A 54,990-nucleotide genomic window follows, 5' to 3' on the forward strand; every position below is an offset into this window, starting at 1 on the left:
TATGTCCGCAGGCGATCCCTTGGACTCACTCATCTAGGGGCTGGACGGTGCTGGGGGCGCCGCTACGCGCGTACGGCGGGAGCGGCGGCGGTGCCGGTGTCCGTCCGGCCGGGCCCGGCGCCGTCGTCGCTCCCGGTGCTCGTCCCTCGAGAGCGCAGGCCGTACCAGGCGAGCGCCAGGCCGGCCAGGAGCAGGAAGCCCGCTCCGCCCGCCACCACGCCGTGCCAGCCGTAGGCTGAGTACAGGACTCCCGCGACGCCCGAACCGGTGGCGCCGCCGCCGAAGACGGCGAACATGTACACCGTGTTGAGCCGCCCCCGGCTTCCCGGCGCGGCGGCGAAGACACGTGCCTGGTTGGCTATCTGACCGCTGGTCACCCCGTAGCCGAGGAGGTTGCAGCCCACGGCCAAGGTGACGAGCGACCGCCCCGCCACGGCGAAGAGCGCGAAGGCCGCCGCCGCGGAGACGACGGACAGGGTGTTGACCGCGGAAGGCCCCCATCGGTCGGTGAGCCGTCCCGAGTAGCGGGCGGCCAGCGCGCCAGGAACGCTGCATAGGCCGAAGAGGCCGACGACGGCCGGACCCAGCCCGATGGGCGGCGCGGTGAGATGGAAGGCGAGCGTGGACCAGAAGGCCGAGAAGGAGGCGAAGACCGTCGCCCCCAGCGCGGCCGACAGGCGCAGCGGAGCGTATCGCGCCAGCAGTCGGGGGAGTGAGGCGAGCAGGCGGCCGTAGCCGCCCGATGCCGCGGCCCCGACGGGGCGCCCGGCCGGCATGTAGCGGGGGAGGACCAGCAGCAGCGCCGCCGTGGCCGCGGCGGCGACCAGGAATCCGGCCCGCCAGGTGCCCGCGGCCTCGGCGATGAGCCCGGAGGCGGTGCGCGAGAGCAGGGCGCCCATGGTCAGCCCCGTGCCCACCGCCCCCAGGGCCCGTCCGGCCTGGCCGGGAGCGGCCATGGAGGCGACGGTCGGCATGATCACCTGCGGCAGTGCGGTGCTCGCCGAGAGCACGAGGGTCGCCATGCCCAGCAGGGCCACGGACGGCGCCACGGCGCCGGCCAGCAGCGCGAGGGCGGTCACCGACAGCAGGACCCGGGACAGCCGGCGCAGCCGGGCCCGGTCCGCGAGCGGGACGACGGCCACGATGCCCAGCGCGTAGCCGATCTGCCCGGCCGTGGCGACCAGCCCGGCGGTGGAGGCGGAGACGCCGAAGCCGCGGGCGATCTGATCGAGGAGGGGCTGGGTGAAGTAGATGTTGGCGACCGTGATCGCCGTCGCCGTGGCGAAGACGGGAAGGGTTCCCCGCTTGACGTCCGATGGGGTTGCTGCGGTGGTCATGGGTCCTCGCGGAGGGCTCGCGGGCGGGAGGGGCGGGACTGCCGCGGTGGGGGGCCTCGCCCGGGACTGTCTGGATGATGTGAGTCATCCTCCCTTTCAGGATGGTGGTCATCATCCTGAAAGTCAAAGACGGCGACCGTTCCCCTGTGGCGCAGGGGGTGTCGGGGGCGCGAGGGCTGTCGGTCAGGGTGTATGATGCGCATCATCCACACCCGTTGCCGGGTCGGTCCGGCGCGCACACCAAGGAGGTCAGCGATGGGTCACTCGCAGGCAGCCAAGGCCGAATCGCGCGAGAAGGTCCTGCGGATCGCCGCCCGCCGGATCCGCGAGGAGGGCATGGCCCGCCCCGGTGTCGCGGACCTCATGAAGGAAGCCGGACTGACGCATGGCGGCTTCTACAAGCACTTCTCCTCACGCGACGACCTGATGGCGCAGGCGGCGGCGCTCGCCCTGGCCGACGGTGAGCACAAGATGGCCGAGGCCGCCCGCAAGGACCCCGAGGCGCCCCGCTCGGGGCTGATCGACGCCTACCTCAGCTCCCGCCACCGGGACGCCCCCGGAACGGGCTGCGCCCTGGTGACCCTCGGCGCCAGCGCCGGCCGCGGTGACGAGGCGTTGAAGGAGTCGTACGAGCTGCAGGTGCGCAGGTACCTCGAGCTGATCGGTGAGGCGGCGCAGGGTGACGACCCCGACGACGTCAGGGCCGACGCGATGGTCACCCTCAGCGCCCTCGTCGGCGCGCTGCTGATGTCCCGCGCGGTCGCCGACCCGGAACTGTCCGACGAGATTCTGGCCACGGTCGCCGGACGCCTCAAGGGCACGGGCGCACGCGTACCCGCCGAGGTGTGACGGGGAGGGCGCGGGCGGAATCGCCACGGAATGCCCGTCCGCGTGCCGAACCTTGTCCCGCCGATCTGCTGGCGCTTGCAGTGAACCGGCGGTCGGCCAGGCTTGAGACCTGCGGGCAGCAGCGGCTGCAGCGCCCTCCACTGGAGCGTCTGGCAGATCTTCCCCCATCACGGAGGATGTCCGACGCAGGCTATTGATCCACTTCCGTCGGAGAGCGGAGCATGGTCTCGCCGCGACCGCGAATGTCGTCCGCCTGAGCCCGCGCCGCAGCTGCTTCTGTCTTCGCCATGTACTGGTCCTCCTGGAAGTCCTGCTCGAACCCTGAACGCAACTCGATGGCCCCTCCTGGGCCGAGCGGCCCAGGAGCGGCCTTGCCATGTCGCATCGCAACGCCGTACTGACTCACGGAGACCGGAAGGGCAGCCGAGTAAGGGACCGCACGCTGGACGGCGGCCCTGAACGCCTTCGGCGACAGCGGCCGGCGCATGTCGTGCCTGCTGTCGCGACGTCGTGGACGGCCGCTCGGACGGGTCCATCGAGGCACGGCTTCGTCGCGGAGACCGCGCACGTTGCCCACGGCCTGTGACGGGCTGTCGGCTGCCCAACGTGATCGGGGGAATCGCACACGGAAACCCCTCTCGGACTGCTGTCGTCCGACCTGGGCCCGGATGGTGGCTCTTGGGCTTGACGCTGGCCACTGTCGGTACCATCACCCACTGGTGAGTCGGCAGCCGATCCGCCACGGCCGGCGAGTCCCGAGAGGAACAACCGCAGCATGCTTGACGGACGGCAACGCATCCTCATCATTGATTCTGCTCCGGCGGAGCATCTTCCTGCCGAACTGGCACCGCTCACGGCGGCCGGTATCCAGATCACGCTCAACCTGTGGCGTCTGGAGGACCGGGAAGCTGTCCGACGGCACTTGGGCGACCAGGTGGACTATGCCGACTTCACCGGGTTCGACGAGGAAGCCCTGATCCGGGAACTCGGACGCGACAACCGCGGTTACGACGCTGTCAAGACCCGAGCCAACCTACCGATCACCCGGCGCACGCTGGAAGCGGGCGCCCGGAGCAGCCTCGAGCGTCGCCTTCGAGTCGTCGCCCAAGTCGGTTCAGGCGTCAACAAGATCGACCTCCAAGCCGCGACCGACCTCGGCATTCAGGTCACGCACACACCCGGAAGCAACGCCGAAGCCGTTGCCGAGCACGCCCTCGCACTGATGCTCACGGCAATTCGCGGCGTCGTCCGGCACAACCGTGGTGCACACACCGGCCAATGGCCCGTTCACCCGCAGGCGCTGCCCCCCGAACTGGCGGACCTGACGCTGGGTATCGTCGGGCCCGGCCTGATCGGCCAGGCTCTGTCCCGGAAGGCCAGGGCGCTGGGCATGACGGTGATCGCGGCCGGGAGCACCCGCTTCGACGACCGGCAAGCCGAAGAGCGCGGACTGCGGCGCGCGGGCTCACTCGACGCACTGCTCGCCACATCCGACGTGGTGTCCCTGCACTGCCCCTTGAACCAGCACACCCGCGGCCTCATCGGAGCCGCCGAGCTCGCGGGTCTGAAGCCCGGTGCCGTCTTGCTGAACCTGTCACGCGGCGGAGTCGTGGATGAACATGCCCTCGCCGCTGCCTTGACGGACCCCTCCGCACCACTGGCGGTCGCAGCCGTTGACGTCTTCGAACACGAGCACACGGAGTTCGCGTCGCCGCTCATCGGTGTCGAGAACGCGATCCTCACCCCCCACGTTGCCGGGATGACCAGGTCGGCCGCCCAACGCGCCGCAGACCAACTGTCGCGCAACATCGTGGCCCTGCTGCAGGACCGCCAGGACGGCGTCCCGATCGCGAACGCTTGGTGCTGAGGCCCTCAGGTCGCCATGACCCAGAAGGCTACGGCCTGGCATCCGAGACACTCCTCGCGAGTGGCGCCCTCTCCTTCGTCGGCGCCCACCGACGCGACCGCCCCCGCCGCCCCGGTACCCGCAGCGGGTACCGGGCGCGGGCCCGGTCGTACCGCCGGCCGCCGACACCGGTACGGCCACTGCCTGCCGGGCCGCCGGCCTGGCGGCGTGCCGAGCCTTCACGAAATCTTCCCGACCGCCCCGGGCCCGACCGCGCCTGACGGGGCAGGCGCACAGCCAACAGGACGCTGCGACACGGTGACGCGGCCGAACCGGGCCCACGAGGGGACGTCCATGCGAGCACTCACGGAACACCTGCCCCTGCGGCTGATCACCCCGACCGGCCGGGTCCTCGATCTGTCGGCGGACTGCCAGTACCGCGCCGACGACCCCTACACCGTCCGGATGCGCTTCGGCCTCGGGGCCGAGTCGCAGTGGGTGCTCTCCCGTGAGCTCCTGCTGGCCGGACTCGCGGCCCCCGCCGGGGACGGCGACGTCCATGTCTCACCCGACGACCACGCCCACACCCTGATCGCCCTCGCAGGCCTGGACGGCGCCGCCGTCCTGCAGGTCGTCACGGCCGAACTCGCGCGCTTCCTGGCCGCGACCGCGGATCTCGTACCGCTCGGCACGGAGAGCACACGCATCGACTGGGACGCCTGCATCGCCGGTCTCCTGTCTGCCTGAGGCGCCCCAGCGGACCGCCCGCCGGGCCTGGGGCTACTGCGGCGCCGCGCGGTTCCCGGCCCGGCTCGACACGAGCCGGGCCGGAACCGCCGCATGGGCATCAGGACACCGCCGCAGGCGGCCGGTGAGGCCCCGCTGCCGTGCGGGCGCGGCCCCGTCGCGGGCGGCGCCGGGACCGGGCGACGCCGTGCCGGCTCCGCTCAGCGTCGGCCGGCTTCCTCCGGCGCCTCCGCGGTCGGGCCGCAGGCGGTGTCCGTCCTGGCCTCGATCGCCCGCAGGACGGCGACCATGTCCGCCCGGCCTTCGCCCAGTTCCACGGTCTCGTCGAAGAGGGCGTGGCAGGCGTCCAGCAGTGGCGAGGCCAGCCCGGACGCGCGGGCCGCCTCGGCGATGAGGCGGTTGTTGTGCAGCACGTCCGCCGCGGCGGCCTGCGCGGCGAAGTCGCGCCCCAGCAGCTTGGGCGCCTTCACCCGCGACACCGCGCTGGCCATGGGCCCGGCGTTCACGACGTCGAGGAACCGCGCGGTGTCCAGTCCCTGCCGCTCCGCGAAGTGGAAGGCCTCGGTGAGCCCGGTGACCATCGTGATCAGGAAGAGGTTCACCGAGAGCTTCATGAGCAGCGCCCCGGGTACCGGCCCGCAGGTGAACGACTCCCGGAACATCGGCGCGAGCAGCGGCCGCACCTCATCCACCGCTTCCGGGTCGCCGGCCAGCATCGCCACGAGCTGCCCCGCCTCGGCCGGGGTGCGCGAGCCGGAGACCGGGGCCTCGACGTAGCGTCCGCCCGCCGCTGTGACGGCGGCCTCCAGGCCGCGCGAGTACTCCGGCGAGGTGGTCCCCATGTGTACGACGACGCGCCCGGCCACCCGTGCGGCGAAAGCCGGAGTGCCGCGCCCCAGGACGGCGTCGACGGCGGCGCCGTCGGCGAGCATCAGGACCACCACGTGAGCCCGGTCGAACACCTCGCCCGGCTCGTCCGCCACCGCGGCCCCGGCCGCGCGCAGCGGGGCGCACCGGGCGGCCGTACGGTTCCAGACGACGAGCCGCGTGCCGGAACCGGCCAGCCGGAGCGCCATGGGCTGCCCCATGATCCCCAGACCGATGAAGCCCACATCCGCCACTGCCCACCGCCGTCCCGGCCGTCCGGCCCTCGATCAGCGCAGTGTGATGGCCGCCACATGCGCTATGACGGCTGTCATAATAGACCTCGGCGCGGCGGCCACCGGTCCCGCGCGACCGGACGGCGGTGGGAGGCCGGCATGGCCGGTAGCGAGCGGAGTCCCCGCGAGCGCATGGTCTTCAGCGCCGCGCAGCTCATCCGCCGCGGCGGCGTCACGGCGACGGGCATGCGCGACGTCGCCGCCCACGCGCGGGCGCCCCGGGGATCGCTGCAGTACTACTTCCCCGGCGGCAAGGAGCAACTGGTCAACGAGGCCGTCGGCTGGGCCGGCCGCTACGCCGGCAACCGCGTGGCACGCTTCCTCGCCGCCCTTCCCGAGCCGACCCCTGCCGCGCTGTTCGCCGCCATGGTCGGCCAGTGGACGGAGGAGTTCCTGAGCTCCGGTTACGACGGCGGCTGCCCCGTCGCGGCGGCCACCGTGGACTGCGCCGGAACCTCCGCCGCCACCCGGTCGGCCGCGGCCGCCGCCTTCGCGACCTGGACCGGGCCCGTCGCCGGGGCGCTGGAGGAGATGGGGGTGCCCGCCGGGCGGGCACCGTCGCTGGCCACCCTGATGATCAGCGCCATCGAGGGCGCCGTCGTCATCGCCAGGGCGGAGCGGGACGTGCGCGCTCTGACCACTGTGGCAAATGAGCTCGGTCCGCTGCTGGACGCCGCCGTCGCCCCGCGCGGCTGAGCGTGCCGCCTCCGGCGGGCACCGGTTTCGGCGCGCCGGGACCTCGGTACAGCATTACGGTTTGAGCACCGGCGCATTCGGCCTGGACCGGGGTTCCCGTAACCGGGCGGTTCGGGAACCCGCTGAACCCCGCGTCCCCTGGAACGAGGAGGCATCAGGATCATGCCGTACGCAACAGCCAAGGACGGGACCAAGATCTTCTTCAAGGACTGGGGTACCGGCCGGCCCGTCGTCTTCTCCCACGGGTGGCCGCTGACCGCGGACGCGTGGGACCCGCAGATGAAGTGGATGGTGGACCACGGTTTCCGGGGCGTCGCCCACGACCGCCGCGGCGGCGGCCGGTCCGACCAGCCGTGGAACGGCAACGATCTCGACACCTACGCCGACGACCTGGCGGCCGTGATCGAGGAACTCGACCTGCGCGACGTCATCCTCGTCGGCCACTCGACCGGCGGCGGTGAGGTCACGCGCTACATGGGGCGGCACGGGACGGGCCGGGTGGCGAAGGCGGTGCTGCTGGGGGCGATCCCGCCGCTGATGCTGAAGACGGACGCCAACCCCGAGGGCCTTCCGATCGAGGTCTTCGACGAGATCCGCCAGGGCGTGGCCACGGACCGGTCCCAGTTCTACAAGGACCTCAGCGGCCCGTTCTACGGCGCGAACCGCGAGGATTCCACGGTCAGCCAGGGCACACGCGACCAGTTCTGGCTCTGGAGCATGACGGTCGGCGTCAAGGGCGCCTACGACTGCGTGAAGGCGTTCTCCGAGACCGACACCACCGAGGACCTCAAGAAGATCGACGTCCCGACGCTGATCGTGCACGGTGACGACGACCAGATCGTGCCCATCGTCTCTGCGGGCGCGAAGAGCTCGAAGCTGGTCAAGGGGGCGGTCTACAAGGTGTACGAGGGAGCCCCGCACGGTCTGGCGATGGTGCCCAAGTTCGCCGAACGGTTCAACGCCGACCTGCTGGAGTTCACTCGCGGCTGAGGGCCGCCCAGCGCTACGGACGGGGCGGCTGCGGACGGGGGTTCTCCCGGCGCCGGCGGCGCATGATGACCCACAGGTCGAGCAGCGCGATGAGTGCGAGCCCCGCGCACAGCACCGCGAGCCAGACGAACGCGGCCTGGTCGGGGGAGTCACCAGGCGCCGCTCCCGCCGCGAGCGCCGCGAACAGCACCGTCCCCAGCACGAACAGCGGCGCGAACAGCCCGACGAGCGCCAGGCGCAGGCAGAGAGCGCTGCGCGCGGTGACGGGTTCCGTGCCCGTGCGCTCGTAGCGGCGCCCGACGAAGCCGGATCGCGACCGAGGTACCGGCGGCCTCCCACCGGAGGACGACGTGTGTTTCATACGGCACACCTCCCGTGATCGGAACGTGTGGCGCGCCTACCCATTGACGCAGCCCGAACGCCCGGCCCCTCCGGGCGTTCGGGCTGTGGGCTGTGGGCTGCCGGCTCGCGGACGGCGGACGCCTGACGCGGGCCCGTTCACCCCGAGTGCGAACGGTCACGCGCCGGGCGGGGCGCGCCACCCGGCGCGCGGCCCGTGCGGTCCGCCCGGGCCGGGGGTGCGGCCGGCCGGCCCGTACGCTCCCCGCCGGTCGCGACCGGCTCGCGGCGGCGGCGGCGCCGGACGCGCTCACCGCGAGCCACGAGACGCAGCCTGGCCAGGGCGGCGAAGCGTTCCCGCTGCGCGCGGGCGGCCGCGTCCAGTTCCTCCATCAGCCGGTGCGAACGGTGCTCCGGCGCCAGTTCGTCGAGGATGCGGTCCACCTCGGCGAGCACCGCCCCGTGCAACTGCCACGCGTCCGGGTGCTGCCGCACCCGGTCGAGCAGTATGTGGGCGACCTTCTCCCGGCTCGCCCGGGCCGCCGCGAGCTCCGCGGCCAGCCGGGCCTCGGCCTCCTCGGCGTTGCTGCTCACCTGCGTCGTCACCAGGACGGCGAAGCTGACGAGCGCCCCTCCGAGATGGGCGAAGAGCTCCTCGACGGCGACCGCCACATCACGGTCGAACAGCGGCTCGCCGGCGCGGCGCCGCTTGGCGAGATCGGTCAGTGACCGTGCCAGAACGCGCAGCACCACCACGCAGATCTCCAGGGTGTCCAGACCTGTCCTCAGCACCACCCGCGACAACAACCCTTCTTTCACGCGGGGATTGAGCCGCAGGCTGTCCTCGGCCTGGCGCAGCGCGGCGTCGACCTCGGCGACGTCCTGGTCCAGCCGGCGTGCTTCGTGCAGCCGCGCCGCGGCCCGCTCCACGGTGGCGGGGGCGTCCAGTTCATCGCCGCAGCACAGGAGAAGATGACGCATGCGGCGGGCCAGGTCCTCGATGGACTCCCCGGCGGTCCCCACCCAGACGGGCGGCGCGAACAGCCCGTTGAGCAGCAGGCCCACCCCCGCGCCGATGAGGGTCTCCAGCACCCGGTCCCAGGCCTGCGCCGTCAGCTGGCTCACCCCGAGCACCAGCATCGCGCTGATGGCCACCTCGTTGACGAACTCCCCGACCCGCACGAACTGCCCGATGACCAGCGCCGCGAGGATGATCAGCCCCAGGCTCCACCACGTCAGTCCCACCAGCGCGCTGAACCCGATGGCGATCAGTACGCCCACGACCACCGAGTTCACCCGGCGGATGCCTGTGGTCAGCGTCGAGTAGAGCGTCACCTGCACCACGAGCAGGGCGGTGAGCGGCGCCGTCAGCGGGGCGGGCTCACTGCTGACGTGCAGGGCGATCACATACGAGATGGTCGCGGCGACGGTCGCCCGCACGGTCAGGGTGACGACGGGGTCCCGGCTCCGGTCGGTCAGCCAGGTCACGGCATCACGTAGTGGCATCTCCTGCGCTTTCCCGGGCAGAGTCGGCGTACACCTGCGCACGTCGGGCCGCATCGGGGCACTGGGCTGGGCGCGGCGGGAACCGGGTCTACGTCGGGAAGCCGTCGAGCGGCCGCGCCGCCAGCAGCGCGGCCAGGTCCGCGCGGTGCAGGCCCGCTATCGGGGCGACGAGATCGGGGTGCCGCAGCAGAGCGGACGCCGCGCGGTCGTGGGCACCGGGGGCGGTGAGCCGGAGGGCGTCGCCCGCCAGGGACGGGCCGTGCCCGGTCGCCGCCGCGGCGCTGACCGCGGAGGCGGCCAGAGCCGGGTCGGAGAGCAGGCATGCGGCCCAGCTGACGACGACCTCGTCCACCCAGGTACGCCAGCCGCTCCCCGGGTCCCCGGGATCCCCGGTGTCCTCGGCGGCGCCCCCTGCGCCGACGAGCCGGTCCAGCCGGTCGGCACCGCCGGGCGCGAGCAGCCCGAGCAGGGCCGCGTCCAGCGCGGTCGGATAGCGCAGCGCGGCGGCGACCATGGCGGCCTGGCGGGCCTGGGCCTCGGCGAGGGCGCGGCTGAGCGCGCCGCCGGTCGCCGGGTAGGCGGACAGCAGCCACCGGGCGGCAGCGGCTACGACCGACGAGAACTCACTGTGCATGCCGAACGAACCGTCCTCCGCGCGCGTGGGTGGCCACGCCCGTCGGGTGCGTGGCGCGCCCAGCGTACGCAAAAGCACGCTTTCACGACATGAGCCGCATCACGCCCGCGCTCCCGCCAGGTCCGGCGCAGGGTTCCGGGAGGAGCGGGAACCCTGCGCCGCCGACCCCGCCGCCGGCGGTCAGGACCGGCCGCGGCCGGTCACGAAGTCGCGGGCGCGGTCGACGAGGCCGGCGCCCGGGGCGAGGAGCTTGTTCGCGGGAGGGGTGTCCGGCGCGGCGGGGTGGGGCCGGGTGGGGGCGAGGGACTTGGCGCGGCGCACCTTGTCGCCGAGGTCGTCGAGCGCCTCCGGCGAGCAGGCGCTGCTGATCCGGGGGAAGAGCGTGCCCTCCTCGTCCTGGACGTGCGCGGTCACCTCGTCCATCAGCCGCATCAGCAGCGGGTGGAACCGGCTGTCGTTGGGCGGCAGCTGCTCCAGCTCCTTCAGCAGTTCCTCGATCCTGGAGTGGTCGGCGATCTCCTTGTCCGCGATGCGCTCCCCGTCCTCGACGTGCTCGCGCACGGCCGGGTAGAGGTACTGCTCCTCCGCCACCGAGTGCCGCACCAGCTCGATGGTCACCTCGTCCACCAGCTCGCGCAGCGCCGGGTCGCCGGTCGACATCGACTGCATGCGGTCGAAGATCTCCTCGACCTCGCGGTGGTCGGCCAGCAGCTCAGCGATCACGTTTCCGCCGTGTCCCATTCCCTCACGCCTTTCCGTGCGGCAGTACGGCCCGGGCGTGCGCCGGGGCCGTAGCCCATGCCTTCCACCTTCCCGGCGGCGAGCCCACCCGGCGACGCGGTCACCACCCGCCCGGCGGCACCCGGTCCGGGCGGCCCCGCGGGTCGGCCCGGGCGATCAGCGGCGCGACGTCGTCGTGGGCGTCGGCACCGCGCAGCTCCCGCAGCAGCCGGTCGCGGGTCTCCTCCACCGAGGGGTCCGGCTCCCGGCGCACGTCGGCTTGCGGGGACGGTGAGCGGGGCGCACACAATGGTCGGCAGGCGGTCGGCAGGCGGGGCTGGTTCAGCGGCGGGCGCTGTCCGTCCTGCGGGCCCGCGTGCCGGTCCAGGACGAGTGGAGGCAAGCCCGGTGAGCGTTCTACCGCCCTCCTTCGTCCGCCCCGGGGGCCCGCCCGCGGGTCCGCTGACCGGGCCGGACACGACGGGCGGAAGGGGTGGGAGCGGAACGCGCGAGGCGGGCTCGGCCGGACCGGACCGGACCGGCCGGCGGCGCCGGACCCCGACGGTCGTCGTGGGGGCGCCGCCACCGGGCGAACCGCCGGACGGCGGCGGTGGAGGGGGCGGAGGCGACGGGAACGGCGGCGACGGTGGCGGGCACCAGGACCCCTGGTGGCGCTCGGTCCCCAAGGTCGCCGCGATCACCGCGGCCGTCGTGGCGGCGGTGGCGCTGGCCGTGGTGTTCACCCGGCCCGGCGGGGTGTCGGGCGGATCGCGGGGTGAGCTCTTCCTGCAGTCGGCGGGCAGCGCGGGGCCCGACCCGTTCACGCGGTCCACGGCCGAGACGACCACCGCCCCCTCGGCGACGCCGGCGCTGCCGAGCCCTTCGGCGGCGGGGGGCACCGTACGGCAGGTCTACAACGGCGGCACGCCCGGGCTGTACGGCGGTACGCGCGGCGCCGCCGACTGCGACGTCGAGCGGCAGATCAGTGCCCTGTCGACGGACCCGTCGAAGAACAAGGCCTTCGCCAGGGTGCTGGGCCTCACTCCCTCGGGCGTCCCGGCGTATCTGCGGGCCCTGACCCCGCTCCAGCTCCGCGCGGACACCCGGGTCACCAACCACGGCTACCGGGGCGGTCGGCCCACCGCCTTCCAGGCGGTGCTGCAGGCCGGGACCGCGGTCCTGGTGGACCACAGAGGCCTGCCACGGGTGCGCTGCGCCTGCGGGAATCCCCTGACCCGCCCGGTCGAGCAGAAGGGCGCCGTCACGACCGTCGGCACCGCGTGGCCCGGCTACCAGCCCTCGCGGACGGTCGTGGTGGCCCCGGCGCCGAAGCCGCTGGAGGAGTTCGCCGTCCGCGACCCGGACACCGGCGCCTGGTTCACCCGTACCAGCGGCGACGGCACGGCCGGCGGGGACCGGCCGACGACCCCGCCGGGCGGCGCCCCGTCCGGCAGCCCGCCGGCCCCGCCCCGAGGCGGCGGCTCCCCGGCCGCCCCGGAAGAGGGCGGCGGCCCGGACCGCCCCGCCACGCCGACGGGGGAGCGTGGAGGGACCGCCCCGCCGTCCCCGCCGTCCGGCACAGGACCCGCTCCAAGCGGCCCGGGGACCGGAACCCCCGGCCCGCCGGGAGAGCAGAGCCCGCCGCCCGGCGGCACGGAGCCCGGTCCGCCGGGCGGTCCGACCGCCGGCCGGTGACGACTGCGGCCCGGACGCGGCTTGCGGCGCCGCGTCCGGGCCGGGCCCGGGGCCGTGTCTGCGGCGTCGGTGTCAGTACGTGGTGAAGTCCGCCATCATCGCCATGTCCTCGTGCTCGAGGTTGTGGCAGTGCATCATGAACGTGCCCGGGTAGTCGGTGAAGCGGACCGCCACCTCGACGGTCTCGCCCGGGCCCGTCGCGACCGTGTCCTTCCAGCCCGCGTCGAACGCGCCCGGCTTCTTGCCGTTGCGGGACAGCACCCGGAACGCGTCCAGGTGCACGTGCACCGAGTGGAAGAACACCGAGGTGAACTTCCAGATCTCGATCGTTCCGAGCTTCACCCGGGCCAGCGAGCGACCGGGCTTGTAGGGATAGCCGTTGATCGTCCAGCCGTCCTGCGAGTGCCGGAAGGCGAAGGTCCGGTGCGCCACGGCCTTGGAGGGGTCGAGGACGGTCGCCGGGTAGCGCGACAGCCGCTTGGGGATGTGGGTGTCGTCGTGCGGCTTCCGGGTGGACGGCGAGACGTCGAAGCGCATGACCTGCGCGGTGCTGCCGCTGCCGAACCGGTTGATCAGCCGCACCTTGGTGCCCGGCCGGTAGCGGGCGAAGTCCACGATGACGTCGAACCGTTCGGCGGGGGCCATGCGCAGGCTGTCGTGGGGCAGCGGGCTGCCGAGCAGTCCGCCGTCACTGCCGATCTGCAGCAGGCCCTTGCCGCCCGGCGGCGGCGGGTCCAATTCCAGACGGAAGTCCCGTACGTTGCAGCCGTTGAGGAACCGCAGCCGGTAGCGCTGCCGCTTGACCCGGTGTACGGGCCATGGGGCGCCGTTGACCAGGATGACGTCGCCCATCATGCCGAAGTGGTGCGCGTGCACGACGCCCGGCTTGTGCATGCCCGAGTCGATCGCCGGGTACAGCAGCGCCCCGTTCTCGGCGAACGCCCGATCCGTCAGCAGCAGCGGGATGTCGCGGGAGCCGCGCGGCAGGTCGAGCCTGTCCTCCTCGTCGTCCGTCAGCAGGTGGAAGCCGGCCAGGCCGCGGTACACCGCCGGACCGGTGTAGCCCATGCGGTGGTCGTGGTACCAGAGGGTCGCCGCGCGCTGCAGCATCGGGTAGGTGTAGCTGCGCTGGCCATGGGTCAGGTGCCCGGACGATCCGTGCATCTCCGGCATGCCGGCCATCGCGTCGTCGTACGACATGCGGCTGCCGACCGGCATCGTCAGGTCGATCGGGTAGCCGTCGCTGTCGGCGGGCGTGTGACCGCCGTGCAGGTGGACCACGGTCGGCTGGGGCAGTTCGTTGCGATGCGTGACGACCGTACGGCGTCCCGAGCGGGAGACGATCGTGGGCCCGGGGAACACCCCGTCGTACGTCCAGCAGCTGGTGCGCAGCCCCGGGAGGATCTCCAGCCTCGCCTCGCGCTGGGTCATGTGGTAGTAGTCCGTCGTCGCGGTGCGCAACGTGGGCTGGAGGACCGGCGGGACCGGCAGGGGTACCTGGAAGGGGTGGGGGAGCCGGGCCTTGCTGCGCAGGACTCCGCCCGGTGGTACATCGGCCAGCGGAGTGCCCGCCCAGGCCCTGCTCGTCGCACCCGCCCCGACGACGGCTGCCCCCGCGGCGAGAAAACGGCGCCTGCCGATGCCTTCGATCACGTAAGGCTCCCAAATGTGACGATTTGCGCAATTTTCCGGTCGGCAGCACAATAGCCCGCCTCAGCCGTGCGCAAAGACGCCACACGCGGGCCCCGCGAACAAGCGGGGAGCGGTCCGCCGCCCCTGGGGCCCAGGGGCGCCCGCCCCCGGCCCCGGGTCACCTCCGCCGGCGGCCCCTCCTCGCGGTGTCGTACCGGGTGTCCAGAACGCTCGCTCCGACACCGCCGAGGACGAGTCCGGCCGCCAGCAGCAGCCCCTGCGGCAGCGCCATGCCGATCAGGATCCAGACGAGCGCGGCCACCACCAGGAACCACCCGAGCCGCCGCCGGTACTCGCGCGGCGCGCACGGGCGCCCGGTCCGCAACCCCTCGGCGAAGCGGGGGTCGCTACGCTGGAGCTCGGCTTCGATGTCCTCGATGCCCTGGTTCGGGTGCGGCATGGTGCCCCTCCTCCCGAATCGGTGGCCCTGTGTCTCCACCGTCGCCCGCGCCAGCGCGCGGAACCATCGGGTTCGGCACCCATTCCCGGCGCCCGTAATTGGGTGTTCGCCCCGATGGTGCGGCCTGCGGGGCCGGGGGCAGGCTGGAGGGGGGCGCCTATTCCCGCCGGCGTGGCATCGGAGAGCGGCAGCTCGCGCAGACGTCACGGTAGCGTCGGCGGAGAGGGGCAGCAGACGCCCGAGGAAGGCGGGACCATGTCGCTGTACTGGCGGATCTTCCTGCTGAACGGCGCGGTGCTGGTCGGCGCCGCGGTGCTGCTGCTCGGCCCCGTCACGGTCTCCACCCCCGTGCTGCTCGGCGAGGCCCTGGTGCTGGGCGTGGGACTGGCCGCCATGCTCGTGGCCAACGCGCTGCTGCTGCGCGTCGGGCTCGCGCCGCTGCAGCGGCTGAGCCGGGCGATGAACTCCGCCGACCTGCTCCGCCCCGGCAGCCGCCCCGCCGTGACCGGCCCGAGCGAGGTGTCCACGCTGATCACCACGTTCAACACCATGCTCGACCGCCTGGAGGCCGAGCGCGCCGCCACCAGCGCCCGCGTGCTGTCCGCGCAGGAGGCCGAACGGCAGCGCATCGCCCGGGAACTGCACGACGAGGTCGGTCAGACCCTCACCGCCGTCGTCCTGCAGCTGGGACGCAGCGCGGAGCAGGCCCCCGCTCCCCTGGGGGAGGACCTGCGGCAGGTGCAGGAGACGACGCGTGTCGGGCTGGACGAGATCCGCCGCATCGCGCGGCGACTGCGCCCCGGCGTCCTGGAGGAACTCGGACTGCACAGCGCCCTGCGCGCCCTGGCCGGAGAGTTCACCAGCCCCGGCCTCACGGTCGCGGACCACTCGGGGCCGACGCTGCCCGCGTTCGACCACGAGACCGAGCTCGTGCTCTACCGGGTGGCCCAGGAGGCGGTCACCAACGCGGCCCGGCACTCGGGAGCGGACCGGGTGGAGCTCCATCTCGACCCCCTCCCCGGCGGCGGGGCCGTGCTCCTCGTCCGGGACGACGGCAAGGGCATCGGCGAGGTCGCCGAGGGCGCGGGCATCCGCGGCATGCGCGAACGGGCCCTGCTCATCGGCGCCTCGCTGACCATCGCTCCCGCCCGGGGCGGCGGCACCGACGTCCGCCTCGAGGTACCCGAGCCGGCGGCGGGCGGCCCGCGATGACGCAGCCGCCGCCCACCCGCATCCTCCTCGCCGACGACCACGCGCTGGTGCGCCGGGGCGTCCGGCTGATCCTGGACGGCGAGCCGGACCTGACCGTCGTCGCCGAGGCCGGGGACGGCGCCGAAGCCGTCGCCAAGGCCCGCGAGGAGCCCGTCGACCTGGCCGTTCTGGACATCGCCATGCCCCGCATGACCGGCCTGCAGGCCGCCCGGGAGCTCAGCAGGGTCCGCCCCGGCCTGCGCATCCTCATCCTGACGATGTACGACAACGAGCAGTACTTCTTCGAGGCGCTCAAGGCCGGAGCCAGCGGATACGTCCTGAAGTCCGTCGCCGACCGCGACCTGGTCGCGGCCTGCCGGGCGGCCGTACGCGACGAGCCCTTCATCTATCCCGGTGCCGTGACCACCCTGATCCGCACCTACCTCGAACGCGCCCGCCAGGGGGAGCCGCTGCCCGCCCGCGCCATCACCGAGCGCGAGGAGGAGATCCTCAAGCTGGTCGCCGAGGGACACACCTCCCAGGAGATCGCCGACCTGCTCTTCATCAGCATCAAGACGGTCGAGCGCCACCGCGCCAACCTCCTGCAGAAGCTCGGTCTGCGCGACCGCCTGGAACTGACGCGCTATGCGATCCGCGCCGGGCTCATCGAGCCCTGACGCGACCGCGGCGACGCTCAGGAGCCGGCGAGGACCTTGTCGACCTCGCCCAGGAAGGCGTCCAGGTCCTTCGGTGTGCGCGAGGTGACCAGCGGGTACCCGGCGGAGGCGTCGCTCACCACCGGTTCGTCGACCCAGGAGGCCGCGCCGGCGTTGAGCAGGTCCGTTCGCACCGAGGCGTACGAGGTGAGCGTCTTGCCCTTCGCGACGCCGGCCTCGACCAGCGCCCATGGGCCGTGGCAGATCGCCGCGATGGGCCGCCCGGACGAGGCGAACGCGCGTACGACGTCCATCGCCTTTCCCTGCAGCCGCAGGTTGTCGGCGTTGATCGTGCCGCCGGGTATCAGCAGCAGGTCGAAGCCGGTGGGATCGACCTCGTCGAGGCTGGTGTCCGGTTCCACGACCTTGCCGGGGTCCTTGTCCCCGACGAGCGTCTGCACGGGCTCGCGGCGCGTCGCGGCGACGGTGACGTCGGCGCCCTGGTCGCGGAGATGCTCGACGGGGACGACCAGCTCGTCCTGCTCGACCCCGTAGTTGCTGACGACCGCCAGGACGCGGCGGCCGTCCGGAAACGTGGCAGTCATGGGTCCTCCCTCACGTTCGGTTCTCGTGCAAGACCAGCGCCTGCCCCCGAAGGCGGCCGGGAAACACGGTCGCGCGCGCTCCGCCACTCCGCCCGCGGGCGCCGACGCAGGACTCACTCGCCGAAGCCGGGGTATACGGACGGACGGAATGCGAGGAGAAGGCCGGCGAAGGGGCGGGCGAAGAGGAGCCTGCGATGAGTGAAGCGCGGCCACCGCTCGGCGCCGACCGGCTTGAGGACGCCGCTCGGCTCGAGGGCGGGGCGCCCGGCCCCGGCGGACTCACGGACCCCCTGGGAGCCGCCGCGGTCCTGCTCGGGTCGGACGGGCGCATCGACATGTGGAGCCCCCAAGCGGAGCGGCTGTTCGGCTACACCGCGGACGAGGCGGTCGGCCGCGACGCCGTGTCGCTGCTCGTCCGGCCCGCGCACCGCGACGACGCCCGGAAGCTGTTCGCGGAGGTGCTGGAGACCGGCCGGAGCTGGACGGCGGAGTTCCCCGCGCGCCACAAGGACGGCAGCACCCGGATCGCGGAGTTCCGTACCGTCCGCCTGACGGACAGCCGCGGCCGCGTCTTCGGCCTCGGCATGGTCACCGACCGCCCCAAGGAGCAGCGGCGGGAACGCGGCGTCGCCCTCTCCCTCGAGCTCGTCGCCCAGTCGCCGATCGGCCTCGGGGTGCTCGACGACGACCTGCGCTGGCTGTCCGTCAACCCCGCCCTGGCGGCGATGCACGGCCTCCCCATGGCCGACCACATCGGGCGCACCTTCCGCGAGGTGCTCCCCGGCGCCCGGTTCCGCATGGCCGAGAACGCGCTCCGGCAGGTCCTGCGCACGGGTACGCCGATCGTCGACCGGTACGTCGTCGGCCGGACCCCCGCCGACCCGACCGCCGACCGGGCCTGGTCGGTCTCCTACTTCCGCCTGGACGACCGCGACGGCCGCGTCCTGGGCGTCGGGACCTGCGTGGTGGACGTCACCGACCGGCACCGCTCGGCTCAGGAGGCCGACCGCGCCCGGTGGCGGCTCGCCGTGATCGCCGACGGCTCCGCCCGTATCGGCACCTCCCTGGAGGTGGAGCAGACCGCGCGGGAACTCGCCGACGTCGTCGTACCCGAGCTGGCGGACTTCGCCGAGGTCGACGTCCTGGATTCCGTGCTGCGCGACGACGGTGGCGAGCCCGGCCTCGAGCACCCCCGTTTCCGCGCGGTCGCAACCAAGGGCACCGAGGCCGTCGAGGCGGCCGGCTCCTTCGGCGCACCGGGCCGTCTGGTCTCCTACGCTCCCGACCACCTGGCCGCGCAGTGCCTGGGCACCGGCCGTCCGGGTCTGATCACCCACGCCGACTGTCGGAGCCTGCTGCGGATCGCCCGCGACGCCGACGGCGCCTCACTGCTCGCCCGGGCAGGCGTGCACACGGCCATGGCCGTCCCGCTCCGCGCCCGCGGCCGGATCCTCGGCGTCCTCGGCATGGCGCGCTCCCGCACCTGCGAGCCCTTCGACGAGGACGACCAGACCCTCGCCGGCGAACTGGCCTCCCGCGCGGCGGTGTCCATCGACAACGCCCGCCTCCACCAGCGCCTGCGCAGCACCGCGGAGACCCTGCAGCGCAGCCTCCTGCCGCAACTCCCTCCGGCCCACCCCCGTCTGGAACTCGCCGCCCGCTACTGCGCGGCCCAGGCCAGCAGCGAAGTAGGGGGCGACTGGTACGACGTGATCCCCCTCGGCGACGGCCGGGTCGCCCTCGTCATCGGCGACGTCATGGGCAGCGGTGTGCCCGCGGCCACCACCATGGGACGGCTGCGCACCGCCACCTCCACCCTCGCCGGCCTCGGCCTCGCCCCGGCCCAGGTGCTCGGCCACCTCGACCGGATCACCGACGGGCTCGACCCCTACATCGCCACCTGCGTCTACGCGGTGTACGACCCCGCCCGAGGAGTCTGCTGCCTCGCCAACGCCGGCCATCTGCCCCCTGCCGTCGTACGGCCCGGCAAGCCCCCCGCACTGCTCGACCTGCCCACCGGCACCCCGCTGGGCGTCGTCGGCGACGCGCCCTTCGAGAGCACCGACGTCGACCTCGTTCCGGGGGACCGCCTCGTCCTCTACACCGACGGACTGGTCGAGACCCGCGACCGCGCCATCGACGAGCGCCTCGAGGATCTGCTCCATCTCCTGGACATCCCCGACGAGCCGGTCGAGGAGACCTGCGACCGCCTGCTCGCGGAGCTCCGCCACCCGGACGACCGCGACGACGTGGCCCTCCTCATTGCGCGCCCGAAGGACGCCTGACGTCGGCGGGGGCCGCGCCGCGCGCGGCGAAGCCCGCGCCGATCGCCTCCCGTCCCCAGTCACTGCGGCCAGATGCTCCGCCGCCCGCGACGACGTGGCACAACCATGCGATCGGACGGGGCACATGGGACCCGCGTCCGACCGCGCCGGCGCCGATCCGGCGGAGGCGGCAGGGGGATCCCTTCGGCGGCAGGGGCGTTCGGCGCCGAGCGGCCCGACGGGCCCCGCCGACGCGCCCCGCCGTCCGGATCCCGCGGCCGGCGCCCTGGCCCGCGGGCGGCGGGTGAAGGCCCTGCCGCGACGGCGGACCCGGCACGCGTCCCGGTCCGCGTACCGGGACGCGGCGGGACGCGGGGGACGCGAAGCGGCGCCGCCCGACGCCGCCGGGCCGAGCGAGCCGCCGAGCCCGCGCCGGTCGGCAACCGGTAGTCATGAACCGCGGGATGCCGGGTAGCCGATCCGTGTACCGAAAGGGGCGAGTAAGCGAGGCCGCCGGGTTCACTGTGAAGGCGTGGACGGAAGGCGACATCGACGGCAGACGCTTCTGCGAGGGCCCGACCGACCGCGACTCGCGGTCAGTGCCCGGGGTCCGCGCTCCAGCGGCACCGCCGCCCCGCACATGGCGACGGCGCCCAGGGCCGAGCAAGGGAGAACAACATCATGATCATCCTCGGCATCATCCTGCTCATCATCGGGTTCCTCACCGGGATCTCCATCCTGTGGACCCTGGGAATCATCCTCGTGCTCGTCGGGCTCGTGCTCTGGGTCCTGGGCGCCGTGGGTCACGCCGTCGGCGGGCGCCGCCACTACTACTGACGCCTGTCCCGAGTACGCGCCGCGCCCCGTGATCCCCGGGGCGCGGCGTCCGTCACGGGTGGGTGGGGCGGGGCCGTGTACGCGGTCCCCCCACCCGCCCGGCACCAGGGTGCGGGGCGCGGCGTGGGTCGCGGCACGTCGCGGCATGGGCGCCGCAGGAATCGCCCGGATGGGCCGCCTGCAGTGGTCACCGGCGCGCCCGGGGGATTGGTTGTGATATGTCCCCCGACGCCCAGGCGCACTGGAGTATTCGCATGAAATCCGGTTCCTCAGCGCGGAACTGCCCCTTCGACTTCGCCGAAGCCCTCGAATTCGACCCGCAGCTGAAGTACTTCCTGGAGAACGAGCCGATTACCCGCATCAAGCTGCCGCACGGCGAGGGTGAGGCCTGGCTCGTGACGCGGTACGAGGACGTCCGGACGGTGACGACCGATCGGCGCTTCAGCCGCGCGGCCGTCATCGGCAAGGACTTCCCCCGTATGACGCCGGAGCCGATCGTCCAGGACGAGGCCATCAATGTGATGGACCCCCCGGACAGCAGCCGGCTGCGCTCTCTGGTCTCCAAGGGCTTCACCCCCCGGAACGTCGAGCACATGCGCCCCAGCATCGAGCGGGTCGTCGCGGAGCTCCTCGACGGCATGGAGGAGAGCGGCTCGCCGGCCGACCTCGTCGAGCACCTCGCGGCCCCGCTCCCGCTGGCCGCCATCTGCGAGGTGCTCGACATCCCCGACGAGGACAGCTGGGAACTGCGCGGCCACGCCCGCACCCTGATGGACTTCAGCCCCGACAACCGGGACAACGCCGTCCGCTCCAAGGCCTACCTGCGGGAGTACTTCACCAAGCTCACCGCGGAACGGCGCGCCCATCCGGGTGACGACCTGGTCAGCGTGCTGGCCACGGCCCGGGACGGGGACGAGATCCTCAACGACAAGGAACTCGCCGTCATGGCCATGGTCCTGCTCATCACGGGCCAGGACACCACGTCCAACGAGATCGGCAACATCGCCTACACCCTGCTCACCCGCCCGCGCGAGCTGGCCCTGCTGCGCGAGCACCCGGACCGCATCCCGCAGGCCATCGAGGAGATGCTGCGGTACATCCCGTTCCGCAAGGGCGTCGGCATCCCCCGGATCGCCACCGAGGACGTGGAGATGGGCGGCGTGCTCATCCGCGCCGGGGACGTCGTCCACGTGTCCTATCTGACGGCCAACCGCGACCCCGAGAAGTTCGACCGCCCCGACGAACTGGACCTGGACCGCTCCGGGACGCCCCACATGACCTTCGGCTGGGGCGGCCACCACTGCCTGGGCGCGCCCCTGGCGACCATGGAGCTGCAGGTGGCCTTCAGGGAGCTGCTGCGCCGCTTCCCGACCCTGAGGCTGGCCAAGCCGGCCGACGAGGTGCGGTGGAGCGCCACGTCGATCTGGCGCTACCCGGTGGCCCTGCACGTCGCCTGGTGACCCGTCCGTTCTGGCCCCGGCCCCGTTGCGGCCCGTCCGGCCCCGCACCCGCTCGGGTGCGGGGCCGGTTCCGCGCGACGGCCGTGACCGGCCGCGGACGGGGCCTCCTCGGCCTCCTCCCCGTCCCGAGCCCGGGTCGTGCCCCCGTCGCGCTGCCGCCCCGTCGTCCCTCGTGGCGGCGGGTGCGGGCCGCTCCGACATGCGGATGCCGCCCAAGTGACGTACGTTTTCCTGGTGAACGCAAAACTGAACAGGCCATGAATCCACATGGACGGTAGCCGGTCCCCTTTTTGTGAACCGAATTGTGCCGGGACCTTTCTGAAGTCCCCCTGTGGACGCGCTGATGATGGAGCCCGTACCCCCTACCGCATTTTCGTGACAGGTACGGGCCTGCTCCGGAAATCCCGGAGCAGCGCATCACATGGACCATAGCCCGCCGAGGGGCAGGAAATGGAGCCACCCATGGCTGTTCTGTGCAAGCCGGTGATCTCGGTACCAGACAACGTTATCACCTGCGAACAAACGCTCGAGCTGGCACGGCGGCTGCACAAGGACCACCCCCAACTCGACCTGACCCTCCAGCTCATCGAGCACACGGGCGTTCGGAAGCGGCATCTGATCCAGCCGATCGAAGAGGTGCTCAAACATCCGGGCTTCGACGTACGCAGCCAGATCTACGAGGCGGAGTCGAAGGCACGGGTACCTGCCGTCATACGACGGGCCCTCGACGAGGCCGAGTTGGAACCCGACGAGATCGACCTCATCGTGTACGTCTCGTGCACCGGCTTCATGATGCCCTCACTGACCGCGTGGCTCATCAACAAGATGGGCTTCCGCCACGACACCCGTCAACTGCCGATCGCGCAGCTCGGCTGCGCGGCGGGCGGGGCCGCCATCAACCGCGCCCACGACTTCTGCACGGCGTACCCCGAGGCCAACGTCCTCATCGTGGCATGCGAGTTCTGCTCGCTGTGCTACCAGCCCACGGACCTCAGCGTCGGAACTCTCCTGTCCAACGGCCTGTTCGGCGACGGCATCGCTGCCGCCGTCGTGCGCGGCAGCGGCGGCACCGGGATGCGGCTGGAGCGCAACGCCTCCTACCTCATCCCGAACACCGAGGAGTGGATCTCCTACGCGGTGCGCCAGACGGGCTTCCACTTCCAGCTCGACAAGCGGGTGCCCGGAACGATGGAGCCCCTGGCGCCGGTGCTGCGCCAGGTCGCCGAGGACCATTCCTGGAACGCCGCCAAGCTGGACTACTACATCATCCACGCCGGCGGTCCCCGGATCCTCGACGACCTGTGCCGCTTCCTCGGCGTCCCGCCGGAGTCGTTCCGGTTCAGCCGGGCCACGCTGACCGAGTACGGCAACATCGCGAGCGCCGTCGTCCTCGACGCCCTGTACCGGATGTTCGAGGAGGGCTCCGCCCTCGACGGGCACCGCGGCATGCTGGCCGGCTTCGGCCCGGGCATCACCGCGGAGATGGTCCTCGGAACGTGGGTCACCGACGGGCTGGACTCCACGATGACGCCGCAGAACGCCTACGGGGAGTACGACGCCATCACCTGACCAGGGTGGCGGTCCGGGCAGGCCGGTGGCGGGGACACCACGGTGTCACCGTCACCGCCGGCCCGCATCCGCCGCCGGGCGAGGCCCGTTCAGCCCTGTGACGCGGCGGCCGCGCGGCCGCCGCGTCGTCACCGTTCCCAGGGGCCGTCAGGCCGAGACCGTGCCCTGGTGGGCGCTCACGAAGCCCACCACGGCATCCGCGAAGCGCTCGGCCTCCTCGAGGTGACCGAAGTGACCGCTGTCCTCCAGCACGAGCAGCTCCGATCCGGGAATGAGCTTGTGCAGTTCGGTACCCCACCGCACACCGCAGATCACGTCGTGCCGGCCGGCCACCACCAGTGCCGGCACGGTGAGCGCCGACAACTGCTCGCTGTCGTCGAAGCCGCCACTGGGCTCCTGGTGCTCGTCCAGTCCCGAGATGTACGAACCCGTGACCGACGCGCGCAGGGCGGCGAACTCCTCCTCGCGGCCCCAGTAGTCGGCGAGGTAGGAGGGGAGCAGCCCCTTGAGCGCCGCCGTCATCTCCTCGTCGGTGGAGAGTGAGCCGACGGACTGCAGCGCGCCCAGGACCTCCGGCAGGTCGGGGCGGTGCGCGTTCTTCGCGGCGAAGGCCTGCACCTGGGCCATGAGCTCGGCGCCGAACTCGGGGCCGTTGGCCGGGGCGCTGTCGTACAGGACGATCCCGGCGACGCGCTCGGGCCGGTGGATGGCGTGGTACTGCACCACGAACCCGCCGTGCGAGTGGCCCAGCAGGTGCACGCGCGGCACATCGAGGTGGTCGATCAACGCTTCGAGGAACCGGCTGTAGCGCTCCCGGCTGTAGCCGTGCGGGTGTGAGGGCAGACGGCCGGACGCGCCGGTGCCGACGGGCTCCGGGTAGACCATCGTGAGGTGCCGCTCGACCTCGGGCATGCGCATGTACTCCCAGAACACGCCCGGCCCGCCCGAGTGCGCGATGCACACGGGGCCCGTGCCGTGGACGTGGTAGCTCTGGACGATCCCGTCCACCTCGAAGGAGTGGGCGCCGGGGGACAGGGGGTCGGTGACATCGTGGGACATCGGTACTCCACAGCAATGAGCGGGTTTCTGGACACCGACATGACGCGGGGCGGGGCGGAAAGTTCGATCGACCGCGTGTGACACCGATCACGCCCCTGCGGCGAGCGTGCTTTTGTTGCCGGCAGGGGCCGGCAACCCGGCAGGGTCGGCCTGCCCTCCCGGCGCGGAGATGATCCGTGAGGCCCCTGCCGGGGAGCGCCGGCGCGTGCGACGGTCGACACGGAGGGAAAGGCCCGCTGAGGCAGGAAAGGAGCGCGGCCATGGGCGACCGGGCGGTGCTCTGGCGCCGGCGAGCCGCTGCGGCGGCGGTCCGGCGTCCTGGTGGCGTGGACGGGGCGGCGTCCCCGGGCGGCGCGGCACTCCGAGCTCCGGCCCGGCGAGGGCGCGGACACGGCGGCGGCCCGGCGTCCGGTGGACCGCGCCCGACGGCTCCCCCCGGACCGGGGAGGCCCACGTGGAGCCGGGCGGCCGCGCCGGCTCCCGCACGACCGTCCGGCCGGACGCCGAAGGCCGCCTGTCGGCAGAAGCGGTTCACCCCCGCGCAGGCCGCGGCCCAGGGCGTGGTCCGCGGCACGGTCGCGGCGGCGGACGCCTGTGCGCTCGTCCCCGCCGAACGCCGGGACGCCCGTCGCCGGATCGACCGACGCCGTGCCGGGGCGTGGAGTCGCGAGTGGGCGCGGACCCGGCCCCCTCGCGGGGCCGCCGCGGAGCTGAGGGTGCAGGCGCACCCGGATGGGCGTACGGGACCGGGATGTCGCGGCGCTCCCGGGTGAGGCTGGAAGCGGACGAGTGGCAGGGGGACGAGGAGGCTTCGTGAACGGCTTGGTGGTCGTGGGAGCGGACGGCTCGGCCTCGGGTCTCGCCGCCGTGGAGGCGGCGGCCAGGGAGGCCCAGTGGCGCGGCGCGGGACTCCGTGTGGTGCACGCCTTCTTGTGGCCCGCGTTGCACGTGCCCCTGGGGCCCTCGGAGCTCGGACCGCCCGAGGGAGGCCTGCGGAACGCCGCGCGGCGCTTGGTGGCGGAGGCCGTGGAACGCGCCAGGAGCACGGCGCCGGACATCGACGTCACCCACGCCGTGGTGACGGGGGAGCCCCTCACGGTGCTGGAGGCCCAGTCGCGCACTGCGGAACTGGTGGTCGTGGGGTCCCGCGGCGTGGGTGGTTTCGTCGGCCTGCTGCTGGGCTCGACGGCCGTCCACCTCGCCGCGCACGGCCACTGCCCGGTGATGGTGGTGCGCGAGCCCGGAGGTGACGGACCGGTCCTGCTGGGCGTCGACGGTTCCCCGGCCGGGGCCGCCGCGGTCGACTTCGCCTTCGCCGAGGTCGAGTTGCGTGGCGCGGAACTCCTCGCCCTGCATGCCTGGACGCCCTGGAACACGCCGGTGCCCCCACCGCCGCCGGCTCCGGCCCTGCCCTACGCGGGCAAGCCCGGCGAACTGGCGGACACCGAGGAGTGCCTGGTGGCGGAGGCCATTGCGGGACGGCGTGAGCGCCATCCCGGGGTGGTGGTCCGGACGAAGGCGGTACGCGGCAGAACGCGCGAGACCCTCATCGAGGCGAGCCGGACCGCCCAACTCCTCGTGGTCGGCGCACGGGGCCGAGGCGGCTTCACCGGACTGCTGCTCGGCTCCGTCAGCCAGGCGCTGCTCCACCACGCCCACTGCCCGGTCACCGTGGTACGCGGCTCCGTCGCAGGGCGGTGACGGCGGAGCCCGCACCGCGCAGCGGGACCGGCCGGCGGGCCCCACCGGAACGCGGCGCGCGGGACTCCCCACACCTCGGTGCTGCGACCGGTATGACTGGCTTTGTCATGGAAGTCACGAGTGGGGATGGACGATCGGGAGGGAGCCGAACGGGGGTGTGCACCGCTGACCGACGGCGGAAGGGCACCGGGGACACGCCCGGGCGGCGATCCGGACGCCGGCCTGATCCCACGGGCCGTCGTCCCGGCCGGAGGACGTCCCGACGTGGAGCCGGGCACTTCGCGGGCCATGGCGTACGCCTGGTGGGCGTGCGGGTGCGCGCAGCGGTGCCCGGCGGTGTCCGGCGGTGTCATGAGCGGCCACGGTTTGCCTGCGCCGAGGATGCGTCGCCCTCCGCCGCCGCGCGAGCCACCGCCCCGTAGGCTTGATCAGACGGCGTGCCCAGGGGCCTGCCGTCGCCCACGGACCGGCAGGCCCCTCGGCCTGCCCCGACGGCTCCGGCCAGGGGCCGCCGACGGGGCCGGGGGCGCGCACAGCCCATGCCTTCGCCCTGGTCGCCAGGAGGAACACCATGTCCCTTACGATCACCGCCGGTCTCGACGGATCGCCCGAGAGCCGGGCCGCCGCGGACTGGGCCGCCCGCGAGGCGCTCCGCCGCCGGCTGCCGTTGCGGCTCGTGCACGTCCAGGAAGGGCAGCAGTACAGCTCCGTCTACGCGCCGCTGGCCGGGATGGTGACAGCCGTGGACCCCGAGGCCCAGCGGCAGTGGGCCGAGTCCGTGGTGCGTGAGGCGGTCGCCGAACTCGCCGCGCACCACCCGGGCCTGGAGGTCTCCTCAGAGGTCGTGAGCGGACAGCCCGCGGCGGTCCTCGCGGCCGTCGCCGAGGAGTCGGAGCTGCTGGTGCTCGGCTCCCGCGGCCTCGGCGCCCTCGCCGGTTTCCTCGTCGGCTCCGTGGCCTCCGCGACCGTCGCCCAGGCCGTACGGCCGGTCGTGCTCGTACGGGCCGGTCAGAAGGGCGACGACGAGCACCGCCCGGACCTCGACGGGCTGGTCTCGCGGTACACGCCCTTCCGCGACGTGGTGCTCGGCCTCGACCTGGCCCGCCCGCACGACGACCTTCTGGCCTTCGCCTTCGAGGCCGCCGTGCTGCGCGGGAGCGCCCTGCGCGTCGTCCACGGCTGGAAGCTGCCCGCCTCATACGGCTACAACCCCGCCGCGCTCGCCCTCGACCTCGAGCACGAGCTGACCGGGGCCCAGGCGGACGCCCTGACGCAGGCGCTGGCGCCGTGGCGGGCCAGGTACCCCGCCGTCGAGGTCGTGGAGCTCTCCCTGGCCGGCGGGGCCGCGCACCACCTGGTCGAGGCGGCGGCGGACGCCTCTCTGATCGTCGTCGGCCGCCGTGTCCGGCACGCGGCCGCCGGGCCGCACATCGGCCCGGTGACGCACGCGGTGCTGCACCACGCCAAGGCGCCCGTTGGGGTCATCCCGCACGAGTGACCCGCGCGCGTGCTCAGGGGACGGGGCGTCCCTCCGTGCGCCACCCGCTGACGGTTCGTCGACCACGGACCCGGCGGCTCCGCGGAGCCGGTCGCCGGGCTGCCGCGGCCCGGCACGCGCGCAGCGACGCCGCTGGCCACCTCACCGCTGCCCGACCGGTCCTGGCCCAGCTGACGAAACGGTTCCGGCGCGGACCGGCGGCCCTGACCCGCACCGGCTCCTGTGGTGCCCCCACGCGTTCGTGACCGGGCCCTTCCAGCGGCATGGCGGCTGCCGTACTCGGTCGGCACGACCATCACCGACGCCATCCACCCCGCGGTACTGCCGGTCCCGGCCACCGCGTCGACACCGGCCGTACAACTCCGGGACGGTAGGTGGGCGTGCGGGTCGAACTGCGCCGCGAGCCGGTGTCGGTGACGCAGAGCCGCCGGGTTCGGTGGTGCGGTCCGCGGCGATGTTCGAGCCGTCGACCCGGTTGCGCTCGACCCGCCCGTTGTCAGTCCAAGGGGGCGAACACCGTCGCGTACAGGATGACGAAACCCACGCAGACGAGCACCACGACGCCCAAGAAGATGAGCAACCCCATCGCCAGGCCGAGGGTGAGCCCCGGCCGCGGCTGCTGGGCGGTGGCCAGCTGGGGTCGGTCGGGCGCGTAGTGCTCGTCCTCGGAGGGAGACGCGTCGGGGTCATAGGCGTCGGCCCACTCCCCGCTCCAGCGCGCGAGGAAGGACCGCCAGTCGAAGTCGGTGTCCGTCACCCACGATCGTGACATCGGGCACTGACATCGATGCTGACACCCGGGTTCCGGCGGTCGTGACTCGGGCACTGACCGGCACCCTGCCGGGCTGTCTTCGCGCTGTCCTGTCCGTCCGCCGGAGCTCGTTCCCATGGCTCTGGCCGGGCGGCACACGACCTGACAGAAAGCCCCGTCGCGGCCGTAGCGCGTACCGCAGGTCGAGCGGATCGTGTCCGCGTCAGGTACCTCGTCCTGGTGAGAAGCCCTCCCCATGCCCGCCACCGGCCCGACGGCGTCCGGAGGGACCGCCGCGTGAACGCTCACCGGTCTGCGCCCTCCGTCCCTCCCCGCGTCCCGGAGAACTCGGCACGCACCGCGTCCGTGTGCGCCCCAAGCGCCGGTACCGCCCCCATCGGCGCCTCCCGGCCGTGCACCGTCACCGGCGGCAGCAGCCCGCGCAGCGGTCCGGACGGCGTGTCGAACTCCCGCCACCTGTCGCGTGCTTCGAGCTGCGGATGGGCCGCGAACTCCGCGACCGACCGCAGCCGCGCGTTCGCGATCCCGGCGCCGTCCAGACGCTCCAGGACCTCGTCCGCCGCGAAGCCGGCGAAATGCTCCTCGATGAGCGCGGTGAGCTCGTCGTCATGGACGTGGCGCAGCGGATTGTCCGCGAACCGCGGGTCGCGGACCAGATCGGGCCGCTCCAGGACCTTCTCGCACAGGGCGACCCAGTCCCGGTCGCTCTGCACGCAGACGAAGACCTCCCCGCCGTCCCCCGCGCGGTAAGGGCCGTACGGCGAGATCGAGGGATGCCGGGCCCCGCTTCGGGCCAGCGGCGCGCTCCCGTACAGGTCGTGGAAGAGCGGCTGTCCCAGCCACTCGCCGAGCGCGTCGAGCATCGCCACGTCGAAGGCGCTGCCCTCGCCGGTGCGCTCGCGCTCGTAGAGCGCGGTCAGGACACCGGTGTACGCGTACATCCCGGCCGCGATGTCCGCGACGGAGATCCCGGCCCGCGCCGGGCTCCGCGGCGTGCCGGTGAGCGACACCAGCCCCGACTCGCACTGCACCAGAAGGTCGAACGCCTTCTTCGCGGCGTAGGGGCCGTGGTCGCCGTAGCCCGACACTCCGCACCAGATCAGCCGCGGATGCCGTGCGCGCAGCGCCGGCGCGCCCAGGCCCAGCCGCTCCGCCGCGCCGGGAACCAGGTTCTGCACGAAGACGTCGGCCTCGGCCAGGATCCGGTCGAGCAGCGCGCGGTCCGCGTCCTGCTTGAGGTCCAGCACCACGCTCTCCTTGCCGCGGTTGCACCAGACGAAGTACGCGGACTGCCCCCGGGCGGCCCGGTCGTACTCCCGCGCGAAGTCGCCGCCCGGTCGCTCGACTTTGATCACCCGGGCGCCGAGGTCCGCGAGCTGACGTGTGGCGAACGGTGCGGCGACGGCCTGCTCCAGCGAGACGACGGTGACCCCCTCCAGCGGCTGCCGCTGCGTCCGATGCCCTGACGGCCGCGGTGCGTGCTGTGGTGCGTGCTGTGACTGCTGCCGGCGCTGCTGCACGGTCGCGCTCCTTCTCTGCGTTCGTCGGGAAACACCTCGGGTCCACGGCTGCGCCCGCCCCGGCGCCGGACCACCGGCACGGCCCGGTGGGACGAGGCCACGTCGCACGCCACGTGGCCCGTGGACGCAACCCACCCCTCCCGGGCCACACAGCGGGCCGCGCCCCGCGCCCACGCCTCACCGCGCCGCGGCACGAACCGGACTGCTAGAATCATCGCGTTGGCCTTCGGCGCCCCAAAGGGTGCGCGCGGAGGCTTTTTTCATGCCTTCTGACACATCCACACCCCACACGCTTCCCGCCGGCGGTTACCGTGACCTGCTCCGCAACCGCGAGTTCGCCGGGTTGTACGCCGGTTTCATCCTGACGGTCGAGGCCGGCACCTTGTCGGGCTTCGCGCTCGGCACGCTGGTGGACCGCCAGACCCAGTCCCCCTTCCTGACAGCCGTGAGCATGTACGGTGCGACCTTTGCGACGGTGCTCGGTGCGCTGACGTTGATGTCGGTCGCCGACGGGAACCGTCCGCGCCGGACCCTCGTCTCGCTCCACTGCCTCTCGCTCGTGGGCGTCAGCGCGCAGGCCGTACCGGGGCTGCCGCTGACCGCCCGCTTCGGACTGCTCCTGCTGCTGGGGTTCTTCCAGTCCCTGTCGACCGGGACGCGGATGGGGCTGCTCGCCGAGGTGGTGCCGAGCTCCGCCTACGTGCTCGCCCGTTCCCTGATGAATACTACCTCGGGCGGCGCGGCCATCCTCGGCTACGCCCTCGGCGCCGTGCTCCTGCGCCGTCTCAGCCCGCAGGAGGTCTTCGCCGCCGCGGCTGTCCTGACGGGCGCCGGACTGGTCGCGGTGGCGGCGACCGTCCGGGAACGCTCGATCCGGCTGACCCGCCGCCCCGGACTGCGCCAGACCTGGACGGCGAACGCCGCGCTCTTCTCCCACTCCGGCCGGCGCGCACTGCTGCTCAACCTGTGGGTGCCCAACGGCCTGGTCGTCGGCTGCGAGGCCCTTTTCATCTCCTACGCCCCGGAACACGCGGGCGCTTTCCTGGCCGCCGGATCAGCGGGCATGCTCCTGGGCGACCTGGCCGTCGGGCGAGTGCTCACCGCCGACCAGCGACGCCGCTGGGCGTTCGCCCTGCGACTGCTGCTCGCCGTCCCCTACCTGCTGTTCGCGTTCCACCCGCCCGTGCCGGCGGGGGCCGCCGCTGTGTTCGTCGCGGGGGCCGGCTTCGCGGCCACCCTGCCCCTCCAGGAGCAGCTTCTCGCGTTGACCCCCGATCCGGTCCGCGGTCAGGTGCAGGGCGTCGAGTCCGCCGGGCGGATGACGTGGCAGGGCATCGGGGCCGCCCTCGCGGGTGGCGCCGCCCAGTACCTCACCCCCGGCACGGCCATCACCGCGATGGCCGCGCTCTCCGTCGCCGTCACCGTCCTCTCCCGGCCTTTCGTCGTCCGGGCCCGAGCCGTCCTGGTCGTGCGGGCCGACGTGCCTGCCCCACCTCGGCCGGCGCGTCGGCGGGGCGCGAGTTGACAGTTCGGCATGTCTGCGGCGTCGAGTTGACGGGGACGCCGTTGCGGTGGTGCCGCTCCAGCGGTCCTGCGGGACGGCCGTGCCGGTGCCGCCGCCCCGCAGCCGCGGTGGCTCCCGATCAGGGGACGACGGCGTCCACGCAGCCTCCGTCGACGCGCACGGCTCCGCCGGTGGTCCTTTCGTCGTCCGGGCCCGAGCCGTCCTGGTCGTGCGGGCCGACGTGCCTGCCCCACCTCGGCCGGCGCGTCGGCAGGGCGCGAGTTGACAGTTCGGCATGTCTGCGGCGTCGAGCTGACGGGGACGCCGTCGCGGTGGTGCCGCTCCAGCGGTCCTGCGGGACGGCCGTGCCGGTGCCGCCGCCCCGCAGCCGCGGTTGCCCCCGGTCAGGGGACGACGGCGTCCACGCAGCCTCCGTCGACGCGCACGGCTCCGCCGGTGGTGGCCGAGGACAGGTCGGAGCTGAGGTACACCACCATGTGGGCGATCTCCGCGGGCTCGATGAGGCGTTGCAGCAGTGACTGCGGGCGGTGCTCGCGCATGAAGACGCGCTCCGCCTCCTCCCAGGGCAGCTCGCCGCCCACCAGCCCCTGCACGAACTCCTCCACGCCGGCGGTCCGGGTGGGGCCGACCAGCACCGAGTTCACCGTGACCCCCGATCCGGCGGCCTTCTTGGCGAAGCCGCGGCCGAGGGCGAGCATCGCGGTCTTCGTCATGCCGTACTGCACCATCTCCACGGGGATCGCGACGCCGGACTCGCTGGAGATGTACAGGACGCGGCCCCAGTCCCGTTCCAGCATCCCGGGCATGTACATCCGCGTGAGGCGCACCGCGGACAGCACATTGACGTCGAAGTAGCGGCGCCACTCGGCGTCGTCGATCTCGAACGCGTCCTTGGCCCCGAACACGCCGAGGTTGTTGACGAGGATGTCGACCTCCGGCGCGGCATCGCGGGCCCGTTCGGCGCCCTCCGCTGTGGCCACATCGGCCGCGACGGCGACGAACTCGCCGTCCGGCACCTCGTCCCGCAGTTGTGCGACGGCCCGCTCCACCCGCTCGGCGGCGCGGCCGTTGACGCACACCCGCGCACCCGCCCCTGCGAGCCCGGCCGCGATGGCCGCTCCGATGCCCTGTGTCGATGCCGTCACCAAGGCGGTCCGTCCGCTGAGGTCGATGCGCATGTCAGCTCCCTGGGGAGAACCGTCGACGATCACGGCAGCACGAGGTGCTCCTCCCAGTCTCCGCCAGGCGGTATCCCGTCGCTCGGCGAGGGGCGGTGGCATGACGGTACGGCGTCGCGGCGGCGGGGCGTGGCGGGACGGCCGCCGTCAGGCGCTGACGGCAGCGGCACGCCGTTCGCGAAGGAAGCGGTGGAGGACCCAGCCGGCTCCTGTCGCCGAGGGGATCGGGGCTCCGAGCGCCGTGCACGGCGACGACAGCGCGTTGACGAGCGAGGTGACCGCCCCGATGACGGCACCCACCACCAGGGCCCCATGATCGGCATCGCCGAAGGCGAAGACGCGTTCACCGTGCGGTGGTCCGGCGATCACCGCGCCCTCACGGATCAGCCGGCGGCGGCCTTGCGCAGGATCGCGAAGACCGCGCGGGCGTTGCTGCCGTCCGGTTGCCGCCAGCCGGCGGCGACGTGACCGAGCGCTTCCTCCGTGGCGCTGCCGGCGGAGTCGGGACGCAGCGCTCGAGCCACCCGGAGGACCAGGCGGCCGGCCGGGCCGGCGTCGACGCTGACGTCGGTCGTCGCCTCCGGGCCGCCGGTGACGGACCCGGCGCCCGACACCGCCGCGTCCACCGGCCCCGCGTAGTGGCGGCCGACGGTCGGGTCGGGCGTGTCGCTCACGCTCTGCGCCTGTGCCTCGGCCTCGCCGCGCATCAGAGCGACCAACTGGGTGACGACGACGGGGTCGTGGGCGCCGTCGTAGATCCAGCGCCGGCCCAACACCCCGTGCTGCGCGGTGCCGATGAGGGCGTCCTCTGCCCCGGACAGCGGCGCGTCGCGGTAGGCCATGGGCACGTGATAGGCGGCGCCGTCCTGGTCGGTGACCACCATGAACTCCACGCCGACCGCGCCCAGGGGGTCGTCGAGGCGGAAGCCGCCGGCCTTCGAGAGTTCCGGCCGTCCCGCGCCGGCGTACCAGGGCTGCCGGGGGAGCCATTCGGTGAGCAGTTCCAGCTTGGTCGGCGTGAGCGTCGTGCGGTGGATCAGCGACATGGCCGGTTGAGCCTCCCCTGAGTGCGCAGCTGAGCGTGCGCTGAAGACGGTCGAGGACGTGTGAGATACATCGTTTCATCCGGGTCCGACACGCGGGCCCGGCAGGGCGGCGATCCATGTCCGCGCCGCCATACACACGTAAGGTGCCCGTATGGCGAAGCAGAAGGTCACCATCACCCTCGACGAGGACACCGTCGCCGCGGTCGACAGGCTGGCCGGCGGCTCCGGCGGCAACCGGTCGGCGTTCATCGAGGCGGCCGTCACCGAACGGCTCCAGCGCACCGAGCGTGCCCTGCGCGCCGTGGACTGGCTCGCCGCCCGGGCCCGCCAGGAGCACCCCGGCGAGTGGGAGGCCGCCCTGGAGGCCGTCGCCTCCGCCGACGCGCGGCGCGGCTTCGAGACCGCCCCGCCGGCCGACCCGGGTCAGGCGGCGTGAGCGGCGGCTACATCCTCGACCACACGGCCGTCCGGGCGCTGGCCCTGGGGCAGCCGTACATGGTCGCCCGGGTCAACCGCTCGGCGCAGACCGCGGTGCCGCTGTACGTCCCGGCGGTCCCCTTCGCGCAGGGCCTGACCGAGTCGGTCCTCGGTGAGGTGTACGAACGCCTCCAGGACGCGCTGGCCGCCCCGTGCTTCGTCTTCCGGGCGCTCGGCGAGGCCACCTCCTGGTCCGTGGCGCAGATCGCCCACGAACGCGGGACGGACCTCGCCACCGCCCACGCCGCGCACCTCGCGCTCTCCACGGGCCTGCCCGTTCTCACCCAGCAGCCCGACGCCTACAAGCGCGTGGACGCCCGGATCGACACCGAGCAGGTCGTCTGACGCCGCCCCGGCCCTTCAGCGTTCGACGAGCGCGGCCGCGGCCTCCACGTGCGCTGGCAGCCTCTGGCGGTCGCGGAGGGCGGCGGGCAGACGGGTGAGCAGGCCGCCGAGCGCGTCACGCGCCACGGTGTCGCCCGCCGCGTCCGCCGCCAGCGCCCAGGTGCGCCGCAGAGCCACGGGCAGAGGACGGCGGAGCCAGGCGGTGAGCACCTCGTTGCGGCGCTGCACACTGCGCCGCCCCGGACGCGGATCCGGGGACGGCTGGTGCACCGACAGGACCTCGGGGCAGTAGCAGCACGACCAGCCGCGAGCCGCCAAATCGTAGGCGAGGAGCACCTCCTCGCCGCCGACGAAGAGCAGCGGATGGTAGCCCCCCGCGGCGAGGTAGGCGGTCCGGCGGACGACGGCGGCGCAGGCCAGGAAGCCCATGATCTGCGGGCCGGGGAGGTCGGGGGCGCGGCCGAGCGGCGAGCGGGCCAGCACCTCGTGGAGGGGGTCGTACCCGCCTCGTGCTCCGACCCGCGTTCGCGCGGCGAGCAGGCCCATCCGGGGGTGGGCGGCCAGGAGGTCGCGGGCGGCGTACAGCGCGCCGGGCGCCCACCAGGAGTCGTCGTCGCTGAAGGCCACATAGGGGGTGCGGGCCTGCCGGACCCCCAGCGTGCGGCCGCACGCGCCGAGGTTGGCCCCCGCCGGTACCACCCGCACCTGGGGGAACGCCTCGGCCACCGCGTCCGCGCTGCCGTCCTCGGACGCGTTGTCGACGACGATGACCGGCGGCCGTTCCGGGAGTGAGGTCAGGCGGCCGAGCGTCTCGAGCAGTTCCCTGCGCCGGTTGTGCGTGATCGTGACGACAGTGGTCAGGCAGTCCACGCTCATGTGCGGCTCCTCCGCCGTCCGGGGACGGCCGCCGACAGACCCGGTCAGTGGCGGGTGGCCGGCGGGGACGCGGGCGTCCACGTCTCACTTCCTGGGTACCCGAAGGGCGCGCCCGGCGCCCGGCGGAGGCTCGGGAGAGTCGGAAGGGCCGCGGGCTGTGACTACACGGTGGAGGCCGTCGCCGAACTGGGCCAACCGCGCCAAGGAGGCAGGGCGCCTGCAGTCCCGACTGCCTCTCGGACGACCGACGCTCATGCTCATGGCCGACAAGCAAGGGCATCCATGCCGCATCGACCGCTCGGGTCAGGGCCTCCCGACGCCTCTCGGGGCCGACGATCCAGGCGTCCGAGGCTTGCCTGCGGCGCGCCCCCTACCGCCGGTGGCGCGACCGGCGCCTGCACCGCCCACGGCTTGCCGCCGTGAACGACCGGACGCCCTGCGGCAGGGCCCCTCGGCGGACGGGACGGACGCCTGCTGACACCGTTCTCACCGGCCCCCCGGGACGAGATTCGAGGTCTCGACTGCCGCATCGTGGGTAAGGGTGGGATGAAAAGTCCGAAATGAGTGGGGATGGTTTAGATGGCCTCTACGCGACCGAGTATCGAGCAGCACCCCGACCTGCTGGCGCTGCGTGCGGAGTACGAGCGGACCACCGCTACCAACAGGGGCCAGGCGATCGAGGCCATGGGCCTGGTGACCGGCACGTACCTGGCGGCGTCTCCGTGGATCGTGGGATTCAACGGCCTTTCGACGATAGCCGTCGGCAACCTGATCGCCGGCATCGCGTACGCCGCGCTGATGGGTGGCTTGGGCAGGGGCTTCGAGCGCACCCACTCCATGGCGTGGGCCGCGGCCGTCATCGGCCTGTGGACGATCATCTCGCCGTGGTGCATCGCCGGGGACGTCAGCACGACGCGCACGATCGTCAACAACGTGGTGGTCGGTGTCATCGCGCTGCTGCTCGCGCTGGCGGCGGCCTCGATGCGGCCGGGCGCGGGCCGCGGGACCTCGTCGGACATGAGGGGCCCCACCGGAGGCTCACGCATCTGAACGGCTCCGCCGCACCGCGGACCGCCGGGCGAGCATTCGGATGGCTCGCCCGGCGGTCCGCGTCCGGAGCCGCTGCTCGCGTCCGGAACCGCGGCCGGTGCGCGGGTCCATGGCCGGCCCGGGCCGGCCATGGACCTTTCTCTCAGCAGCCGGACGTGAAGGTGACCGGCAGCCTCGACGGACCGCGCAGCACGCGTGGCCGCCAGCGCAGCTCCTCCGCCGGCACGGCCAGGGTGAGGCCGGGCAGCCGGCGCAGGGCGGTGCCGATGGCGATCCGTCCCTCCAGCCGGGCCAGCGGGGCGCCCAGGCAGTAGTGGATGCCGTGGCCGAAGGCGAGGTGGGCGTTGTCCGCCCGGGTGACGTCCAGGCGGTCCGGGTCGGTGAACCGCGCCGGGTCCCGGTCGGCGATGGCCGAGGCGACCACCACGGTCGCGCCGCGCGGGATCGCCACCCCCGCGATGGTCAGGTCCTCGCGGGCGAAGCGCGCGATGCCGGGGTTGACCGGCCCGTCGTAGCGCAGGAACTCCTCGATCGCGCTCGGCAGCAGCTCCGGGTCCTCGCGCAGCAGCTGCAGCTGATCCGGGTGCGTGAGCAGTGCTGCCATGCCGTTGCCGATCAGGTTGACGGTGGTGATGTACCCGGCGACCAGCAGCAGGAAGGCCATCGCGACGAGTTCGTGCCGGTCCAGCCGCTGTTCCTCGTCGTGGGTGGTGATCAGCGCACTGAGCAGGTCGTCCCCGGGGTGTGCGCGCTTGGACTCCAGCAGTGCGGTGAGATACGCGTGCATGTGCTGCCAGGCGGCCTCGATCTTCGCCGGGTCCGGGGGCTGGGGACCCTGGAGGACCATGTCGTCCGTCCACCGCTGGAAGTCGAAGCGGTCGCGGACGGGCACGCCGAGCAGTTCGCTGATGACCGTGACCGGCAGCGGCAGCGCGTAGTCCTCGACGAGGTCGGCGCGCCCGGCGGGGACGATCGCCTCGAGGAGTTCGTCGGCGACGGCCTGGACGCGCGGCTCCAGCTCGGCGACGCGGCGGGCGGTGAACGCCTTGGAGACCAGCCGGCGGAGCCTGGTGTGGTCGGGCGGGTCGGCGCGCAGCATCGTGCGGATCATCGAGTCGCGCTCGGTTTTCGGCAGTCGTTCCATCAGTCGCGGATCCGAGGCGTCCCGGACGTCGCTGCTCAGCCGCGGGTCGGTGAGGGCGGCCAGGCCGTCCTCGTACCGGGTGACCAGCCAGGCCTCGAGCTCGCCCTGGATGACGGCGCGGCGCACCGGGCCCTCCTGGCGTAGCTCCCGGTAGAGGGGGAAGGGATCGGCGACGAACGCCGGATCGGTGAAGGGCAGGGTGACCGGCTGCTGGCTCATCGGGCCTCCGGGAGTGCGTGGCACTGTATGACGGCATTCAATGTGCCTGCTTCAAGCGTAATATGTCCGGTTATGTCGGGTTCAAGGTCGCAGCGGAGGGTGGGGCGATGGAACGGACGGCATGCTGCGTGGTGGGCGGCGGCCCGGCGGGGATGGTGCTGGCACTCCTTCTGGCCAGGGCGGGGGTGGAGGTCACCGTCCTGGAGAAGCACGGCGACTTCCTGCGCGACTTCCGCGGTGACACCGTCCACCCCTCGACGCTCGCCCTGCTGGACGAGCTCGGCCTGGCCGAGCGCTTTGCCGCGCTGCCGCAACGCCGCGTCACGACCGTCCAGTTGCCGATCGGTCCCGGGAAGTCCCTGGTCACCGTCTCGGACGTCAGCACCCTGCGCGGCCCCTACAACTATGTGGCGATGGTCCCGCAGTGGGACCTGCTGGACCTCCTGGCCGACGAGGCCCGCCGCGAACCGGCGTTCACCCTGCGCATGGGCGCCGAGGCGACCGCCTTCCTCGAGGAAGGCGGTCGGATCACGGGCGTGCGCTACCGGACCGCCGAAGGGCGCGAGGGCGAGATGCGGGCCATCCTGACCGTGGCGTGCGACGGCCGCGGTTCACTCGCCCGCTCCCGTCCGGAACTGGGCCTGCGGGAGTTCGGCTGTCCGATGGACGCGTGGTGGTTCCGGGTGCCGCGCGATCCGGGCGACCCTCGGGGGCTGGTCGGCGGGGTCGGGCACCGCTTCCTCACCGCCATGATCGACCGCGGCTCGTACTGGCAGTGCGCCGCGCTGATCCCCAAGGGCAGCGACGCCGAGCGCCGGGCCGCGGGCCTCGACCGCTTCCTCGCCGCCTTCTCGGCCGCCACGCCGTGGCTGGGCGACCGCGCGCACGCCGTGCGCTCCTGGGACGAGGTGAAACTGCTCGACGTGCGCTGCGACCGGCTGGAGCGCTGGCACCGCCCGGGGCTGCTCTGCATCGGCGACGCCGCCCACGCGATGTCGCCCGTGTTCGGGATCGGCATCAACCTCGCGGTGGAGGACGCCGTCGCCGCCGCGCGCCATCTGGTCGAGCCGCTGCGCCGCGGCAGCGTCGGGCTGAACGACGTGCGCGCCGTCCAGCTGCGCCGATGGCCGACCACGGCCGCCACGCAGGCCCTGCAGCGCCTGGCCCACCGCCGCTTCGTCGCCCCGGTGCTGGAAGGACGGTCCCCGCTCGGCGACGCCGACCGCGCGGGGCGGCTCGCCGGCCTGCTGAACTCCACACCCTGGCTGCGGCGGGTGCCCGCCTACTTCATCGGCTACGGCGCCCTGCGCGAGCGCCCCCCGGCGGCGTCGGTGCGGTAGGCCCCCGGGTCCCCGCGCCGCGGGGAAGCCGAGCGCGGAGGCCGTGCCGGTTCACGGGTTCCCGGCGGCGTTGCGGGCGATCGCGTCGACGACCGTGGGCCAGACCTGTTCCGGCAGGTCGTGCCCCATCCCGGGGACCAGCAGCAGTTCGCTGCCCGGCACCGCGGCCGCCGTCGCCCGGCCGCCGCTCTGGTCGATCAGCGGATCCTGCTCGCCGTGCACGACCACCGTCGGCACCGCCACCGACCGCAGGCCTGGTGTGCGGTCCGGTGAGGCGAGGATCGCGGCGTACTGGCGCACATAGCCCTCGGGGCGGTACGCGCGGTCGTAGGCCTCGGTCACGCGTGCGCGCAGTTCCTCGGGGGCCACCGGGTAGGCGGGGGAGCCGATCACGGCCGCCCGGCGGACCCCCTCCGCGATGACCGCCTCGCGTGTCAGGGGCACGCCGTTCGAGGCGGGCAGCGCCGCGATGGCCTCCGCCGAGGCGCGGCCGACCGACCGGTCGCCGGTGGTGGACATGATCGAGCACAGGGACAGCACCCGGTCGGGATGGTCGATCACCAACTGCTGGGCGATCATGCCGCCCATCGAGGCGCCGACGACATGTGCGGCCGCGATGTCCAGCGCCTCCAGGAGCCCGGCCGCGTCGTCGGCCATGTCGGCCAGCAGGTAGGGGACGGTGGAGGAGTCGCCCGACAGCACGGCGCGGATGTCCGGAAGGGGGTGCCCGTCGAGACCGGTCGACAGACCCGCGTCGCGGTTGTCGTAGCGCACGACGTGAAAGCCCCGGTCCGCGAGCGCCGAGCAGAATTCCGGCCGCCACAGGGTCATCTGGGCGCCGAGGCCCATGATGAGCAGCAGCGCCGGATCGTCCGGGCTGCCGAAGGTGTCGTACTCGAGCTCTACTCCGTTGGACTTCGCGCGTGGCATGCGTGGCTCCTTGGGGCTCGCGGGCGACCGGCTCATACCGTCCAGTCGGTACGATAGTGGCGCCGTCCCCGCTCGGCACCCCCGGCGCGAAGGAGTGCGCTCGCGGCCCGGGCCGCGCGGTCATGAGGTGCATGCTCCCCGCGGCGTCCCCGGGCCGCGACTCTCGAGGGCTGTTCGCGTGGTGCGATACCTGCCCGGCCGCGCTGCTCCAGGACCGGAACGCGGCCTCCAACCGCCGGGGCGCGGCCCGGCAGGTGCCGCGATTCGGAAGCCCTACTCTGTGCACCGTGCACAGAGACGGAGGAGGGGCGACGCCCGAGCGTCCGCACCCTGGCGGTGAATCCGGCGGACCCCGCCGTATACGTCGTCCCGCGGCCCGGCAAGCGGCCACGGCGGTCCTCCTGAACGGCCGCCTCGGTGAGCGGCCGCCCGCCGACGAAGGAGCAGCGCCATGACGCAGCCTGCCGACGCCCCCACCGCCCACGCCTGGGACGCCCTCGGCGGGGCCCCGGAGGCGGTGCGCCATGTGGTGTACCGGGAGGTTCCCGGGGTGCTGCCCGCGCGCCTGCCGGTACGCCGCTTGGCTCGGGCCGCGGTCGGGGTCTGCTCTTTGGCCGCCGCCGAGCTGCTCGCCCTGCGCTCCGGCGGGACGCCGCCCCCGGTGGAGGTGGACGAGGCGGCGGTGGCCGCGGCCTTCGTCAGCGAGCGGCACCTGCGGATCGACGGCCGGCCGGGGACGTCCTTCGCGCCGCTGTCCGGGTTCTGGCGCACGGCGGACGGGTGGGTGCGCACCCACGCCAACTACCCGCACCACCGCGCCCGGTTGACGGCCGCCCTCGGCATTCCCGATGGTGCTGACGGCGGCGCCGGTGCCGACCCGGAAGCCGTGTCCAGGCGCCTGGCGGCCGAACTGGCCGGCCGCCGGGCCGCGGAGGTCGAGGAGACCGTCTACGCGGCGGGGGGACTGGCCGTCGCCGTACGGGACCCGAGCGCCGGCACGCAGCCCCTCGTGGAGATCGAGCGGACCGACGACGCCGCGGTGCGCACGCTGCCGCCCGCGGGGCTGCCCGCGGCGGGCGTCCGGGTGCTCGACCTGACACGGGTCATCGCCGGACCGGTCGCCACGCGCACGCTGGCCCTGCTCGGCGCGGACGTCCTGCGGGTCGACAGCCCCCGCCTGCCGGAGGACGAGTGGGCGCACGCCGACACCGGCTTCGGGAAGCGGTCGGCGCGGCTCGACCTCTCCGGACCCGACCGCACCGTCCTGCAGGAACTCCTCGCCTCCGCCGACGTGGTCGTGACCGGCTACCGCCCCGGCGCGCTGGACCGCTACGGTCTCGCGCCGGAGGCGCTGCGCGAGCGCCGGCCGGGACTCGTCGTCGCCCAGATCCGGGCCTGGGAGCGGTCGGGGCCCTGGGCGGAGCGGCGCGGATTCGACAGTCTGGTGCAGGCGCGCTGCGGCATCGCCTCGGTGGAGGCCGGACCGGACGGCCGCCCCGGCGTCCTTCCCGCCCAGGCCCTCGACCACGGCACCGGCTACCTGCTCGCCGCGGCGGTCCTTCGCGCCCTGACCGACGCCCGCCGCGACGGCGGCGGCCGGCTGCTGCGGCTGTCGCTGACGGGCACCGCTTCCTGGCTGCTCCACGGCATCGGCCCGGGCGACCCGGGCGGTGAAGCGGCCCCCGGCGACGATGACGGCCCCGCCCGCCGGCTCGCCGTCACGGACTCCGTGTACGGACGCCTCGTCCATGCCCGGCCGCCGCTCGGTTATCGGGGCGTCCCGGTGGACTGGAGCAGCCCGCCGGGTCTCTGGGGCGCCGACGCGGCGGTCTGGCGGCAGCCTGCCTGAGCCGACTCGCGCGCGGGCCGCGGTCTCCGGCCCGTACGGCGGCGCGGGAACCGGGAGCCGCGGACGCCGCTGCGCCGAACCGCCTGACGGTCAGGGCCGGGCCCCACCGGCGCCCCGGCCCGCCACCGGGGAGCAGGGCCTGCGGGGCAGGCGCAGGACGTCCGGCACTCGGACGCATACGAGGTTCGCGCCCACCGCGCAGTAGCATGCGAAGAACGGCCCCAACGCACGCAGAGACCGACGATCCGGAGATACCGACCGCACATGGTGACCATCGCCTACCAGGGAGAACCCGGATCCAATTCGGCCGCCGCCGCCCGCACCCTGTACCCCGACAGCCGGGAACTGCCCTGCATCACCTTCGAGCAGGCGCTGGAGGCGGTCGCGCTGGGGAACGCCGATCTGGCCGTGATCCCCGTGGACAACTCGGCCGCCGGCCGCGTCGCCGACGTCCACCACCTGCTGCCGGAATCCGGCCTCACGATCATCGCTGAGTACTTCCTGCCCATCCGCTTCGACCTGATGGGCGTCCCCGGTGCTGCGCTGGAGGACGTCGCATACGTCCGCAGCCATGTGCACGCGCTGGGGCAGTGCCGGAAGGTCATCCGCGAGGGCGGCTGGCAGACGCTGGTGAGCGACGACACCGCGGGCGCCGCCCGCGAGGTCGCGGAGCTCGGCGATCCGCGGCACGCGGCCCTCGCCCCGCCCGGCGCCGCGGAACTCTACGGGCTGCAGGTACTGCGCGGCGGCGTGGAGGACACCTCGGACAACACGACCCGCTTCGTCGTCCTCACCCGCGACGCCCAGGTCCCGCCGAACTCGGGCACGCCCATGATGACCAGCCTGTTCTTCTCCGTGCGCAACATCCCGAGCGCGCTCTACAAGGCACTCGGCGGCTTCTCCAGCAACGCGGTGAACCTCACCAAGATCGAGAGCTACCAGGTGGGCGCGGGCCTCAAGGCCAGTCGCTTCTACGTCGAGATCGAGGGCCACCCGCAGGAGAGCAGCGTGGCCCTGGCCCTGGAGGAGCTGCGCTTCTTCTCCTCCGAGGTGCGGATCATGGGCGTCTACCCGGCCCACGCGCACCGCTGCGTGGACCGCGACTGACGCCGGATCGGTGCACCGCGCCGCACCCCTGCCTCGGTGGGAGCTGCCCCCACGTGAGCGTCTGACAACGCCTGCCGTACGTCCCCGGAGCGCGGGACGCCGCAGGTCCGAGCGCGCCCCGCGTCCTGTCGGCGTACGCCGCGCGTCCGCGCCGTCCTCGTCCCCATAGGGGCGTTTTGTCGTGCCACATCCCGTACTGGCGGGTTTCACCCCGACGGCCCATGCGCGTGACCCGGTCGGCATACACGGTCGGGCCTGTCGCCCTGGAGCGGTGAACACTCAGGTGCCGAGGGCGGCCCCCGCCCTGATCCTCGAGGAAAGCGAGATACGGCATGGCGGCACATCTGGATTCCCGTCCCCGGCGTCGTATACGCCGCGCCGACATTGCCGCGGCCGGCTGCGCCCTGGCCCTGTGCGCGTCCGCCGCGGCCCCCGCCGCCGCGGACGCTGGCACGGCCGGGAGCAAGCCGACGGTGGTTCTGATCCACGGGGCGTTCGCGGACGCCTCCAGCTGGAACGGGGTGATCGAGCGGCTCGAAGCCCGCGGCTACACCGTCTTCGCCCCCGCCAACCCGCTGCGCGGGCTGTACAGCGACTCGACCTACATCGCCTCCGTGCTGAAGAGCGTGAAGGGCCCGATCGTCCTGGCCGGGCACTCCTACGGCGGTGCGGTGATCAGCACGGCCGCGGCCGGCAACCCCCAGGTGAAGTCGCTGGTGTACGTCTCGGCCCTGATGCCCGACGTCGGCGAGAGCGGGATGTCGCTGTCCGAGCGCTTCCCCAGCGCACTCGGCACCGCCACCACCTCCGTGCCGTTCGAGGCGGGCGGCGGCGTCAGCGGCACCGACCAGTACCTCAAGCGCGACAAGGTGCACCCGGTGTTCGCGAACTGCCTCTCGGAGCGTCAGGCGAACCTGCTGGGGGTCACCCAGCGGCCCGCCGCCACGACGGCGTTCTCCGAGAAGGCCAAGGTCGCGGCCTGGAAGACCATTCCGTCCTGGGCCATCGTCGGTCGCGAGGACATGACCATCAGCCCGGAGCAGGAGCGCTTCCAGGCCGAGCGGGCCCACGCGCACACAGTGGAGCTCGACACCTGTCACGTGTCGCTGATCGCGCAGCCGGCTGCCGTCGCCGACGTGATCCTCCAGGCCGCCACCGCCGCCGAGGCCGACCGCCCGGCGCTGGCGGACACCGGGTCCGCGAAGGGCCGGCCCGATGTCGCCGCTCTCGCAGGGGTGGCCGGGGGAGTGCTGGTGGCCGGCGCGGGAGCCTTCCTCGGCGCCCGCCGTCTGCGGCGCCGCTCCGCTTGATCCCCTGTTCCGCCTGATCCCCTGTTCCGCCTGAGGGACGTGCCCGCGGACGGCGTCAGTGGCCGTGGCCACCGGTGCCGCGGCCGTCCGCGTCGGCGCGTGCGTCACCCGGGGCGGCCGTGACCGTGAAGGCCGCGGTGCGCACCGCGCCGTTGTGCCGGAAGTCGAAGAACAGCCGGTATGTGCCCGCGCTCGGGGCTGTGGTCCGGAAGGAGACGTCCGGTCCGGGAGCGGTCCGGCCGTCGCCCGGGGCGCCGCCCGGGTGCACGTGCAGATACGCCACGTCGCCGGCGCGCAGGGCGACCAGGTGGCCGTAGGCGCCGAGGTAGGGCTGCAGGTCCGTCACCTCGCGGCCGTCCCTGGTCACCGTCAGCCGCAGCTCCTGCTCCGCGCCCGCCCGCAGGTCCCCGTCGAGCGTCACGGTGTAGCCGTCCACGGTCGCCGTCCGGGAGGCCGGCATGGGACCGGTCGGCCGGTGGTCTCCGGCCACCGACAGGTCCGTACCGAGTGTGAGGTTCCGGCCGCCCTCCGCGTCGGGGGTGAAGTCGGCGAACACCCGGTAGTCCCCGGCGTGGGGCAGACCGACCGTGGTGCTCCACGTGCCGTCGGCGGCGCGGACCGGATGCAGATGGCGGTAGCCGGTCAGGTCGCGTGAGGCGAGGATCAGGTGCAGCTCCTTGCCATGGGCGCGCCGGTACTCGGTGAGCGGGCGGCCGCCGGAGTCGCGTATGAGGAAGCGCAGCGGCACCGGGTGGCCGGAGTCGACCCGCGGCGTGAGCAGGTCGAGGGTGTAGCCGGCCTCGCTGGTGGCCAGGCCGCCCGCGGGATGCGCGGCCGAGGCCGAGGAGCCGGTCGCGGTCTCGGCGGTGCCCGGGGCGTCGGCGGCGTTCGAGGCGTGGCCGGTGCCGGCCGTGTCGTGCGCCTGCTCCGTGGCCGGTGCTGTTGCGCCTGCCGCCGAAGTGCGGACCGGGTCGAGGGCCGCGCCTACGCCGTAGGAGATGCCGAAAGAGGCCGCCAGAACGGCTGCGAACGCGGTGATCTTCGTTCCGGTGTTCAAGGGGGCTCCGTGAGTGCCGTGGCCAGGATGCGCGCCGGGTGGACACGCGCCCTCAAGATATACCCCCCTGGGGTATGTGCCAAGGTGTGCGGCAGCACGCGGGGGCGCTCCGGTCGTGGGGACAGGGCGCACGCACGGCGCGGACGCGGACGCCGGGTTTTGGGTCCGGCGCGCGTCATGCGGGCGCCAGGACCTGCTCCGTCCAGATCGTCTTGCCGCGGGGGTGGTGGCGGGTGCCCCACTGCTGGGCGAGCTGTGCCACGAGGAGCAGACCGCGCCCGCCCTCGTCGTACGTACGCGCCCGCCGTAGATGGGGGGTGGTGTTGCTCGTGTCGGTGACCTCGGTGATGAGCGCCGTGTTGTTGTGGATCAGACGCAACCGGATGGGCGGCTTGCCGTAGCGGATGGCGTTGGTCACCAGTTCGCTGACGAGGAGTTCGGTGGTGAACGAGGTCTCCTCCAGGCCCCATGCCGTGAGCTGCGTGGTGGCGTGGCGGCGGGCCTGCGCGACGATGGCGGGGTCGTCGGGCAGCTGCCAGGTCGCGATGTGGTCCGGTGGCAGCGTGCGGGTCCTGCCGACCAGCAGGGCGATGTCGTCCGTCGGGCGGTGCGTGATCAGGGTGGTCAGGATGCGGTCGCAGACCGAGTCCAGGGATCCGGCGGGGTGCGCCAGCGCCGTGAACATCCTGTCGAGGGACTGGTCGATGTCGTGGTGGTGCGGGTCCAGCAGCCCGTTGGTGTAGAGGGCGAGGATCGTGCCCTCGGGGAGGTCCGTGGTCATCGTCTCGAACGGGAGTCCGCCGAGGCCCAGCGGGGGCCCCGCGGGCACGTCCAGGAAGTGGACGGCGTGGTCGGGGGTCACCACGGCGGGCGGGGGATGCCCCGCCCGGGCGAGGCTGCACTGGCGCGTCGTCGGGTCGTACACCGCGTACAGGCACGTGGTGCCGATCCCGCCCGCGGTCTCCGCGTCCTGGCTTTCCCCCGCCTCGTCGGAGCACAGGTGGATCACCAGGTCGTCGAGGTGGGTGAGGAGTTCGTCGGGGGGGAGGTCCACGTCGGCGAGGGTCCGCACCGCTGTGCGCAGCCGTCCCATGGTGGCCGAGGCGCGGATGCCGTGCCCGACGACATCGCCCACCACGAGGGCGACCCGGGTCCCGGACAGCGGGATCACGTCGAACCAGTCGCCGCCCACCCCCGCGTGCGTCGTCGCGGGCAGGTAGCGCGTGGCGATGTCGAGAGCGGCCTGTTCGGGCAGGTGGTGCGGCAGCAGGCTGCGCTGCAGGGTCATGGTCGTCGTACGCTCGCGGGCGTAGCGACGGGCGTTGTGGATCGCGGTCGCCGCCCGTTCGGCGAGCTTTTCCGCCAGCACCAGGTCGTCGGGGGTGAAGGGGGCGGGGGTGCGGTGCCGGCTGAAGAGTGCCAGCCCCAGGGTGCTTCCGCCGGCCGTGAGGGGGACCGCGAGGAACGAGTGGGTGCCCGCCTCGCGGATCCACGCGGTCCGGGGGTCCTGGGCGGTCCAGCGCGCGAGGGCGGCCTCGTCGATGTCGTAGAGCGCGGCCTTCCCGGCTGCCAGGGTCTGAGTCGGCGGGGACCCGGGGGGGTAGGTCGCGGTGTCGCCGAGTGCGATCAGGGCCTCGGGGGTGCCGGGCAGGACGGAGCTGGCGGCGGTGCGGGTCACCGTCACCGGACCGTCCGGACCCCCCGCCGGTGCACCGGCCGCGAGGTCGATCAAGTCGACCGCGGCGTAGTCGGCAAGGTCGGGCACCACCAGGTCGGTGAGCTCCTGCGCGGTACGGGTGGTGTCCAGCGTCGTGCCGACGCGCGTGGCGGCGTCGTGCAGCAGCCGCGAACGGCGCCGGGCGCGGGGGTCCTCGCCGGACGGGTGGGTGGTGAGCACCACCCCGCGCACGGTCCCCGCCGGATCGGCGAGCGGGGTGAGCGTCGCACTCAATGCGCCGTCCCCGTCCGCGCCGTCCCCGTCCGCGCTGTCGCCGTCCGCGCTGTCGCCTCGGCCTCCGGCGGCCGCGACGAGCGTGCCGAAGGGCATCGTGCCGTGGCCGGTGAAGGGTGCCGGGACGTGCCGCGGACGGCCGCTGCTCAGCACCCCCCGCATCTGGCTCTCCGCCCGCCGGGCCGAGTCACCAGGCGCGAGTTCGGGCAGGCGCAGGCCGCGCATCTCGGCCTCTCGCAGGCCCAGTACGTCCTCGAAGGCGGCGTTGGCCCGCGTCAGCCGAAGACCGGAGTCGAAGACCGCCTGGGGGCAAGGCGACTGTGCGTAGGCCCAGCCGCGGACGGCGTCGTGAGCCGGCGGGTCCGCGCAGGACGCGGGTACCGCCGCGACGACCAGCCAGCCGCCATCGCCGCCGCCCCGCCCGCTGTGACCACCGCCGTTGTGCACGGCCCCCGCGTCGTCGCCCCCGCCCGCGGTCGCGCGGTGGTGGGCGAGCAGCCGCAGGCGCACGGTGTGGCCGTCCCGGTGCCGGAGCGCGAGGGTCCCGGACCAGCGGGGCGGCGCCGGGGCGGGTGGCGGAGGTTCGGCGAGCAGCTGCGCGGCGGGCCGGCCGATGATCTCGGCGGGCGTGTGGCCGAGCAGATGGTGGGCCTGGGCGCTCCAGCCGGTGACGATCCCAAGCTCGTCGAGCGTGGCGGAGGCGGTGTAGGAGGCACCGCCGTCGGAGCCCCGGGACTCCGGCTGTCCGCCGGCGGCGGTAGGAAGCGGCTCCATGGCTGTCATCTCGCCCTCGCTAGGTTCCTTCCCCCGGCTGGGGCGGGGGAACCGGGCTCGGCCAGGCCATCCTGAGACCAGCATCGTGCCTGTGACGGGTGAGCACCAACGCAGCGGATGGGCCAATGCCGGGCGGTGCACCGGAGGCGGGAGTCGGCCCGCCGCGTGAGAGCATCACGCGCATGTACCCCCAGACCTCCCGGCTGCGCCTGCGCCGTTTCCGTCCCGATGACGCGCCGGCGCTGGCCGCCTACCGATCGGACCCCGCCGTCGCCCGTTACCAGGGGTGGAGTGCACCGGTGTCCCCGGAGGCGGCCGCGCAGCTCGTCGAGAGATTCGCAGCAGGGGATCCCGGGGAGCCCGGCTGGTTCCAGTACGCCGTGGAGCTCACCTCCACCGGGGAGCTGATCGGCGACATCGGTGTCCGCCTGCACGACAACCTGATGCAGGCCGAACTCGGCTTCACCCTCTCCCGCACGCATCAAGGCCGCGGTTACGCCGCCGAGGCCGTCACGGCGCTGCTGGAGCGGCTCTTCGCCGAACAGGGACTGCACCGCGTCTCCGCCGAGTGCGACGCCCGCAACACCGCCTCGGCGCGGTTGCTCGAACGGGTGGGGTTCCATCTGGAGGGCCGCCGTCCGGCTCACAGCTGGATCAAGGGGGAGTGGACCGACGACCTGCTGTACGGCCTGCTCGCCGCCGACTGGGAGCGGTGTCACCCTGTTGTCCGGCCGGACGGGGAATGAGCGCGTCCGCCGCACGGTTGCACCCGGCGCGGGAGACCCGTCCCGGGACTCCACGGGGGCCGCGGAGCGGTGGGGCCCCCACGAGGTCCCGAGCGGGAGAACGGCCCCGCTGCGGTCCGGCGCCGGCCTGGCCCCCTTCCTGGCCGGCGCCGACCGCATGATGCGCCGACCTCGTGGCGCGCCGACCGCGTGGCGCGCCGTCGGCCGGCACCGCCGTCCAGCGATGCCGGGCGGTACCGGAGACGTTTCCGACGCTCCGTCACACCACCCGGCATGGAGCCCGGTTGACCCCGGCTGGATCACTCCGGCTCGCAGGGAAGCCCCGGCGGGTGTCTGATGGCATCAGCGGCCCGGGGCCCCGGAGTGGCCCCCGTTGCAAAGGCCCCGGGTCCGCTTCGCGCCTCCTCCGCTGTGCGATCCGGACGACTGCCTGCGGCCGCCCGCATTCTGACGGCTCGCCGGTACGCGCTGAGCTGTGTTCCGACCGGACCGCTGTGACGGAACGCTCGCGGAAGGTTGCCGTACAGTCCGTTCCGCCGTGTCTGCCCGATCCTGATGGTGTTTGTCGCTTGGGTGGTGGATTGGCCTGTTCGGGGGGTGTGGGGTGATGCTGGGATATGTGAGTACGGGTGTTCCTGCGGATTCCGCTGCTCCTGCCGTTCTGCCGGCGTGGTCGCCGATGCTGGCGGTGGCGGGGCCGTTGCCGGGGCCGGAGGTGGAGGCGGAGTACGGGTTCGAGCCGTTGTTCAACGGGGCTCGGGTGCTGGTGTATCTGCCGGGTGACGGGCAGGTGCGGTTGGTGTCGGCGGTGGGGCAGGACGTGACGGCGGGGTATCCGGAGTTGCGGGGGTTGCCGGGGGTGTTGCCGCCGGGGCTGGTGGGGGTGCTGGACGGGGAGATCGTGGCGTTGGGGAAGCGTGGCGGGGTGTCGGTGGAGCGGTTGCAGCGGCGGATGAGTCTGCGGCATCCGGTGGCGGTGGCGGAGGCGTCCGAGGCGATGCCGGTGCAGTTGGCGGTGTACGACATCCTGCACTTGGGGGAGCCGGTGCTGCATTCGCCGTTCACGGCGCGGCGGGCGTTGCTGGATGATCTGGGGGTGGCGGGGCCGCATGTGGTGGTGCCGCCGTACTGGCCGGCGATGGCGAGCGAGGCGTTGCACTACATCCGGCAGGAGGGGTACGACGGTGTGGTGGCCAAGCGGTTGACCAGTACGTATCTGCCGGGGCGGCGCAGCCGTGACTGGATCAAGGTCAAGAACCTCCACCCCGACGGCTCCTGATCCCAGAGCCCCGCACGCGACGGCTCCCCACCGCGACATCACCGACCACGGCGCCCCCGGGTCGGCGGACGGCTGATCACCTTGCGTGCGCGGGTGGTCACAGTCCGAGCGCGATGGCGGTGCGGGTGAGTTCCGCGGTGCTGTAGATGCCGAGCTTGGTGCGGATGCGGCGGAGGTAGGCGTCGACGGTGTGCTTGGACAGTCCCATGTGCCGGGCGGTCTGGTGGTAGGTGCGGCCGGCGGCGATGTGGCGTAGGGTCTCGCGCTCGCGGGGGGCGAGTTCGGGAAGTCCGGTGGCGGTGGCGTCGGGGCCCGTGGTGGTGCCGGTCTGGGGCGTGGTGGCTGCGGCGCTCATGGGGGTGTCCTTCGGCGGTGGTGCGGGGTCCTGCTCGCGCCCTCGGAAGCAGGGGAGGGGTGTCCGATAAGGGCGTTTTGCCCTCTATTGACCACACTCGCGCTCCGACGTCATGGTGCTGTCCGTCGATCGTCACAGGTGTGTCACGAGCGGGATGTGCGGAAGGGGTGCGGCGCCAGCCTGCGGGCGCATGCGGTCCTCGGCGCCGGTTCCCCGTGCCGTACCCCTCCGGATGAATTGTCATAGAGATGCAAATTTCAGCCAGGGTGTGGGCGTGGACCTTCGCCGCATCAGACGTCACCCCGTGCGCAGCGCCCCGCACCGCCCCGAGTGGAGGGTCCCGTGAACGCCGCTGCTGCGCTGGCGGGTCCTTGGCCGGCCTCACACGCCCGGAAACCCCCGGCCGCGGCGGCCGGGGCCATCTGGGTGCCGCCGCGGGGGGCGTCGTGGGCGCGCCGCTTCGCGGCCGACATGCGGGACGGGACGGGACGGGTCATCCTGGCGGCATGCAGCGTCGCGTCATCGTGATGCCGCCAACGACGAGCGGCGGTCGGCGCGTCCGTGGGGACGGCGGGTCCTGGGGATCGCGTACCACCTCCGCGACGTCCAGGACCTCCCGCGGCGCGCCGGCCACAGTCCCGGCAGCGGCGACCCCCGGCGAGGGGCCGGCGGCGGCCCGTGGACGTGAGCCGACGACCGCAGAGAAGGAGTCCCCGTGTCCAAGCCCCCGCTCCCACCGGCAGCGATCGAGATGCTGAAGAAGGCCAATCCGGCCGTCATCACGACGCTGCGCGCCGACGGCCAGCCGGTGTCCACGGCCACCTGGTACCTGTGGGAGGACGGCCGGGTGCTGGTCAACATGGACAGCGGCCGCAAGCGTCTGGACCACCTCCGCAACGACCCCCGGGTCTCCCTCACGGTCCTGGACGAGGGGGACTGGTACACCCACGTCACCGTGATCGGACGCGTCGCGGAGCTGCGTGAGGACACCGCTCTCGCGGACATCGACCGGCTGTCCCAGCAGTACGTGGGCCGCGCCTACCCGCAGCGGGACCGCGAGCGCGTCAGCGCGCTGATCGAGATCGAGCAGTGGCACGGTTGGGGCACGCTGAAGGACAGCAGCCAGCCGGGCTGACCGGACACGGCGGCGTCAGCACCTGTACGGGCGCAGCCGCTCACGGTGACGGCCGCTCATGGCGCGGCCGCTCTCCTTGACCGGCCGTCCTCCTCCACGGGCCGCCATCCGCCGATCCGCAGGGCCCGACACGGTTGTCGAGGCCGGTGACCGCGGGGGAGGTACGGAGTCACAGCACCCGCTGCCCCTTGCCGAGGGCGACGATCCCGTTCGCCGAGGCGTGGTAGAACTCGCGGTCGCGGTCCGGGTTGACACCGACGGTGGCGCCCGGGGGCACGACCACGTTCTTGTCGAGGATCGCGCGGCGCACCACCGCGCCCCGCCCGACCCGGACGTTGTCGTGCAGCACCGACCCCTGCACCACCGCCCCCTCCTCGACCACCACCCCCGGCGACAGCACGGACTGCGTGACCTGTCCGGAGATGACGCACCCCGGGCTGACCATGGACTCGCCCGCGATGCCGCCGGCCACGAACTTCGCCGGGGGCAGGCGCAGCGAGTGCGTGTACAGCGGCCACTGGTCGTTGTAGAGGTTGAAGACCGGGTGGACGGAGATCAGGTCCTGGTGCGCGTCGTAGTACGCGTCCAGAGTGCCCACGTCCCGCCAGTAGCCGTGGTCGCGGACGGTCTCCCCGGGCACATGGTTGTCGTCGAAGTCGTAGACCTGCACCTGGCCCTTGGCCGTCAGCAGCGGGATGATGCTGCCGCCCATGTCGTGCACCGACGTGTCGTCCTCGGCGTCCTGGGCGAGCGCGTCCAGGAGCACCTTGGTGGTGAACACGTAGTTGCCCATCGAGGCGTACACCCGGTCCGGGTCCCCGGGCAGGCCCGGAGGATCGGCGGGCTTCTCCAGGAACCGCTCCACCCTCACGCCGCCCGGCCCCGGGGTGATGACCCCGAACGAGGACGCCTGCTCGCGGCGGACGCGGATGCCGGCCACCGTGGCGCCGGCGCCGGCCTCGATGTGTTGGCGCAGCATCTGCCGGGGGGTCCATGCGGTAGACGTGGTCGGCCCCGAAGACGACGATGTAGTCGGGCTGTTCGTCGTGCACCAGGTTCAGCGACTGGTAGATCGCGTCAGCGCTCCCCAGGAACCACCGCGGGCCCAGCCGCTGCTGTGCCGGGACGGGGGTGACGTAGTTCCCCAGCAGGTTCGACATCCGCCAGGTCGTGGTGATGTGCCGGTCCAGCGAGTGCGACTTGTACTGCGTCAGCACGCAGATGCGCATGATGTCGCCGTTGACGAGATTGGACAGGACGAAGTCCACCAGTCGGTAGGCGCCGCCGAACGGCACCGCCGGTTTGGCGCGGTCGGCGGTCAGCGGCATCAGCCGCTTGCCCTCCCCGCCCGCGAGTACGATTCCGAGCACCGAAGGTCCGCCGCGCATCACTGCCCCCTCTGCCGCCTACCGCCCCTGCGATCCGCAGATCTCCTCGTACACGCCCACCGTGCGGCGGGCCACCGCGTCCCACCCGAACTCCGCCACCGCCCGCGCGCGTCCCGCCGCCCCCATCCGCGCCGCCGCCGCGGGATCGCCGGCCAGCGCGCCGACCGCCGTGGCAAGCCCCGCCTCGAACGCCTCCGGGTCCTTCTCCTCGTACGGCACCAGGAGCCCCGTCACGCCGTCCTCCACCACCTCCGGGATCCCGCCCACCGCGGAGGCGACCACGGCGGTGCCGCACGCCATCGCCTCCAGATTGACGATGCCCAGCGGCTCGTACACCGAGGGACACACGAACACCGCGGCGTGCGTGAGCAGTCGCACCACCTCCGGCCGGGGCAGCATCCGCGGGATCCAGACCACCCCGCCGCGCACCGATCGCAGTTCCGCCACCAGCTCGCGGAACTCCCGGTCGATCTCAGGGGTGTCGGGCGCCCCGGCGCACAGCACGATCTGCAGCTCCGGATCGATCCGCCGGGCGGCCCGCAGCAGGTGCGGCACCCCTTTCTGGCGGGTGATCCGCCCGACGAACAGGGCGTACGGGCGGCCCGGATCGACGCCGTGCGCGGTCAGCGCGGCGGGGGACGCGTCCGGCCGGTACAGGCGGGTGTCGATGCCGTTGTGGACGACGTGCACCCGAGCCGGGTCGAGCGCGGGGTAGCTGCGCAGGATGTCCGCGCGCATGCCGTGCGACACGGCGATCACGCCGTCCGCGGCCTCGACCGCCGTCCGCTCCGCCCAGCCGGAGAGCGCGTACCCGCCGCCCAGCTGCTCGGCCTTCCAGGGGCGCAGCGGCTCCAGTGAGTGGGCGGTCAGCACGTGCGGTACGCCGTACAGCAGCTTGGCCAGGTGGCCTGCGAGGGCGGCGTACCAGGTGTGCGAGTGCACCAGATCCCGCCCGGACAGCGCGGCGGCCATCGACAGGTCGACGGACAGGCTGCGCAGCGCCTCGTTCGCTTCCCCGAGCTCCGCGGCGGCGGCATGGCGGATGACGCCGGGCTCGTCCGAGCCGCCCGCCGGGCCCTTCCCGTCGGCCCCGGCCCACGTGTGGACCTCGAGGTCGGCCAGCGATCGCAACTCACGGGCCAGGAACTCCACATGGACGCCCGCCCCGCCGTACACGTGCGGCGGGTACTCCCGCGTGAGCAGTGCCACCTTCACGGGCGCCTCCCCGGAGTCCCGTTGCCGTGTCGGGACATCCATGCCCAGCGGAACGGCGTTCGATCCGCGTTCCCCGGAACCTCAGGGGTGCGGACGCCGTCCGGGACGACGGCACCCGCCACCGGTGGCCACCTCCGGGGTGACGCGGAACGGCTCGGCGCCAGGGAGCGGACGCCCGCGTTCCCCCATACGCACCGCGCCCGCTGGGCGCCGCAGGCCGCGCCTCAGTCCTCCTCTCCGCTGAGCGTGCCCGCGGTGGTGAGGGGGGCGACACCGGGCCCCGGGGAGGCCGGGGAGGCCGGGGAGGCATGGGCGGGGGACGGGGGTGCGGGCCGGGCGTCCGCGGGAGACGTGGCGGTGGCGCGGGCGAGGGAGACTGACGGGGGTGCGACGGGCGGGGCGAGGGAGCGGGCGAGGTCGCGGTCGAGGCGGCGGAGCTGGGACTGCATGTGGGCGGTGAGCCGGCTGCGGTAGGCGTGCTCGAAGGTGCGGAGGTCGTCGACCTTGCGCTGGAGCGCGGTGCGGGCGGAGGCCAGGGCGACCATTGCCTGACGGTGCTTCTCGCGGGCCTCCTGCTCGAGTGCCTGGGCGCGGTCGCGCGCGTCGCGGCGCAGGGCGTCGGCCTGGCCGAGGGCCTCACCGACGATCTTGTGGGCCTCGGCGCGGGCCTCGGAGACGGCCTGTTCTGCGGTGCGCTCGGCCAGGGCCATCAGACGGGCCGAGCTGTCCACGGCGATCCCGGACCGCTTCGGGCCGGCCTCCTCCGCTTGCCTGGCCGACTCCTCCGCTCGCGCGGGCGACCCGTCGGCGGATGCGGCCGCCTCGGCGGCGGGGCGGGGGGCGGGCTTCCGCTCCGGCGCGGGCTCGCGCCGGGGCCCGGAGTCGGCCCCGGGCTCGTACCGGAACGCGGCGTCGGCTGCCGCGGGTTCCGGCCCCGACGCCGCCCCGTGC

50 protein-coding genes and 2 pseudogenes (1 of these 52 only partly in view) are annotated in these 54,990 nt (G+C 73.5%); 27 read left to right on the forward strand and 25 right to left on the reverse strand.

Annotated features, from left to right (window positions below; genetic code table 11):
* Positions 1–62: 62 nt before the first annotated feature.
* Positions 63–1,337, reverse strand: a complete 1,275-nt coding sequence (locus AC3ET4_RS13345) for an MFS transporter (RefSeq protein WP_431948944.1) — start codon at positions 1,335–1,337, stop codon at positions 63–65.
* 255 nt (positions 1,338–1,592) lie between these two features.
* Between AC3ET4_RS13345 and AC3ET4_RS13350 the strand changes: the two genes are divergently transcribed.
* The 3 genes from AC3ET4_RS13350 (at position 1,593) to AC3ET4_RS13360 (ending at position 4,779) form a co-directional block, all read left to right on the forward strand.
* Complete coding sequence (locus tag AC3ET4_RS13350) at positions 1,593–2,186, forward strand: TetR/AcrR family transcriptional regulator (RefSeq protein WP_431948945.1); 594 nt, start codon at positions 1,593–1,595, stop codon at positions 2,184–2,186.
* A gap of 775 nt (positions 2,187–2,961) precedes the next feature.
* The gene (locus AC3ET4_RS13355) at positions 2,962–4,053 is read left to right on the forward strand and encodes an NAD(P)-dependent oxidoreductase (RefSeq protein WP_431948946.1); all 1,092 of its coding nucleotides are present in this window, start codon (positions 2,962–2,964) and stop codon (positions 4,051–4,053) included.
* 333 nt (positions 4,054–4,386) lie between these two features.
* Positions 4,387–4,779 carry an SsgA family sporulation/cell division regulator gene (locus tag AC3ET4_RS13360; RefSeq protein WP_431948947.1) on the forward strand — a complete coding sequence of 131 codons (393 nt, stop codon included), beginning with the start codon at positions 4,387–4,389 and terminating at the stop codon, positions 4,777–4,779.
* Positions 4,780–4,979: 200 nt separating this feature from the next.
* Here the strand turns inward: AC3ET4_RS13360 and AC3ET4_RS13365 are convergent, their stop codons facing one another.
* Positions 4,980–5,867, reverse strand: a complete 888-nt coding sequence (locus AC3ET4_RS13365) for an NAD(P)-dependent oxidoreductase (protein WP_431949011.1) — start codon at positions 5,865–5,867, stop codon at positions 4,980–4,982.
* A 171-nt stretch (positions 5,868–6,038) separates the two neighbouring features.
* On the opposite strand from AC3ET4_RS13365, the gene AC3ET4_RS13370 reads away from it, so the two are divergent.
* Positions 6,039–6,635: a TetR/AcrR family transcriptional regulator gene (locus AC3ET4_RS13370; RefSeq protein ID WP_431948948.1), complete on the forward strand. Its 597-nt coding sequence runs from the start codon at positions 6,039–6,041 to the stop codon at positions 6,633–6,635.
* A gap of 162 nt (positions 6,636–6,797) precedes the next feature.
* Positions 6,798–7,625, forward strand: coding sequence for an alpha/beta fold hydrolase (locus tag AC3ET4_RS13375; RefSeq protein ID WP_431948949.1), 828 nt, complete (start codon positions 6,798–6,800; stop codon positions 7,623–7,625).
* A gap of 13 nt (positions 7,626–7,638) precedes the next feature.
* On the opposite strand, the gene AC3ET4_RS13380 is transcribed toward AC3ET4_RS13375, so the two are convergent.
* From AC3ET4_RS13380 to AC3ET4_RS13400, 5 genes are all read right to left on the reverse strand, one after another.
* Positions 7,639–7,986, reverse strand: coding sequence for a DUF6343 family protein (locus AC3ET4_RS13380; protein ID WP_431948950.1), 348 nt, complete (start codon positions 7,984–7,986; stop codon positions 7,639–7,641).
* A gap of 137 nt (positions 7,987–8,123) precedes the next feature.
* A complete protein-coding gene (locus AC3ET4_RS13385) occupies positions 8,124–9,470 on the reverse strand; it encodes an FUSC family protein (RefSeq protein ID WP_431948951.1) in 1,347 nt (448 codons plus the stop codon).
* Positions 9,471–9,558: 88 nt separating this feature from the next.
* Positions 9,559–10,104 carry a hypothetical protein gene (locus AC3ET4_RS13390; protein WP_431948952.1) on the reverse strand — a complete coding sequence of 182 codons (546 nt, stop codon included), beginning with the start codon at positions 10,102–10,104 and terminating at the stop codon, positions 9,559–9,561.
* Between the two features lie 180 nt (positions 10,105–10,284).
* Positions 10,285–10,845: a hemerythrin domain-containing protein gene (locus AC3ET4_RS13395; protein WP_431948953.1), complete on the reverse strand. Its 561-nt coding sequence runs from the start codon at positions 10,843–10,845 to the stop codon at positions 10,285–10,287.
* Positions 10,846–10,945: 100 nt separating this feature from the next.
* The gene (locus AC3ET4_RS13400; RefSeq protein ID WP_431948954.1) at positions 10,946–11,227 is read right to left on the reverse strand and encodes a hypothetical protein; all 282 of its coding nucleotides are present in this window, start codon (positions 11,225–11,227) and stop codon (positions 10,946–10,948) included.
* Between the two features lie 5 nt (positions 11,228–11,232).
* Between AC3ET4_RS13400 and AC3ET4_RS13405 the strand changes: the two genes are divergently transcribed.
* Positions 11,233–12,519 (forward strand): DUF6777 domain-containing protein, encoded by a 1,287-nt coding sequence (locus AC3ET4_RS13405; protein WP_431948955.1) that lies wholly within the window; start codon positions 11,233–11,235, stop codon positions 12,517–12,519.
* Positions 12,520–12,591: 72 nt separating this feature from the next.
* Here AC3ET4_RS13405 and AC3ET4_RS13410 read toward each other — a convergent pair whose 3' ends face one another.
* Complete coding sequence (locus tag AC3ET4_RS13410; RefSeq protein WP_431948956.1) at positions 12,592–14,172, reverse strand: multicopper oxidase family protein; 1,581 nt, start codon at positions 14,170–14,172, stop codon at positions 12,592–12,594.
* Between the two features lie 157 nt (positions 14,173–14,329).
* A complete protein-coding gene (locus AC3ET4_RS13415; protein ID WP_431948957.1) occupies positions 14,330–14,611 on the reverse strand; it encodes a DUF3040 domain-containing protein in 282 nt (93 codons plus the stop codon).
* A 255-nt stretch (positions 14,612–14,866) separates the two neighbouring features.
* Here AC3ET4_RS13415 and AC3ET4_RS13420 point away from each other — a divergent pair, with 255 nt between their 5' ends.
* A complete protein-coding gene (locus tag AC3ET4_RS13420) occupies positions 14,867–15,823 on the forward strand; it encodes a HAMP domain-containing sensor histidine kinase (protein ID WP_431948958.1) in 957 nt (318 codons plus the stop codon).
* Positions 15,820–16,479: a response regulator gene (locus tag AC3ET4_RS13425; protein WP_431948959.1), complete on the forward strand. Its 660-nt coding sequence runs from the start codon at positions 15,820–15,822 to the stop codon at positions 16,477–16,479. The genes AC3ET4_RS13420 and AC3ET4_RS13425 overlap by 4 nt, the downstream gene beginning before the upstream one ends.
* 17 nt (positions 16,480–16,496) lie before the next feature.
* Here AC3ET4_RS13425 and AC3ET4_RS13430 read toward each other — a convergent pair whose 3' ends face one another.
* Positions 16,497–17,063 (reverse strand): type 1 glutamine amidotransferase domain-containing protein, encoded by a 567-nt coding sequence (locus AC3ET4_RS13430; RefSeq protein ID WP_431948960.1) that lies wholly within the window; start codon positions 17,061–17,063, stop codon positions 16,497–16,499.
* A gap of 194 nt (positions 17,064–17,257) precedes the next feature.
* On the opposite strand from AC3ET4_RS13430, the gene AC3ET4_RS13435 reads away from it, so the two are divergent.
* From AC3ET4_RS13435 to AC3ET4_RS13450, 4 genes are all read left to right on the forward strand, one after another.
* A complete protein-coding gene (locus AC3ET4_RS13435) occupies positions 17,258–19,348 on the forward strand; it encodes a SpoIIE family protein phosphatase (RefSeq protein WP_431948961.1) in 2,091 nt (696 codons plus the stop codon).
* A gap of 660 nt (positions 19,349–20,008) precedes the next feature.
* Positions 20,009–20,164 (forward strand): DUF6131 family protein, encoded by a 156-nt coding sequence (locus AC3ET4_RS13440; RefSeq protein WP_431948962.1) that lies wholly within the window; start codon positions 20,009–20,011, stop codon positions 20,162–20,164.
* 254 nt (positions 20,165–20,418) lie between these two features.
* The gene (locus AC3ET4_RS13445; RefSeq protein ID WP_431948963.1) at positions 20,419–21,624 is read left to right on the forward strand and encodes a cytochrome P450; all 1,206 of its coding nucleotides are present in this window, start codon (positions 20,419–20,421) and stop codon (positions 21,622–21,624) included.
* Positions 21,625–22,086: 462 nt separating this feature from the next.
* Positions 22,087–23,193, forward strand: coding sequence for a type III polyketide synthase (locus AC3ET4_RS13450; RefSeq protein WP_431948964.1), 1,107 nt, complete (start codon positions 22,087–22,089; stop codon positions 23,191–23,193).
* Positions 23,194–23,340: 147 nt separating this feature from the next.
* Here the strand turns inward: AC3ET4_RS13450 and AC3ET4_RS13455 are convergent, their stop codons facing one another.
* Entirely contained in the window at positions 23,341–24,252 is a 912-nt protein-coding gene (locus AC3ET4_RS13455; protein WP_431948965.1) for an alpha/beta fold hydrolase, read from the reverse strand.
* A 169-nt stretch (positions 24,253–24,421) separates the two neighbouring features.
* Here AC3ET4_RS13455 and AC3ET4_RS13460 point away from each other — a divergent pair, with 169 nt between their 5' ends.
* The 4 genes and pseudogenes from AC3ET4_RS13460 to AC3ET4_RS13475 all read left to right on the forward strand — a co-directional run.
* Positions 24,422–25,069, forward strand: a complete 648-nt coding sequence (locus AC3ET4_RS13460; RefSeq protein ID WP_488175937.1) for a hypothetical protein — start codon at positions 24,422–24,424, stop codon at positions 25,067–25,069.
* Positions 25,066–25,953 (forward strand): universal stress protein, encoded by an 888-nt coding sequence (locus AC3ET4_RS13465; RefSeq protein WP_431948966.1) that lies wholly within the window; start codon positions 25,066–25,068, stop codon positions 25,951–25,953. The genes AC3ET4_RS13460 and AC3ET4_RS13465 overlap by 4 nt, the downstream gene beginning before the upstream one ends.
* 571 nt (positions 25,954–26,524) lie before the next feature.
* On the forward strand, positions 26,525–27,451 hold the full coding sequence (locus AC3ET4_RS13470; protein ID WP_431948967.1) for a universal stress protein: 927 nt from the start codon (positions 26,525–26,527) through the stop codon (positions 27,449–27,451).
* 41 nt (positions 27,452–27,492) lie between these two features.
* Positions 27,493–27,829 (forward strand): annotated as a pseudogene (locus AC3ET4_RS13475) (IS1380 family transposase); the annotation flags it as partial.
* A 118-nt stretch (positions 27,830–27,947) separates the two neighbouring features.
* On the opposite strand, the gene AC3ET4_RS13480 reads toward AC3ET4_RS13475, so the two are convergent.
* Complete coding sequence (locus tag AC3ET4_RS13480) at positions 27,948–28,208, reverse strand: hypothetical protein (protein WP_431948968.1); 261 nt, start codon at positions 28,206–28,208, stop codon at positions 27,948–27,950.
* A gap of 299 nt (positions 28,209–28,507) precedes the next feature.
* A complete protein-coding gene (locus tag AC3ET4_RS13485; RefSeq protein ID WP_431949012.1) occupies positions 28,508–29,662 on the reverse strand; it encodes a CaiB/BaiF CoA transferase family protein in 1,155 nt (384 codons plus the stop codon).
* A gap of 343 nt (positions 29,663–30,005) precedes the next feature.
* On the opposite strand from AC3ET4_RS13485, the gene AC3ET4_RS13490 reads away from it, so the two are divergent.
* Positions 30,006–31,268, forward strand: coding sequence for an MFS transporter (locus AC3ET4_RS13490; RefSeq protein WP_431948969.1), 1,263 nt, complete (start codon positions 30,006–30,008; stop codon positions 31,266–31,268).
* 383 nt (positions 31,269–31,651) lie between these two features.
* On the opposite strand, the gene AC3ET4_RS13495 is transcribed toward AC3ET4_RS13490, so the two are convergent.
* From AC3ET4_RS13495 to AC3ET4_RS13505, 3 genes are all read right to left on the reverse strand, one after another.
* Positions 31,652–32,446 carry an SDR family NAD(P)-dependent oxidoreductase gene (locus tag AC3ET4_RS13495; RefSeq protein WP_431948970.1) on the reverse strand — a complete coding sequence of 265 codons (795 nt, stop codon included), beginning with the start codon at positions 32,444–32,446 and terminating at the stop codon, positions 31,652–31,654.
* A 147-nt stretch (positions 32,447–32,593) separates the two neighbouring features.
* On the reverse strand, positions 32,594–32,815 hold the full coding sequence (locus AC3ET4_RS13500) for a hypothetical protein (protein ID WP_431948971.1): 222 nt from the start codon (positions 32,813–32,815) through the stop codon (positions 32,594–32,596).
* Between the two features lie 14 nt (positions 32,816–32,829).
* Entirely contained in the window at positions 32,830–33,492 is a 663-nt protein-coding gene (locus AC3ET4_RS13505; protein WP_431948972.1) for a maltokinase N-terminal cap-like domain-containing protein, read from the reverse strand.
* Positions 33,493–33,643: 151 nt separating this feature from the next.
* On the opposite strand from AC3ET4_RS13505, the gene AC3ET4_RS13510 reads away from it, so the two are divergent.
* Complete coding sequence (locus AC3ET4_RS13510) at positions 33,644–33,928, forward strand: ribbon-helix-helix domain-containing protein (protein ID WP_431948973.1); 285 nt, start codon at positions 33,644–33,646, stop codon at positions 33,926–33,928.
* Complete coding sequence (locus AC3ET4_RS13515) at positions 33,925–34,314, forward strand: hypothetical protein (RefSeq protein ID WP_431948974.1); 390 nt, start codon at positions 33,925–33,927, stop codon at positions 34,312–34,314. Before AC3ET4_RS13510 ends, AC3ET4_RS13515 begins: the two co-directional genes overlap by 4 nt.
* Before the next feature lie 15 nt (positions 34,315–34,329).
* On the opposite strand, the gene AC3ET4_RS13520 is transcribed toward AC3ET4_RS13515, so the two are convergent.
* Positions 34,330–35,190, reverse strand: a complete 861-nt coding sequence (locus tag AC3ET4_RS13520) for a glycosyltransferase family 2 protein (protein ID WP_431948975.1) — start codon at positions 35,188–35,190, stop codon at positions 34,330–34,332.
* A 579-nt stretch (positions 35,191–35,769) separates the two neighbouring features.
* On the opposite strand from AC3ET4_RS13520, the gene AC3ET4_RS13525 reads away from it, so the two are divergent.
* Positions 35,770–36,240 carry an SPW repeat protein gene (locus tag AC3ET4_RS13525; RefSeq protein ID WP_431948976.1) on the forward strand — a complete coding sequence of 157 codons (471 nt, stop codon included), beginning with the start codon at positions 35,770–35,772 and terminating at the stop codon, positions 36,238–36,240.
* 142 nt (positions 36,241–36,382) lie between these two features.
* Here the strand turns inward: AC3ET4_RS13525 and AC3ET4_RS13530 are convergent, their stop codons facing one another.
* The gene (locus AC3ET4_RS13530) at positions 36,383–37,603 is read right to left on the reverse strand and encodes a cytochrome P450 family protein (protein ID WP_431948977.1); all 1,221 of its coding nucleotides are present in this window, start codon (positions 37,601–37,603) and stop codon (positions 36,383–36,385) included.
* A 107-nt stretch (positions 37,604–37,710) separates the two neighbouring features.
* On the opposite strand from AC3ET4_RS13530, the gene AC3ET4_RS13535 reads away from it, so the two are divergent.
* Complete coding sequence (locus tag AC3ET4_RS13535; RefSeq protein WP_431948978.1) at positions 37,711–38,943, forward strand: FAD-dependent oxidoreductase; 1,233 nt, start codon at positions 37,711–37,713, stop codon at positions 38,941–38,943.
* Between the two features lie 51 nt (positions 38,944–38,994).
* On the opposite strand, the gene AC3ET4_RS13540 is transcribed toward AC3ET4_RS13535, so the two are convergent.
* On the reverse strand, positions 38,995–39,873 hold the full coding sequence (locus AC3ET4_RS13540; RefSeq protein ID WP_431948979.1) for an alpha/beta fold hydrolase: 879 nt from the start codon (positions 39,871–39,873) through the stop codon (positions 38,995–38,997).
* A gap of 451 nt (positions 39,874–40,324) precedes the next feature.
* Between AC3ET4_RS13540 and AC3ET4_RS13545 the strand changes: the two genes are divergently transcribed.
* The 3 genes from AC3ET4_RS13545 to AC3ET4_RS13555 all read left to right on the forward strand — a co-directional run bounded on the left by AC3ET4_RS13545 (position 40,325) and on the right by AC3ET4_RS13555 (position 44,139).
* Positions 40,325–41,722: a CoA transferase gene (locus AC3ET4_RS13545; protein WP_431948980.1), complete on the forward strand. Its 1,398-nt coding sequence runs from the start codon at positions 40,325–40,327 to the stop codon at positions 41,720–41,722.
* A gap of 264 nt (positions 41,723–41,986) precedes the next feature.
* Positions 41,987–42,829: a prephenate dehydratase gene (locus tag AC3ET4_RS13550; RefSeq protein ID WP_431948981.1), complete on the forward strand. Its 843-nt coding sequence runs from the start codon at positions 41,987–41,989 to the stop codon at positions 42,827–42,829.
* A gap of 332 nt (positions 42,830–43,161) precedes the next feature.
* The gene (locus AC3ET4_RS13555; protein ID WP_431948982.1) at positions 43,162–44,139 is read left to right on the forward strand and encodes an alpha/beta fold hydrolase; all 978 of its coding nucleotides are present in this window, start codon (positions 43,162–43,164) and stop codon (positions 44,137–44,139) included.
* 55 nt (positions 44,140–44,194) lie between these two features.
* Here the strand turns inward: AC3ET4_RS13555 and AC3ET4_RS13560 are convergent, their stop codons facing one another.
* Both AC3ET4_RS13560 and AC3ET4_RS13565 read right to left on the reverse strand, forming a co-directional pair.
* On the reverse strand, positions 44,195–45,196 hold the full coding sequence (locus AC3ET4_RS13560) for a hypothetical protein (RefSeq protein WP_431948983.1): 1,002 nt from the start codon (positions 45,194–45,196) through the stop codon (positions 44,195–44,197).
* 175 nt (positions 45,197–45,371) lie between these two features.
* Positions 45,372–47,921 (reverse strand): SpoIIE family protein phosphatase, encoded by a 2,550-nt coding sequence (locus AC3ET4_RS13565; RefSeq protein WP_431948984.1) that lies wholly within the window; start codon positions 47,919–47,921, stop codon positions 45,372–45,374.
* A 182-nt stretch (positions 47,922–48,103) separates the two neighbouring features.
* Here AC3ET4_RS13565 and AC3ET4_RS13570 point away from each other — a divergent pair, with 182 nt between their 5' ends.
* Both AC3ET4_RS13570 and AC3ET4_RS13575 read left to right on the forward strand, forming a co-directional pair.
* Entirely contained in the window at positions 48,104–48,667 is a 564-nt protein-coding gene (locus tag AC3ET4_RS13570; RefSeq protein WP_431948985.1) for a GNAT family N-acetyltransferase, read from the forward strand.
* A 679-nt stretch (positions 48,668–49,346) separates the two neighbouring features.
* Positions 49,347–49,946, forward strand: coding sequence for an ATP-dependent DNA ligase (locus tag AC3ET4_RS13575; RefSeq protein ID WP_431948986.1), 600 nt, complete (start codon positions 49,347–49,349; stop codon positions 49,944–49,946).
* Between the two features lie 97 nt (positions 49,947–50,043).
* On the opposite strand, the gene AC3ET4_RS13580 is transcribed toward AC3ET4_RS13575, so the two are convergent.
* Entirely contained in the window at positions 50,044–50,301 is a 258-nt protein-coding gene (locus AC3ET4_RS13580) for a response regulator transcription factor (RefSeq protein ID WP_431948987.1), read from the reverse strand.
* A gap of 715 nt (positions 50,302–51,016) precedes the next feature.
* On the opposite strand from AC3ET4_RS13580, the gene AC3ET4_RS13585 reads away from it, so the two are divergent.
* Positions 51,017–51,436, forward strand: coding sequence for a PPOX class F420-dependent oxidoreductase (locus AC3ET4_RS13585; protein WP_431948988.1), 420 nt, complete (start codon positions 51,017–51,019; stop codon positions 51,434–51,436).
* A 169-nt stretch (positions 51,437–51,605) separates the two neighbouring features.
* Here AC3ET4_RS13585 and glgC read toward each other — a convergent pair.
* The 3 genes and pseudogenes from glgC to AC3ET4_RS13600 form a co-directional block, all read right to left on the reverse strand.
* Positions 51,606–52,824: pseudogene (gene glgC / locus AC3ET4_RS13590) on the reverse strand (glucose-1-phosphate adenylyltransferase).
* Between the two features lie 18 nt (positions 52,825–52,842).
* On the reverse strand, positions 52,843–54,039 hold the full coding sequence (gene glgA, locus AC3ET4_RS13595; RefSeq protein ID WP_431948989.1) for a glycogen synthase: 1,197 nt from the start codon (positions 54,037–54,039) through the stop codon (positions 52,843–52,845).
* 224 nt (positions 54,040–54,263) lie between these two features.
* Positions 54,264–54,990: the 3' portion of a DivIVA domain-containing protein gene (locus tag AC3ET4_RS13600; protein ID WP_431948990.1), read on the reverse strand. Its footprint extends 236 nt past the window's final position; only the last 727 of its 963 coding nucleotides appear in the window; the start codon falls outside the window, past its right edge — the gene reads right to left on this strand; its stop codon occupies positions 54,264–54,266.

The organism is Actinacidiphila sp. bgisy167, from assembly GCF_057707665.1.

What these genes read in the sequence shown, in the direction of transcription:
- AC3ET4_RS13360 (WP_431948947.1), top strand. Translation starts at nt 4,387, where the DNA reads ATGCGAGCACTCACGGAACACCTGCCCCTGCGGCTGATCACCCCGACC.
- AC3ET4_RS13510 (WP_431948973.1), top strand. Translation starts at nt 33,644, where the DNA reads ATGGCGAAGCAGAAGGTCACCATCACCCTCGACGAGGACACCGTCGCC.
- AC3ET4_RS13550 (WP_431948981.1), top strand. Translation starts at nt 41,987, where the DNA reads ATGGTGACCATCGCCTACCAGGGAGAACCCGGATCCAATTCGGCCGCC.
- AC3ET4_RS13450 (WP_431948964.1), top strand. Translation starts at nt 22,087, where the DNA reads ATGGCTGTTCTGTGCAAGCCGGTGATCTCGGTACCAGACAACGTTATC.
- AC3ET4_RS13370 (WP_431948948.1), top strand. Translation starts at nt 6,039, where the DNA reads ATGGCCGGTAGCGAGCGGAGTCCCCGCGAGCGCATGGTCTTCAGCGCC.
- AC3ET4_RS13440 (WP_431948962.1), top strand. Translation starts at nt 20,009, where the DNA reads ATGATCATCCTCGGCATCATCCTGCTCATCATCGGGTTCCTCACCGGG.
- AC3ET4_RS13425 (WP_431948959.1), top strand. Translation starts at nt 15,820, where the DNA reads ATGACGCAGCCGCCGCCCACCCGCATCCTCCTCGCCGACGACCACGCG.
- AC3ET4_RS13540 (WP_431948979.1), bottom strand. Translation starts at nt 39,873, where the DNA reads ATGCCACGCGCGAAGTCCAACGGAGTAGAGCTCGAGTACGACACCTTC.
- AC3ET4_RS13390 (WP_431948952.1), bottom strand. Translation starts at nt 10,104, where the DNA reads ATGCACAGTGAGTTCTCGTCGGTCGTAGCCGCTGCCGCCCGGTGGCTG.
- AC3ET4_RS13430 (WP_431948960.1), bottom strand. Translation starts at nt 17,063, where the DNA reads ATGACTGCCACGTTTCCGGACGGCCGCCGCGTCCTGGCGGTCGTCAGC.
- AC3ET4_RS13445 (WP_431948963.1), top strand. Translation starts at nt 20,419, where the DNA reads ATGAAATCCGGTTCCTCAGCGCGGAACTGCCCCTTCGACTTCGCCGAA.
- AC3ET4_RS13470 (WP_431948967.1), top strand. Translation starts at nt 26,525, where the DNA reads ATGTCCCTTACGATCACCGCCGGTCTCGACGGATCGCCCGAGAGCCGG.
- AC3ET4_RS13415 (WP_431948957.1), bottom strand. Translation starts at nt 14,611, where the DNA reads ATGCCGCACCCGAACCAGGGCATCGAGGACATCGAAGCCGAGCTCCAG.
- AC3ET4_RS13455 (WP_431948965.1), bottom strand. Translation starts at nt 24,252, where the DNA reads ATGTCCCACGATGTCACCGACCCCCTGTCCCCCGGCGCCCACTCCTTC.
- AC3ET4_RS13345 (WP_431948944.1), bottom strand. Translation starts at nt 1,337, where the DNA reads ATGACCACCGCAGCAACCCCATCGGACGTCAAGCGGGGAACCCTTCCC.
- AC3ET4_RS13385 (WP_431948951.1), bottom strand. Translation starts at nt 9,470, where the DNA reads ATGCCACTACGTGATGCCGTGACCTGGCTGACCGACCGGAGCCGGGAC.
- AC3ET4_RS13490 (WP_431948969.1), top strand. Translation starts at nt 30,006, where the DNA reads ATGCCTTCTGACACATCCACACCCCACACGCTTCCCGCCGGCGGTTAC.
- AC3ET4_RS13375 (WP_431948949.1), top strand. Translation starts at nt 6,798, where the DNA reads ATGCCGTACGCAACAGCCAAGGACGGGACCAAGATCTTCTTCAAGGAC.
- AC3ET4_RS13420 (WP_431948958.1), top strand. Translation starts at nt 14,867, where the DNA reads ATGTCGCTGTACTGGCGGATCTTCCTGCTGAACGGCGCGGTGCTGGTC.
- AC3ET4_RS13545 (WP_431948980.1), top strand. Translation starts at nt 40,325, where the DNA reads ATGACGCAGCCTGCCGACGCCCCCACCGCCCACGCCTGGGACGCCCTC.
- AC3ET4_RS13505 (WP_431948972.1), bottom strand. Translation starts at nt 33,492, where the DNA reads ATGTCGCTGATCCACCGCACGACGCTCACGCCGACCAAGCTGGAACTG.
- AC3ET4_RS13520 (WP_431948975.1), bottom strand. Translation starts at nt 35,190, where the DNA reads ATGAGCGTGGACTGCCTGACCACTGTCGTCACGATCACGCACAACCGG.
- AC3ET4_RS13575 (WP_431948986.1), top strand. Translation starts at nt 49,347, where the DNA reads ATGCTGGCGGTGGCGGGGCCGTTGCCGGGGCCGGAGGTGGAGGCGGAG.
- AC3ET4_RS13495 (WP_431948970.1), bottom strand. Translation starts at nt 32,446, where the DNA reads ATGCGCATCGACCTCAGCGGACGGACCGCCTTGGTGACGGCATCGACA.
- AC3ET4_RS13555 (WP_431948982.1), top strand. Translation starts at nt 43,162, where the DNA reads ATGGCGGCACATCTGGATTCCCGTCCCCGGCGTCGTATACGCCGCGCC.
- AC3ET4_RS13365 (WP_431949011.1), bottom strand. Translation starts at nt 5,867, where the DNA reads ATGGGGCAGCCCATGGCGCTCCGGCTGGCCGGTTCCGGCACGCGGCTC.
- AC3ET4_RS13580 (WP_431948987.1), bottom strand. Translation starts at nt 50,301, where the DNA reads ATGAGCGCCGCAGCCACCACGCCCCAGACCGGCACCACCACGGGCCCC.
- AC3ET4_RS13565 (WP_431948984.1), bottom strand. Translation starts at nt 47,921, where the DNA reads ATGGAGCCGCTTCCTACCGCCGCCGGCGGACAGCCGGAGTCCCGGGGC.
- AC3ET4_RS13460 (WP_488175937.1), top strand. Translation starts at nt 24,422, where the DNA reads ATGATCCGTGAGGCCCCTGCCGGGGAGCGCCGGCGCGTGCGACGGTCG.
- AC3ET4_RS13525 (WP_431948976.1), top strand. Translation starts at nt 35,770, where the DNA reads ATGGCCTCTACGCGACCGAGTATCGAGCAGCACCCCGACCTGCTGGCG.
- AC3ET4_RS13380 (WP_431948950.1), bottom strand. Translation starts at nt 7,986, where the DNA reads ATGAAACACACGTCGTCCTCCGGTGGGAGGCCGCCGGTACCTCGGTCG.
- AC3ET4_RS13570 (WP_431948985.1), top strand. Translation starts at nt 48,104, where the DNA reads ATGTACCCCCAGACCTCCCGGCTGCGCCTGCGCCGTTTCCGTCCCGAT.
- AC3ET4_RS13530 (WP_431948977.1), bottom strand. Translation starts at nt 37,603, where the DNA reads ATGAGCCAGCAGCCGGTCACCCTGCCCTTCACCGATCCGGCGTTCGTC.
- AC3ET4_RS13395 (WP_431948953.1), bottom strand. Translation starts at nt 10,845, where the DNA reads ATGGGACACGGCGGAAACGTGATCGCTGAGCTGCTGGCCGACCACCGC.
- AC3ET4_RS13535 (WP_431948978.1), top strand. Translation starts at nt 37,711, where the DNA reads ATGGAACGGACGGCATGCTGCGTGGTGGGCGGCGGCCCGGCGGGGATG.
- AC3ET4_RS13355 (WP_431948946.1), top strand. Translation starts at nt 2,962, where the DNA reads ATGCTTGACGGACGGCAACGCATCCTCATCATTGATTCTGCTCCGGCG.
- AC3ET4_RS13435 (WP_431948961.1), top strand. Translation starts at nt 17,258, where the DNA reads ATGAGTGAAGCGCGGCCACCGCTCGGCGCCGACCGGCTTGAGGACGCC.
- AC3ET4_RS13350 (WP_431948945.1), top strand. Translation starts at nt 1,593, where the DNA reads ATGGGTCACTCGCAGGCAGCCAAGGCCGAATCGCGCGAGAAGGTCCTG.